This is a genomic window from Pseudomonas sp. NPDC087615, from assembly GCF_044743445.1.
Classification (GTDB): Bacteria; Pseudomonadota; Gammaproteobacteria; order Pseudomonadales; family Pseudomonadaceae; genus Aquipseudomonas; species Aquipseudomonas baetica_A.
Map to the genome: position 1 here is coordinate 1 of NZ_JBIUWM010000009.1, position 44,274 is coordinate 44,274.

The following is a 44,274-nucleotide window of genomic DNA, read 5'->3' on the forward strand; positions in this document are numbered from 1 at the left end:
GACCCACAGATTACGGCCGAAAAAGCCATCGAACTCAAATGGTTCGGCCTCCGGCCCGATGGCACCACCTACGACCCGGAGCTGGACTGGTTTTTTCCGACTGAAGACGAGGCCAATGACCCCGAGGGCTTCATCATCACCGTCGAGGGCGAGCACGGTAAAACCGTGGAAGGCGGCACGCTGGACCTCTCGTACAACCTGCTCAGCAGCGTGGGCGACGCGATCATCTCGCGCCCTTCGCAACATGCCTCGCTGCTGAACGTCGGCGAACCCAGGCTGGAACTGGTGCCACCGATGGTCCTCGGCGAAAAAGACGGCGCCCTGGAACCCAAAGACCTGCCCGACGGCATCAGCAAACTCACCGCCCCCCGCCCAGTCGCCACCCCGACCGAATCCGGGGATACCGTGACTTACACCTGGGTCGGTGAAGTCACTGGCCAGAAAGAGGATTTCAAGATCCTCAACGCGCTGTCCAAGGACAAGGATGTGGTATTCCCGCTGAATGCCACGTTTGTGGCGACGCACATCGAGCCGAACCGCGGGAAAAAGGTGACGGTGAACTACCGGATTTTGCGGGCGGCGACCAACACCACGAGTTATTCGGATGCGTTGGAGTTTGTGGTGGGTGAGGCCGTGAAACTTGATCCGCCGACCATCGAATCGGTAAAAGGCTCGCCGAGCGGCGTGGAAATCCCCGATAACGGCACCACCGTTGAAACCAGCGTGGTGCTGAGCGGCATCGCCGCCAAGGGCAAAAACGTCGAGATACGCGATGGCGTCGAGGTCAAGGATCAGGTCAAGGCAGATCCGGAGTCCGGAATCTGGACATACACCGTGCCGAATCTGAGTGTAGCGAAGCACAGTTTTACCGCGACCGGAAAGTATGCTGACGAACCTGGTTCCACCGCTTACAACCTCACCGTCACGGCCGTCATCGTGCCAACACTGAGCAATGTACTAGACGACAGGAACAAGGAAGTGCCGGAAGGTACAACCACGGCCAGCACGTCTCTGACACTCAAAGGCACCGCCAGCAAGGGTCAGGATGTCGAGATTTTTGATGGCAACGGTGCAAGCGCAGTGTCGAAGGGAACTGCGACAGCGGATGAAGTCACAGGGCTATGGGAACGCACGATCACTGCTGAAGCGGGTGCGCGTCGGGTGTATGTCAAATCGCTGTACCACAACTCTGCGGTGTATTCGAATGTGCGCACACTGACCGTGGAGACCGTCAGGGCGCCAACTTTGACTTCAGTTAAAGGCTCTCCAAGCGGCAACGAAATCCCCGATAATGGCTTCACCATGGAAACAGCCGTCATCTTGAGCGGCGCTGCAGCAGCCGGGCGGGAAGTTGAAGTGCTCGACGATACGGTTGTCACGGGTAAGGAGACCGCCGATGAAACAACCGGATTCTGGAGCCTGACCGTTTCAAATCTGAGCAAGGCGAAGCACAGCTTTACGGCCAGAGATCTAGAACAACCAAGCCTTGTGTCGGCAGCGAGAACGCTAATGGTGACGGAAGAACTGCGGGAGCCCTTTATGGTGAACGCAACGAGCCCGATTCATCCACTGGCGTATCCGCAAGGCGTGACGATGCGGATGGAATTCCAAGCGCTGGATAACGACAGAGGGCGGCTTGATCATGTAAATGCAGTGGTCGGGGCACCGCCGTTCAAATTAAAAAAGTTTAATGACAACAACCGTGTAAATGAGCCGCTGCCGCAAGCATTCTGGATGACTCACCAAGACTCGGTCGTTGAGTTCCGGTGGATTTTAAACCGTGATGGAGGCCTGGCTGGAAGGTCACCAACGATGAAGGTACGTGTCGAAAAAATCGAGGATGGCGATACACGATTGCCCACGCCCGTAATAGCCGGGAATACAAGCAATCTACTCGACATTACTCAACTTCGGAGCACTGATCAGTCGACCGTTTCGATGTCACCCCATACGCCACGAGAAGTACGGTGGTTGCTTTATGAAGGAACAGACAGACACGGCTTGATCGTAAAATTTCATGACCCCGAGGAGGAAGAAAACGAAACCGCCTCAGACTTCGAAAAAAGCATTCCCTTGGATCGGCTCAAAGAGCTGGGGAATGGCACCACATTAACAATGACATACATTGTCAACTTTAAAGGTGAGTCCATCCTGGAAGAGGCTACAAAGTTTCCGATTCGAACTTATTCCATTCGGGCAATACCGCTCTTTGATGATTTTACAAACTTTGCCAACCTCCAGAGAAATGGCTGGGTAAATGGCCCGGTGATTGTTGATCAGAGAGACTGGAGCTATGCCAACTTACTCGGCTTCTCATGTCTGACCAATAGCACCCACACAAACAACTCAGAAGGTGTCGTATTAAAAAAAACCTACACCAACTTGATTCGTGGCAAAAAATACGAATTCAGCTGTCTTGCATCCAATGGAAATCATCCTCCGCTTGCACAGCTTTCGTTCAGATCAGACTATGAAGTGCTAATAGCCTTCATGTCCCCACCGGCCTCACAGTGGACACCTTATTCATGTACTTTTATTGCGCAATCGGAATACATGAATTTTGTGTTTGGTAGCCACTTGGCTACCGCTACCGGTAATGACTATTTCTTGACTAATTTGCGCATGAGAGAGGTTCAAGGCCAATAAGGGTGACCGCAGAGAGCGTGGAAGCGTTCAGAATCCTGATTCTCTAGCGCGTCGCAGTCTTCGACAGCACCACCGGAACGAAGCAGTCTTTCTGAAGGGGGTTGCCGAAGCTGCGCGCATTGGGATTGTCTTAAATAAGCTAGTTAACCAACGCTTCCGATCACGGACCAAGGCTCCCCCTGCACGCTTGCCTACCGCTACGCCAAAATCCGCCGGCTTGTGTGCCTTTGAGGCGAGTTCTATTGCGGTTCGGTCGCTGACAAGCTGCGAGTGATGTGGTGCGGTTGCGGACGCCTTCGCGAGCAAGCTCGCTCCCACACGTTCTTATCGACGGCTTTGCTGCCACGCTGCCGCCAGACCGCTGCAACAGATCACCGCGATACCGATCACGGTCAACAAACTCGGTGTGTGATTAAAGACCACCCAGCCCAGCAGCCCCGCAAACACGATCTGGCAATAACCGAACGGTGCCAACAGTGCCGGTGCGGCATGGCGGAATGCCTGCGTCAGAAACAAGTGCGCCGTCATCCCGCAACTGCCCAACGCCAGCATCAGTGCGGCGTGAGTCAACGTCGGCACCTGCCAGAAGAACGGCACCAGCGCACTCATCACCAGCGTATTGCACAGCCCGGCGAAAAAGTTGCTGGTGGTCGGGCTGTCTATCTCGGCGAGCTTGCGAGTCAGCAGTTGATAGAAGCAGAAAAACAGCGCCGAGCAGAACGGCAACAACACGGCGGGCGTGAAGAGTTCACCACCGGGATGAACGATGATCAGCACACCGATAAAACCGCAAATGACCGCAATCCACTGGCCGCGGGTGACCCGCTCCTTCAATAGCGGCACCGACAACGCCGTCACCAATACCGGCGCCAGGAAGTTAACCGCCGTGGCTTCTGCCAGCGGGATATACAGCAGTGCTGTGGTGAAGAGCAGGCTGGTGCCGAGCAGGCAAAGTGCGCGAGCCAACTGCCATAAAGGCTTTTTCGTGCGTAGGACGCGCAGCCCGGACTGCGGTAAAAAAATCCCCGCCATGAGTAAGGTGTGCACCACATACCGGGCCCAAACCACCATCACGATCGGATAGAAACCCGAGAGATATTTCGACAGCGCGTCGTGACTGGAGAACAGGAAGGTTGCCACGACAATCAGCAAGATCCCTTTGAAGGGTTGGTTGACTCCGGATAGCGGGGTGCTGACGGTCATTGAATATCTCTAAGAGAGGAACAAACTGAGAGAAGAGCCTCAAGCAATAATTTAGAACTCGATTCCATTTTCAGACACCCATCATCCGTAAAAGTGTGCGAACAACGCACACTTTCATAAACGGGCACCCCCCACAGAATTTCAGGTTAGACGAACAGCTCCGAAGCCAGACTCGCTGCAGACAGCTCTTCGGTAAACCTCAACAGCAACGGTGCCAGTTCGTGCAACCTCGCGCCCGGCATCCGCGCACTCGGCCCGGCGATACTCAGCACACCGATCACCCGCCCATCCGCGGGATGACGCACTACCGCCGCAATCGCAGAAGTCCCCACGGCCGAACTTTCCTCGACGCAGGCATAGCCCTGCTCACGCGCCAATCGCAGGCGTTCAAGCAGTTCGATATTGGAGCGCGGTGCATTCGGCCCGATATCCACCGGCACCTCAGCCGCTTGCCGCTCAACCCGCGACAGCGCCTCGGCATCCGTCATGCACGCCAGCCAGGCATGGCCCGAAGCGGTGTAGAACAGCGGAGCATCGCGGCCCATGTCCGGGTCGTAGCGCAAGCCGGTGCGCGCCCCCTGAGCTTTGGCAATCCACGTCTGCCGCTCGCCGTCGGTGACGCCCAGTCGCACCAGTTCGCCGGTTTCCTGAGCCAGACGATCAAGCACCGGTTGCACGATGTCCGCGCCACTGCTCGACAGGTAACGAAAACTCATCGCCACCAGTTTCGTCGACAAGTGATAACGCAAGGTTTCCGGGTTTTGCCGCACGTACCCCAAGCGGAGCAGTTCGGCGAGCAAACGATGAGTCGCACTTTTCGGGATGTCGATCTGCTCGGCGAGCGTTTGCAGCGCTAAACCACGCGGGTCACTGGTGAGGTTTTCCAGCACACTGAAAACCCGTTCGATTTGACTGCCGGCCATGGTGAGATCCCAATGAAATTTCGTGGATTCTAGAATACGCGCGACACAAAGCAAAATCTGGAACAGCTTGAACGCTTCACAAAAAACCGGTGTTGAATGGAATTCGCCGAACACGACAGGTTCTTACCCGTCGGCTTCGCTGCGGGCGTACGAATAGACGGACGACTGGACTGGCGCCACACTCACACACCAGCAACACTCATCACCACGATCAGAAAGAGGATTCCCGCATGCTATGGAAAAAAGGCCGACGCAGTGACAACGTCGTCGATGCCCGTGGTGATGATACCGGCGGTGGCGGCGGCATGCGTTTCGGTGGCGGTAAGGGTCTGAGTCTCGGGGCCATCCTGCTGATCGTCGGCATCGGTTGGATCACCGGGCAGGATCCTTTACAGATCCTCGGTCAACTCACCGGCCAGACGGGCCAGCAAACGGCACCCACCTCGCAAACCCGCCAGGCGCCGCCGGCCAATGATGAACAGGCCGAATTCGTCCGTTCAATCCTCGGCGATACCGAAGACACCTGGGGCGCGATTTTCCAGCAGGCCGGCCGCCAATATAAGGATCCGACCCTGGTGCTGTTCAGCAATCGGGTCAATTCCGCCTGTGGTCTGGCCACCTCAGCCACCGGGCCGTTTTATTGCCCGGCGGATCAGAAGGTCTATCTGGACATGGCGTTTTTCCAGGAAATGGCGCAACGCTTCAAGGCTGCTGGCGATTTCGCCCAAGCCTACGTGATCGCTCACGAAGTCGGACACCATGTGCAGACGCTTCTTGGCGTCTCGGCGAAAATTCAGACAGCCCGCCAGCAAGGCCGGCAGATGCAAGGTGCTGGTGGATTACTGGTTCGTCAGGAATTGCAGGCCGACTGCCTGGCCGGTGTCTGGGCCTATAACGCGCAGAAGCGTTTGAACTGGCTGGAACCGGGCGACATCGAAGAAGCCTTGAACGCCGCCAACGCCATCGGTGATGATCGCCTGCAGCAACAAGGTCAGGGCCGTGTGGTGCCGGACTCGTTTACCCACGGTACGTCGGCGCAAAGGGTGCGCTGGTTCAAAACCGGATTCGCGCAAGGCCAGGTCGGCCAGTGCGATACCTTCGCGGCGAAAAATCTGTAAATGCATAAGTGGCTTTTGGCTTTACTGATCATTGGCAGCACCGCGCAAGCGGCCGGGGTCGACGCTATCAGCCCCGGGCGCCTGCAACTCAAGGCCGGCGAAATGGCGGTGGGCATCGGCCCGGCGCCGGAAAAGATCGAGCGAGTGCTGATCGTCATTCATGGCCGGTTGCGCAACGCCGAGACCTATCGCAAAAGCGCCGAAAGCGCCGCGGAACTGGCAGGGCAAACCGCCCACACGCTGGTCATCGCTCCGCAGTTCATCAATGAAAGTGATACAGCCCTGTACTCCTTGCCTGCAACCGTGTTGCGCTGGAAAGGCAATGAGTGGATGGGCGGTCGGTTATCCACAGGCCCGAATCCGGTGAGTTCCTATGCGGCACTGGACGAAATCGTCGCCCGAATCACTGATCGCAAGCAGTTTCCGGACGTAAAGCAGATCGTGATTTTCGGTCACTCCGGCGGCGGTCAGGTGGTACAGCGATACGCTTTGCTCGCCAAGGATCAACCCGCGCTCCAGGCCAACGCAATCCACCTGCGCTATGTGGTGGCCAATCCGTCTTCGTATGCCTATTTCAACGAACAGCGACCGGTCGCGTTCGATCACGCGCAATGCCCCAACTTCAATCGCTGGAAGTACGGTCTGTCAGACATGCCGATATACGCCGGTGGGCAAACGCCGTTGCAGCTTGAAAGCCGTTACATCAAACGCGAGGTGATTTATCTGCTCGGACAGCAGGACATCGACCCGCAGCATCCGGCGCTGGACAAAGGCTGCGAGGCCGAGGCGCAAGGGACTGACCGCCTGACGCGCGGGAAGCTGTATTTTGGCTATTTGTTGCGCCGCCATCCGGAAGGGGTGAATCAGCGGCTGGTTGAAGTGCCCGGGGTGGGGCACAACGGCGATGGGATGTTGACGTCGGCGCAGGGGCAGAAGGCTTTGTTTGATCAGTAAGCCTTGCGGTGGCAATGCCGGCCTCTTAGCGAGCGAGCCAGCTCCCACAGAGGGGCGGGCTTCGGACTCAAATTTTGTATCCACTGAAAATCCCCTGTGGGAGCGGGCTTGCTCGCGAAGGCGTCCGTCCAGACACTCAACGGCTCAGGCGAACACCATCCGCCGCAACTCAACACAATCCTGCGCATGCCAGTCCGTCAGCTCCGGCCATGGGTTATCCGGCAAATTCACCAACACCGTCCGCGCACCTGCCGCCCGACCGCAATCCAGATCAAAGCGGTAATCGCCGACCATCACCATCTCGCTGGCCGGCACCGACCACGCCTCGGCCAACTTCAGCAATCCACCCGGATGCGGCTTGGGCGGCGCGTCATCACGGCCCAGCACATCCTCCACGGCAAAGCAGTCAGCCAGGCCAATCGCCTCCAGCGTGACATGCGCCAGTTCGCGGGCATTACGGGTGAGAATGCCGAGGCGATAACCGCGCGAGTGCAGGTCACGCACCAGTGCCACGGCGCCGGTGGCCGGGGTCGAACCCCGCGCCAGATCCCGTTCGTGCTCCAGCAACCATGCATGTTTCGCCGCCGCTTCAGCGGCTGGCAGCGCGCCAAGGTGGGTGAGAATGTCGTCCTCGGGCGGAATCGACAACGCCACGCGAATCGCCGCGAAGTCATGGACAGCAACGGTGAGCGTGCCGTCCATGTCGAACACCCAATGCTTCACATCAACGAGGCTCATGCCCAGTCCTTGCGATGCCGAATCAGGCCTTCCTGAGTCACCGAGGCGACCAGTTGACCGGCGCGGTTGTAGACGCTGCCACGGGAGAAACCACGGGAATTGCCGGCCCACGGACTGTCCATCGCATAGAGCAACCAGTCATCGGCACGCAGATCGTTGTGGAACCACAGCGCGTGATCGAGGCTGGCGACCTGCATGTCTTTCTGCCAGACCGATTTGCCGTGGGGCAGCATCGACGTGGTCAACAGACCGAAGTCCGAGGCGTAGGCCAGCAAGTATTTGTGCAATGCCGGGGTATCGGCCAAGGCGCCGTCGGCGCGGAACCAGACGTACTTCACCGGATCAGCCGGCTGCGGGTTGTACGGGTCTTTCTCGGTGACCGGGCGCACCTCGATCGGTTTCGGGCACAGCAGTTTTTCGCGCATGTGCTCAGGAATCAGGTGCGCGCGTTGCTGGGTCAGTTCCAGCTCCGACGGCAGGTTTTCCGGACCGACCACGACCGGCATCTGGCTCTGGTGCTCGAAGCCCTCTTCGTCGTACTGGAACGAAGCGCTGCAAGTGAAGATCGGATGGCCCTTCTGGATCGCCGTCACCCGGCGAGTGCTGAAACTGCCGCCATCGCGCACGCGGTCCACCGAATAGACCACGGGCAACTTGGCGTCGCCCGGACGCAGGAAATAGCCGTGCATCGAATGCACATGGCGGGTTTCTTCAACCGTCTGACTGGCCGCCGACAACGACTGACCGAGTACCTGCCCCCCGAACAACTGACGAAAACCAAGGTCCTGGCTACGGCCACGGAACAGGTTTTCTTCGATCGGTTCCAGGGTCAGCAAGTCGACCAGATCTTCCAACACTTGGCTCATTCAGACTCTCCTCACACAAAGCTATGCCGCGCAGTCTTGGCTGCGGCGGCCGATTCAGATTCTGGCGCGGGCCAATGATATGGCGGCCATTGTAAACGTCCGTGTCGGCTTATCCATGCAAGGTTTGCAGCCACTGCTCCCGGGTGATGCGGTACAGCACATGCTTGCGTAACGGATCACCGACGGCGAGTTTCGGGTGATCGAAATCATCAGCCGGCACGTGGTGCATGCCGATCGCCTGCATGACTTTCTCCGAAGGCAGATTGGATTGCGCGGTAAAGGACACCATTTCCTTCAGGGCCAACCGATCAAACCCGCAACGCAGAGCGGTCCATGCCGCTTCACTGGCATAACCCAAGCCCCAATGTTCCTTGGCCAGGCGCCAGCCGATTTCCACTGCCGGCGTAAAAGGTGCATCGAAACCGACGACGCAAAGTCCGGTAAAACCGATGAACTCGCCACTGTCCTTGCGCTCCAGCGCCCACAAACCAAAACCATGCTCAGCAAAATGCCCGCGCACGCGACCGATCAGCGCGGCGCTTTCCAGACGGCTCAACCGAGCGGGAAAGTAGCGCATCACCTGAGGATCGGCACACATCGCCGCAAATGCCGGCAAGTCCTCATCCTGCCACTGACGCATCAGCAGGCGTGCGCTTTCGAGTTCCAGTATCGGCTCCATCGTGCCCCTCCGTTTCCATGCCGCAAGTCTACATCGCTGGTAGGATCGCTCACTCTTTCCTACGTTTCCTACATGAAGTCGCCATGCCACTGCCGCTGATCTATCACGAAGACTACAGCCCCGAGTTTCCGGCGGATCACCGCTTCCCCATGGACAAGTTTCGCTTGCTGCGCGATCACCTGATCGACAGCGGCCTGACCCGCGACGCCGACTTGCTGCGTCCAGAGATTTGTCCCAACGACATCCTCGCCCTGGCCCATGACCGTCGCTATATCGAACGCTACATGAACGGCGAGTTGTCCCGCGAAGACCAACGGCGCCTCGGCCTGCCGTGGAATGAAGCACTGGCCCGGCGCACGGTGCGGGCGGTCGGCGGTTCGATCCTGGCGGCGGAAAAAGCCCTGGAGCATGGTTTGGCTTGTCATCTGGCCGGCGGCACCCATCACGCCCACTACGACTACCCGGCCGGGTTTTGCATCTTCAATGACCTGGCAATCATCAGCCAGTACCTGCTGCAAAGCGGCCGGGTGAACCGGGTGTTGATCTTCGATTGCGACGTGCATCAGGGCGACGGCACGGCGCGGATTCTGCACGACACCCCGGAGGCGATTACCGTTTCCCTGCACTGCGAGAAGAACTTTCCTGCACGTAAAGCCGAAAGTGACTGGGACATTCCGCTGCCCAAAGGCATGGGCGATGCCGATTATTTAAAAGTCGTGGACGACACACTCAACTATTTGCTGGCGCTGTATCAACCAGATCTGGTGCTATACGACGCGGGCGTCGATGTGCACAAGGACGACGCCCTCGGTTATCTGCAACTGACCGATGAAGGCGTAGCCGCCCGGGACGAAAGCGTAATGCGCCATTGCCTGGGCCGCGACATCCCGGTGGTCGGTGTCATCGGTGGCGGTTACAGCAAGGATCGCCACGCCCTCGCCCGCCGCCACGGCATTCTCCATCACAGCGCGCAGCGCGTCTGGCAGTCACACGGCTGTCATTGAGGTGTGCTGCGTTACCCACAATCGCTGTGGAACGGCCTGTGGATAACCTGAGTGCAAGGGACTAGAGGCCATGCTGGACATAGCTTGCAGCACGATGGTCATTTATTAACCAGATTTTGTGGATCACCACAGATCCCTTGTGGGAGGGGGCTTGCTCCCGAATGCGGCGGGCCATTCAACATTGATGTCAATTGATATACCGCATTCGAGAGCAAGCCCCCTCCCACCCTGTCCGGCGCTGTTAGAATGCGCGCCTTATCCCGCCATACCGCAGCGCACGCCATGACTCAGACTTCCGCCCCCCTCCCCGCTCACGTCGCCATCATCGGCGGTGGCCCCGCCGGCCTGATGGCCGCCGAAGTACTGGGCCAAGCCGGAGTGCGCGTCGACCTGTACGACGGCATGCCCTCGGTGGGCCGCAAGTTTCTGTTGGCCGGCGTCGGCGGCATGAACATCACCCACTCCGAAGCCTACCCAGCGTTCCTCTCGCGCTACGCCGAACGCGCGCCGTACATCGCTCCGCTGCTGCGCGGTTTTGATGCCGACGCGTTGTGCCGCTGGATTCATGACTTGGGCATCGAAACCTTTATCGGCAGCTCTGGCCGCGTGTTCCCCACCGACATGAAAGCCGCGCCCCTGCTGCGCGCCTGGCTCAAACGCCTGCGCGACAGCGGCGTCGTTATCCACACCCGCCACCGCTGGCTCGGTTGGAATGAACAGGGCGCGCTACGCATCGACAACCCCGACGGCGAAATCACCATCAGCCCCGACGCCACCCTGCTTGCCCTTGGCGGCGGCAGTTGGTCGCGTCTGGGTTCGGACGGTGCCTGGATGCTGCCGCTGGAGCAGCGCGGTGTGGGACTGGCGCCGTTGCAGCCGAGCAATTGCGGCTTCGAAGTGCAGGCCTGGAGCGAATTGCTCGTCAGCAAATTCGCCGGCGCGCCGCTGAAAAATATCGCCATAGGCTTGAACGACGACATTGCGCGCTTGGGCGAATGCGTGATCACCGCAACTGGAATTGAAGGGAGTTTGGTCTACGCGTTGTCGGCGCCGATTCGTGAGGCGATCAATATGCATGGCTCGGCCACGGTGCACATCGATCTACTGCCGGGCCGGCCTGTGGATAAATTACAGGCTGCGCTGAGCAAACCGCGTGGCTCGCGCTCGATGGCCAAGCACTTGCACAGTCAGGTCGGGATTGATGGGGTGAAAGCGGCGTTGTTGCGTGAGTTGACTGACGCGGCGACCTTCGCCGATCCAGCGCTGCTGGCGCGGGCGATCAAAGCATTGCCGCTGACCTTGGTGAAAACCCGTCCGTTGGATGAGGCGATCAGCAGTGCCGGGGGCGTGACGTTCGAGGCGATGGATGAGCGCCTGATGCTCAAGGCCTTGCCGGGCGTGTTCTGCGCTGGCGAGATGCTCGATTGGGAAGCACCGACGGGCGGGTACTTGCTGACGGGGTGTTTTGCCAGTGGCCGGGCTGCCGGGTTCGGAATATTGGAGTGGCTGCAGCGCGAGGGCTGAAGACCGCAGGGCGCCCTTCGCGAGCAAGCCCGCTCCCACAGTTGACCGCATTCAATTGAAGTACTTGGTCGAATGTGGGGGCGGGCTTGCTCGCGAAAGCAGTCTTAGCGACGCCGCATCAAAATCAAGGCTTACGCTTACGCGGCCCGGTATTGAACACCGGCACTTTACGCACAGGCTTGATCGAAGGCTCCGGCGCCTGCGTCTCGCCGCTATCGACCCACTTGCCCAAATTGCGCTTACCGCCACCGCCCGAAGTTTTCGGCTTTTTCGGTTTCTTCGGCTTCTTGATCACCTGACCGCTCGCGTCGGTATCCGGCACGCGGTGCTCAGGCTCGAAGTCCGGTTCGTTCTGGCGCTTCAACGTCTGGCGCGTCAGCATCTCGATGGCCGAGAGCATGTTCACCTCATCGGCACACACCAGCGAAATCGCTTCGCCCGTCGCACCCGCACGGCCAGTACGGCCGATACGGTGAATGTAATCCTCGGCCACAATCGGCAGATCAAAGTTGACCACCAGCGGCAGGTCTTCGATATCCAGACCACGGGCGGCCACATCGGTGGCGACCAGAATCTGCACTTCGCTGAGTTTGAAACGATCCAGCGCACGCTGACGAGTCGCCTGCGGTTTATCGCCGTGGATACCGTCGGCGTTGATGCCCAAGCCCTGAAGTTTTTCCACCAGCGCGTCGACACCGTTGCGGGTCTTGGCGAACACCAGCACCTGTTTCCACTTGCTCTTGCGCATCAGATGCACGAACAGCTCCGCCTTACGCTTTTTGTCCACCGTCACCACCCATTGTTTGACGGTGTTGGCAGCAACGTTGCGCGGACTGACTTCGACGCTCAGCGGATCGTTGAGCATCTGCCCGGCCAGCAGGCGGATGTCATCGGAGAAGGTCGCGGAGAACAGCAAGGTCTGGCGCTTTTTCGGCAGCATGCGGTAAATGTTTGCCAGTTCTTCGGAGAAGCCCAGGTCGAGCATACGATCGGCTTCATCCAGCACCAGGGTTTGCAACTGATCGAGTTTCAGCGCGTTCTGGCGGAACAGGTCAATCAGGCGGCCAGGCGTGGCGACCAGCACATCGACGCCGCCGCGCAGCTTCATCATTTGCGGGTTGATGCTGACGCCGCCGTACACCGCGTAAGTGCGCAGCGGCAGGTTTTCCGCGTACTGGCGCACAGACTCATGAACCTGCTCGGCCAACTCGCGGGTCGGCACCAGAATCAGCGCTCGCGCCGAGTTGGCAGCGACTTTCGGCCCTTCCATGCTCAGCAACTGCAACAGCGGCAAGGCGAAACCGGCGGTTTTGCCAGTGCCGGTCTGAGCGGCTGCCATCAAGTCACGACCGGCCAGCACGGCCGGAATGGCTTGCGCCTGCACCGGCGTCGGGGTCTGGTAGCCGAGCGTCTCGAGGGAGCGCAGCAAGGGTTCGATCAGGCCAAGGGAGGCGAAAGTCATGGGAGTACCGTAGGAAAATTCAGCGCGGATTTGCAAAAGAGTGTGCAAAACGAATGTGCAATGGCGCGCAGTTTACCCTAATTCGTACGGTTTTCTGTTGGCAGGGTTGTCGGCGCCACGACTGACGGCGGAGGCGCCCGACGCCATTGGGGTAGCCCAATCAGCACCACCGCGCTGATGATCACCAGCATCGCCAGTGCTTCTTCAATGCCAATGGTCTCGCCGACGAACACAATCCCCAGCAACACCGCCACCGCCGGATTGACGTAGGCATAACTGGTGGCCGCCGCCGGACGCACGTGCTTGAGCAAGTACATGTACGAGTTGAAGGCAATGATCGAGCCGAAGAAGATCAGATACGCCAGCGCCAACCAGCCTTCCACTGGCGGCACGGCTTGCAAGTGCTCACCGCTCAGCGCACTGCCGATCAACAACACGACGCCGCCAACGAGCATTTCCACGGCACTGGCCATCGCGCCTGGCGGCAGGGGCAAGTGTCGGCTCCAGACCGAACCGAACGCCCACGACGCCGCAGCAAAAATCAGCAACATTGCCCCCAGCGGACTCGATTGAAGGTTGGAGCCCATGTTGAGCATGGCGATGCCGATAATCCCCAACACCACCCCGGCCCATTCGAGACGGGTATTACGCGCCCCCCAGAAATAACCGCAGAGCAACGTGAACAACGGCACCGTCGCCACCGCCAACGCCGCGACGCCCGAAGCCACGCCGGTGTGTTCGGCCACACTCACTGCGCCGTTACCAAGACTCAACAGCAAAATCCCGATGATCCCCGCCGCTTTCCACTGCGCCCAGGTCGGTGCCGGCGCCCCGCGCCAACGCAGGAAGGCGTACATCAGCGTGCCCGCAATCACAAAGCGCACCCCGCCAAGCATCAGCGGCGGCCAGTATTCAACACCAATGCGGATCACCAGATAGGTCGACCCCCAAATCACATACAGCGCAAAAAACGCGGCGATCAGCGGCAGGGGAAAACGGCGCAGGGCAGGCATGGAAGGCTCGAAAGTCAGAGGCGAGGGATTGGTTATTCTAGAAAGGCCAGCGGGCAAAAATAAGTTACAAACCCTGTTTATCAGGCCAGTACACTTTGGAAATCATGGAGATCGACGGGATGAACCGCGATTTCGAAAGTCTGGCATTTACAGGAGTTCGGCTTTGGACAAATACGACCGCATGCTGCTCAGCGCCCTACTCGAAAACGGTCGCGCGTCCTACGCCGACCTGGCGCGCAAAGTAAATCTGTCAGCGCCCGCCGTGGCCGAGCGCGTGGCCAAACTGGAAGCATCCGGGGTGATCACCGGATATGAGGCGAAAATCGACCTGTCGAAAATCGGTTTGCCGATCCAGTGCGTGATCGAACTGCGCCTGCACCAGAACGGCAGCCAGAAGGTGTACGACGAATTGGCCACAATCTCGCAACTGACCGAGTGCTTTCGAGTGACGGGCGATCCGTGCGTGATCATGAAAGGGGCGGTGGGCTCAATGCTGGAGCTGGAGGCGTTGATCAATCGGGTGGCGAAATTCGGGTTCAGCAAGACGTCGATTGTGCTTTCGAGCGCCATCGAAAAACGCGTGCCGCTCGGCCATATCGAAAACAACGGCAAACAGACCTGACGCCAGCAGAGATCCAATGTGGGAGCGGGCTTGCTCGCGAAGACGGTGAATCAGTCGACATCAATGTTGAATGAACCACCGACTTCGCGAGCAAGCCCACTCCCACAGGTAATCGACGTTATCAGGAATGAATCCTCTGACTATCGGCTCAGCAAAGAGCCCTCAACGGCAACCAAGACCTTCCTGAGCCAACATACTCGGCATATCTCGCATGCGTATCCATGGCTCATTGCGCCAATGCAGAAGACTCAAGGTTTCCCCGGCGCACATCATCAAACGTAGATGCGGCTCGATAACTGACGTTGAGTCCTGATGAAGCATCGGCACGACCTCATGGGTTAGCCAACGACGCAAATGACGGTTCTCCGGGGAGTAGTGGTAAACCAGCATTGCGTAAACGCCGGACTCGCTCAACATCAAGGTCTCTTGAACACCATCGTTTCCCGACAGAAACATCATCCGCCGCTGATCCTCATCAAGCTTCAGAACTTGTCGCCCATTAATTTCCAACCCCATGAGGCGACCAATATCACGGGCACAGAACCAGGCTTCGCCATGTACCAGAGCGGCTTGCAACTGGATGTGATGGCGGATGAAGGCTTGGGGGTTTACGAGTGACTCACGGCTGAATTGCGAGCCGGCGTTTTTTGGAGCGTTGGTAGTTACTTTGATCATGGCAAATCACCTAACGAATGTTGGAGCCGCTAGCATCACTTGCAGATGATGGGTGGCGGCTGTGCGCGGGTCTGCAAGACCGAGTCGTTAGGCAACCTCGGCAGACCCGAAGGTCTCCCGCACACAGCCACCATAAAATCGTTGGTCGCCATAAGAGCGACGCGATTATAGGTGCACCGTTCAGTGCCTAACAAATTATCGGCGGGCTTGCAGTCCCGATCGCTGAATTTGCAGCGACGAAAAGAGGTTAGCGGTGGGGCTATCGGAGCTCAAGACGGATTATCCCTAAACTTCAGTAGGATGCTTCGTCGAATTTTATACGCGGCTAAACAACTCGGTTACGCGAGACTTTTTGTCCGGTGGACGCCACCAAGCGCAGCAGCTAATGTCCTCGCAGAGGCGACAATCGGTATTTCTCAAAAAAATAAAAACCCGATGGAAACGAAAGGAGCTCAAAAATGACTTGGAAGGGAACCCTACGCTCGATGCAGGCGTCAGCCAGAAGAGCTGAGCGCAACTCGAAGCGGCGCCAACGCGAATTGCAGGTGCGTCAGAAAGAGTTCGCAAAAATGGAGGCCATTGAGCAGGCCGCGTATGAAGTTGAGGTCTACGAAAACCACATAGAACTGCTGCTGTCCGTGCATAAAGACTGTGGCGAGGGGATCGACTGGAGTGAGTTCGCAAATCAACCGCCACCGATAAAACCCGCAGCACTCAATACTCATGAAAACAACGCCAGGGCGAGACAGTCCAGTTATAAACCTGGCTTCATCGCGCGCACTTTAAAACTTGAGGCCAGACAACGCAGAAAACTTGAATTAGCCATTCAAGCAGCGGTTGCCAAAGACACGCAGGAGTTAGCTCGAGCGTTAAGCGAGTGGGAAGCACGGCATCAAGATTGGAAAACCGATCACGATCTCGCGCTGGGAATACTCACCGGTCATGCCCAATCGAAAATTGATGCCGTCCTAAGAGTGAATCCTTTTACGGATATTTCGCACTTGGGTACGTCAATCAATTTTTCGGTTGCAGACAGCGGGGTGCTCGAATGCACGCTTTCTGTACACGGAAACAAAGTGATCCCTCAAGAGATCAAGTCGCTGTTGCAGAGCGGGAAACTGTCGGTGAAGAAAATGCCGATCAGCAAATTCAATGAGCTGTTACAGGACTACGTATCCAGTTGCGTTTTGCGTGTGGGCCGGGAACTGCTGAGTATCCTTCCGGAGCGCCTCGTCATCGTTACGGCTGTTGACTCACTTCTCAACTCCGCAACCGGCCATCTCGAAGATCAACCGATCCTCAGCGTCGCACTCTCACGCGAGACGCTATTCAAACTCAACATGCAAAGCATCGATCCATCGGACTCGATGAAGAATTTCGTGCATACGATGAACTTCAAGAAAACAACCGGATTTATGCCGGTTGGCAGGGTTGATAGTCAACAATTCGCCAGTTTGGCCTGACGTAAAAAGATCGCAGCCTTGGGCAGCTCCAGCAGAACTCGATTCTGTTGGACAGCGCCATCGAAAAACGCGTGCCGCTCGGCTATATCGAAAACAACGGCAAACAGACCTGACGCCAGCAGAGATCCAATGTGGGAGCGGGCTTATCTGTTGACCTGAACATCAGCGATAGCGCTGGAGATGCTCGCTCACTTTCGCCGCTGGCACTTTCTGCAACTTGCACAGCAGGTCGTGAGAGAGCTCGCGCAAGCCGTGCTTGTCACGCAACTCACCCGCCAGATGCGCCATCAGGTTCGCCGCCATCTCCGCATCCGCCATCGCCCGGTGAGCCTGACCCGTGTGCGGCAGGCGGGCGAATGTGGTGAGGGTGCCAAGTTTGTGATTCGGCGCGGCCGGCATCAGTCGGCGGGCGAGCAATAGCGAGCAGGCGAAGTTCTGCAAGCGCGTGCGTTTGATCCGCCCCAGTTCGAAATCCCAGAACTTCTGGTCGAACGAGGCGTTGTGTGCGACCAGTGGCGTGCAGCCGACAAACTCGTTGACCTCTTCCATCACCCGCTCGGCCGAGGGCGCGGTGCGCAGCATGGCGTTGCTAATGCCGGTCAGTTGTTCGATGAAGGCCGGGACGCGTACGCCGGCGTTCATCAGGCTTTGGTAGCGCTCGACGATGCGGCCGTTCTCCAGCATGACCACGGCGATTTCCGTGGCGCGGCAGTTGCTGTTCGGCGAGAGGCCGGTGGTTTCAAAGTCGATGACTGCAATGCGTTCCAAACCTTGTTGTACTCCGTCCAAATCAATTCTTCAGTAGCCGCTCAATTCTTCAGAAGCAGCGCGCCCTCGATCGGCACGTAACGGCTGGCGGCGCGGATCAGCGAGTTGGCGGTCAGGCCCGGGACACCGTAGGCCACCGCTTGCACGCCGTGCTTGTTGATGATGCGTTCGAGCAGCATGTCGAAGTCGCCATCACCGGAGGCCAGAACGATTTCGTCGACGTGGTCGGCGGCGTCCATGATGTCGAGGGTGATGCCCACGTCCCAGTCGCCCTTGGCCGAGCCGTCGCTGCGCTGGATGTAGGGCTTGAGCTTCACGATGAAGCCGAGGTTGCGCAGGATCTGCTGGAACTGCTGCTGTTTGCTGTCGCCACGGTCGATGGCGTAGGCGTAAGCTTCGACGATCTGCCCATCCTTGCTGATGTCCGCCCACAGCGCCGCATAGTTGAAGTGGCAACCATAGGCCTGACGCACGGTGTAGTAGAGGTTCTGCACATCGGCGAACACTGCGATTTTTTTCACCGGAGTTCCTGTGAGCGCGCAAGCGCACGAAGCGGGATCAGGCGCCAGGCCCGAAAAAGGCGCTCAGTATGCCAGCCAATAGGAACGTTCCGCGAATAATCGGCCCGGAGCCCTTACAGGCTCCGGACGAATGGTGAATCAGACGAAGGAATCGTCGTCATCGAAGAACGATGAGTTGTCATCGCTGTAGTCGGTGTCGGTCAATCCGCCCTGGTCATTGCCGTAGGAATCGTTTCCGGCCATGCGCTGATCGTCACCCCAGCCGTTGTTGCTCTGGTCGGCGACTTGAGCCGGCTCTTCCTTGATCACCTCAACAATCTCTTGCGGCTGCTGATTGTGGTGGAACAGGCTGCTGATTCCCTGCGCCAGCATCACGCCACCGGCTACACCGGCCGCGGTTTTCAAGGCGCCGCCGAGAAAGCTGCTGCCGGCCGCCGGTGCGGCTTGTTGCGCATAATTGGGCGGTGGCGCAGCAAAACCCTGTTGCGCAGGTGGAGCGCCAACGTTCTGCTGTGGTGCAGGCTCGCGCCAGCCACCCGTGGACGCCGGAGCAGCACTCGGGGTCGGTGCCGGACGCGGGCTGCCACCAAAGATGCTCGACAGGAAACCGCCACCACTGCTCGGCGCCGGCGCTGCACTCTGCGCTTTGGCCGCTTGCAGTTCGGCCTGCAACTGCTGGACTTGCCGGGTCAGTTGCTTGTTCTGCTCATCCAGGCTTTTGAGCGCCGCCTCTTGAACCAGAATCGCCTGGGTCATGAAATAACCTGCCGCCGGTTGGCGCGTCAGGTGTTCCTTGATCCGCGTCTCGGCCTGGGCGTCGCGCGGGGCTGCCTCCGTTTCGGCCTGTTGCAGCCGGGAAAACAGTCCATCGATCAGGGTTTGCTCTTCGCTGTTCATGGCGACCTCTTAGATTGCCGGGGATAACATGGCCCTCGCCCACTTTTGGACAAGGTGCTCGTACGTAATGGAGGCCGCGACAAAACCTTTCAATGACCTTTACCGAATGTTTACGTTTGTGTGGGCTCGCGCATCATCGGTTAAAGTGAGCCACTGTTTTCGACCTGCGATACCGACTGATGAATGCCTTCGAAGTGCTGCGCGACTCTCTGTTCTTTTTCAAACGCCATTTGGCCAGCATCGTGCAGTTGTGCCTGCCGCTGGTGATCGTCGAAGCGCTGCTGCAACAAGTGGTGGATCACGCCAGCGACCCAGAAAGTTTCTCGTCCGTCAGTGTGATCGTCGGCTTGCTGGTCTATCCGTTGTACACCGCCGCATTAATCCTGTTTCTCGACGCCCGCACCCGTGGCGAAGCCCCGCGCACCCTTGATCTGCTGGCGATGTCTGCGCGGTTGTGGCCGCGTTTCGCCCTGCTCACCGCGCTCAACACGTTGCTGATTCTGCTGGGCCTTTCGCTGTATTTCCTGCCGGGCCTGATTTTGATGGTGATGCTGGCGTTCGGCGAATACCTGTTGGTGCTGCGCGGCCTTAATCCATTGCACGCCATGAAGGAAAGCCTGCGGCTGAGCCGAGGGCATTTCTGGCGGATTCTGCTGTGCATTCTGTGTGTGATGACGCCTTTGTGGTTGCTTAAGGGGGCGACGCTGGCGGTATACCCTGAGCCGCAGAACCCGATAGTGTCGGTGCTGATCGACAGTGGCCACAGCTTCCTGCAACTGTTCACCAGCGTGGTGCTGTTCCGCCTGTTCATGCTGATCAGCCAACTCCCTGAAAAACGTGACGGCGCGGTCTGAGCGCTCTGCGATTGGGCTTCGAGACCGCCGTCAGGTATGCTCGGGGCCACTTTCTGTAACGCTATAAGCCGAGCCATGACCCGTCTACTGCGCTACACCCTGTTGCTCGCTCTGCTCGCCGTCATCTTGATCGGCGGGCTGATTTTCGGCCTGACCTGGCGCCCCGACGCCCGCGAGACCCTGCCGGTCAGTTGCACAGGCACACCGCCCATGCTGGTGCCCGGGCAAGCGCTGAAAGTCATGACCTGGAACGTGCAGTATCTGGCCGGCAAGCGTTATGTGTTCTGGAATGACCTGGCCCAGGGTAACGACGAAGCGCCGACGCTGGAGGACATGGCCTTCAGCCTCGATGAAGTGGCGCGGGTAATCCGCGACGAACAACCCGATCTGGTGCTGTTGCAGGAACTCGATGACGGCGCCAAGGCCAGCGACTATCAGGATCAACTCAAGTTGTTGCAGGAGCGGGTCGCCGATCTGTACCCGTGCAGCGCCAGCGCTTTTGACTGGAAAGCCGATTTTGTCCCTGAGCCCCATATCTATGGCAGCGTTGGCCGGCAACTGGCGACGCTGAGCCGCTATCGCATCGAACATGCCGAACGCCTGCAATTACCGGTGGCCCCAAGCAACTTCATCAGCCGCCAGTTCCAGCCCAAAGACGCCCTTCTCGCGACCAAACTGCCGCTCAGCGATGGCGGGCAACTGACCGTATTCAATACTCATCTGGAACGCGCCCACCGACCGGACGACACGTTGCATGCGCAAGTGACGGCCGTGGCCAAGGTGCTCGACAAGTATGAAAGTCAGGGCCTGCCGTGGCTGATCGGTGGCGACTTCAACCTGTTGCCGCTCGGCCAATATCGCCGTTTGCCCGCCGAGCAGCGCACGCCCTACTCCGCCGACAGCGAGTTGCATCTGCTGTGGGACAAATACCCGATGATCCCGACCAACAACGAAGCCAGCGGCATCGACCGCGCGCAATGGCTGACCCACTACCCCAACGACCCCGGCCTCAACGGCCCGGATCGCACGGTCGACTATCTGTTCTACAGCCCGAAGATCAAACGGGTGGAAGCGATGGTGCGTCAGGACGACACGCTGCGCATTTCCGATCATTTGCCGGTGATTGCGCGGTTCCTGCTGCCGGCCGCGCCTTAAAAACGCAGCATGACCACAATCAGCTGCGGCGCTTGACCACACGCCGATGGCAATCCGCCGGGCCCAGCAACTCGCCAGCTTTGGAGCGCACCGTAATGGTCTCGACCGGCTCCGAGTGCTCGTTGTCCAGCAACACCGAATAACTCTCGCCCTTGCTGAACAGGAAGTCCTCGCCCCACTGGCGCATGCTGATCACGATGGGGAACACCGAACGTCCCATCTCGGTCAGCACGTACTCTTTGTAAGCGGTGCCATCGGATGCCGGCTGCACCTCAAACACGCCCAGTTCGACCAACCTCTTGAGCTTCGCCGAGAGGATATTTTTAGCCAGGCCCAGACGTTTCTGGAATTCACTGAAGCGACGTACGTCATCGAAAGCGTCGCGGATGATCATCAACACCCAACGATCGCCAATAGCCTCAAGCGTGCGGGCCACCGGGCATTCGCTTTGTGCCAGTAGCAACTGTCTGGCCATGAGCCTCCAATTTTTGCGAGATCGTGCGCGTTAGAACAGTTCTAACGGCAGAAGAAAATATTGCATGAAAAACCAGTTGCAGATTAAAACCCGTTTCGATAAAAATCAACGCATCGGTTTTGTTTTGAAACCTGTTATTCCCAAGGATGGAATGATGACGTTGAACTCCCTAAAGCTCTCGAAAAGCGACGTCAACGCCGAAAAGACAGCCGAAGCCGTTACTGCTCCAGCCCCTGATGGACGCACAACTGCCCGTGGTTTAAGTCGTCAACAGACGTTTCTCTTCGCGATTACCTGCGCCATGGCCGTGGCCAATGTCTACTACGCACAACCGCTGCTGGAGTCGATGGGCGCCAGCCTGTCAGTGTCGCCCGACACTATTGGTGTAGTGGTCACGGCGACTCAGGCCGGTTATGCCGCCGGCCTGTTGTTCATCGTTCCGCTGGGCGACCTGCTCAATCGCAAACGACTGATTCTGACGCAGATGCTGCTGTCGGCCGTGTCGTTGTGTGCGGTTGGGCTGGCGCAGAGTTGGGGCATGTTACTCGGCGCAATGGTGCTGGTCGGCCTGATGGCAGTGGTCGTGCAGGTGGTGGTCGCCTACGTGGCGACACTCGCCAGCCCCGAGCAACGTGGTGAAGCGATTGGCACGGTGACCAGTGGCGTAGTGTTGGGCATTCTGCTGGCGCGCTTTGTGTCTGGCGCGGTGGCCGATCTGGCCGGATGGCGGGGCGTCTACTTCGTCTCGGCAGCCTTGATGATCGGCATGGCGCTGGTGCTGTACCGCACGCTGCCGACATCGACCACGCCACCGGCCAAAGACAGTTACGTGCAGTTGTTGCGCTCAGTGTTCCAGCTGTATCTCACCGAACGGACGCTACGCGTCAGGGGCACCTTTGCCCTGCTGATATTCGCTGCATTCAGCGTGCTGTGGACCGCCATGGTATTGCCGCTAAGCGCACCGCCACTGTCGCTGTCGCACACCCAGACAGGCTTGTTCGGTCTGGCCGGGGTAGCGGGCGCGCTGGCCGCCGCAAGGGCCGGGCGACTGGCCGATCAGGGCCTGGGCAATCGCACGACAGGGATTGCGCTGGTGCTATTGACCCTGTCCTGGCTGCCCACCGCGCTTGTTGAAAGCTCATTGCTGGCGATGGTCGTAGGTGTGGTACTGCTCGACTTTGCCGTGCAAGCGGTGCATGTGACCAACCAAAGCCTGATCTTCGCCGCGCGGCCCGACGCGCAAAGCCGACTGGTGGGTGCCTACATGTGCTTCTACTCCGTGGGCAGCGGCATCGGCGCTATTACGGCCACCTACACTTACGCCCATTTTGGCTGGGGCGCGGTTTGCCTGCTGGGCGCGGCCTTCAGTGGGATAGCGCTGTTGTACTGGTTATCTCTGGAGCTGACCTCCCGTAATTGTCTGACTACCTGAAGGCGTACCTGTAATGAAACCACTGCACGTCGTATTGGCTGTACTGATCACCGCAATCTGGGGGGTCAACTTCTCGGTCATCAAGCTGGGATTGGCGACCGTAGATCCTTTTATTCTGGCGGGTATCCGCTTCAGCCTTTGTGCATTACCGGCGATCTTTTTCATCCGCAAACCGAATGTGCCATGGCGCTACATCATCGGTTACGGACTGGTGTTCGGCATCGGCTTGTGGGGCATCGTCAACCTGGGTATCAAGGCCGGGCTTTCGGCGGGCATCGCTTCGCTGGTGCTGCAATTGAGCGCGTTTTTCACGATTCTGTTGGGCGGCTGGGTGTTCAAGGAAGCGCTGACCCGATTTCAGGTACTGGGCATGCTGATCGCACTTGGCGGATTGTTGTGCATCATCATGATCAGCGATGGCTCGGTCAGTCTGCCCGGCGTGCTGCTGGTGCTGGTGGGCGCGGTGTCATGGAGTGTCGCCAACATCATCAACAAGAAGGCCAGCACCCAGGAAGTCTTCGGGTTTCTGGTCTGGTCCAGCGCCTTTGCACCGATCCCGTTGTTCGCTCTCGATTACACGGTGAACGGCAGCGCCGGCTTCACCTCGTTCGTCAATCAGGTCGATACGACCGCCGTGCTGTCGATCCTGTTTCAGGTCTACCCGAACACACTGTTCGCCTACTGGATCTGGAACTCGCTGCTCAAGACCTACCCGGTTTCGACCGTCGCGCCACTGTCGTTGCTGGTGCCGATTTTCGGCATGCTCGGTTCGGTGCTGATCTTCCACGAGAGCGTGCCAGCGAGCAAGGTGCTGACGGTGATGCTGATCGTGGTCGGCCTGGCCGTTGGCCTCTATGGGCAGCGTATTTTCAATGCGATGCTTGCGCGCCCTGCGCGCACTTCAATATGAATCGCCAGGGAGTGAGTATGGGGCCGGGGAGACGTGAATTCGTCAAGGGCCGCTTTTAGCCCCTGATTCGGCGCCTTGCATTGGCACAGCCGCGGATCAGGTCCCCCGCGGCTTCGCCCGTGCCGTGGCTTCAGCCACCAACGGATCATCTGGCCAATAATGCTTGGGATACCGACCTTTCAAATCCTTCTTGACCTCGGCATACGTGCTGCGCCAGAAATTGGCCAGATCCTGCGTCACCTGCACCGGTCGCCGCGCGGGCGATAACAGGTGCAGCTTGACCACCTGCCGCCCGCCGGCAATCCTTGGCGTCTCGGCCAAGCCGAACAGCTCCTGCAAACGCACCGCCAGAATTGGCGGATGTTCGCTGTAATCCAGACGAATCGATGACCCTGACGGCACGCTGATGTGATGCGGCGCCTGCTCATCGAGTCGTTGCGGCAGCGGCCATGGCAGTAGATTGCGGACGATGTTGGACAGATCGAGGTTGGCAAAATGACTGAGCCGCGAGACCTTGCCCAGATACGGCATCAGCCAGTCTTCAAGAGTTTTCAACAGCATCGCGTCGCTGACATCCGGCCATTGGCTTTCGTCCTGAGTGTTCAGATCAAGTTGCCGTAACAACGCAACACGAGCCTGCCACTGGCGCAGCTCCGGTGTCCACGGCAGCAGTTCCAGCCCCTTGCGTCGCACCAGATTGACCAGCGCCTGACTGCGGGCGGCTTCATCGAGACCGGTTAGCGGTTCGCGGTTGAGGATCAACTCGCCGACCTTGCGCTGACGCTCGGCGCGCAGTACGCCTTCGCGCTCGTCCCAGTCGAGTTGATCGACGTTGCGCACTTGCTCGGCGAGCACTGAGTCGAACAGCGCCGGATCGAAATCCGCTGCCAGATAAATCCGTTCCTCGCGCTGGCCCTGACGGCTGCCGAGGTCGGCAATGACAATCCACGGCTCTTTCATCAGGCTGTCCGCTTCGGCGAACAGCGCGGCGCGACCGTTGGCCAAGCGGTATTCGGCGCCACCGGCACGTCGTTGTTGGGCGACGCGATCCGGGTAGGCCAAGGCCAGCAGTGCGCCAAGCCAGCGTGGGTGATCAGGGTCGCTGACCGGCTCGCTCGCCTTGCCGCGCAAATAACCGCGATACTGCCGCGCCAGTTGCCGGGCGCGTTGCACACCGCCCTGAGCGCCACGAGCCGCACGTTCTTCGCCGGACAGCAGCACCAAGCGGCTGTGCAGATCCGCCCCGGCACCGCGCAAGATATCGCGCTCGCCAAGCAACGCGGCGACATCGCAGGCCATGTTTGCCAGGCCCAACGCTTGCCCGCGCAGCAACAAATGGCCGATACGCGGATGCGCCGGCAACTCGGCCATGGCCTGACCGTGCGAAGTCAGAGCCTCCCCTTCCAAAGCGCCGAGTCGCTGCAGCAGATCCTGCGCCTGTGCATAAGCCGCCGCCGGTGGCACGTCGAGCCAGACCAGTTCGCCCGGCGTAACGCCCCAGCGCCCGAGTTGCAGCGCCAGGCTGGCCAGATCCGCCGAGAGAATTTCCGCGCTGCCGTATGCCGCCAGTTGTTCGTGCTGATCCTGCGACCACAACCGATAACAAACACCCGACTCCAAGCGTCCCGCCCGACCCGCACGCTGCGTGGCGCTGGCCTTGGAGATGCGCTGAGTGTCGAGCCGCGTCATGCCGCTGCCCGGATCGAAACGCGGCACCCGCGCCAACCCGGCGTCGATCACCACGCGCACGCCGTTGATGGTCAGACTGGTCTCGGCGATGTTGGTCGCCAGCACCACTTTGCGCTGCCCGGCCGGCGCCGGATCGATGGCGGCGCGTTGGGCATTGAGGTCAAGTTCGCCGTGCAGCGGGCAGAGCAAGACGTCTTGGCGCTCGCCAATGGCATCGCTCAATTGCTGATGCACACGGCGAATTTCCGCCTGCCCCGGGAGGAACACCAACAGGCTGCCGGTTTCATCGTTAAGGGCTTCGAGCACGGTCTGCGTCACGCGCTGATCGATGTATTCGCCGGGCTGAAACGGCCGCCCCCAGCGCATCGTCACTGGATACATGCGCCCTTCACTGCGCAGGATCGGTGCGTCGTCGAGCAACCCGGCCAGACGCTCGCCTTCCAGCGTGGCCGACATCAGCAAAATTTTCAGCGGCTGTTCAGCTCGAAACAGCTCACGACCGTTCAAACTCAGGGCCAGCGCCAGATCGGCGTCGAGGCTGCGCTCGTGAAATTCATCGAAAATCAGCAGACCCACGCCTTCCAGCGCAGGGTCGTCCTGCAAGCGGCGAGTGAGAATGCCTTCAGTGACCACTTCAATGCGTGTGTTCGGGCCGACCTTGCTGTCGAGGCGGATGCGATAACCGACGGTTTCACCGACCTTCTCGCCCAGTTCGCTGGCCAATCGCTCAGCAGCGGCGCGCGCGGCCAAGCGGCGCGGCTCAAGCATCAGAATGGTTTGCCCGCTCAGCCACGCTTCGTTGAGCAAGGCCAACGGCACGCGGGTGGTTTTACCGGCGCCGGGCGGCGCTTCGAGCACCGCTTCGTGGCGTGTCGCCAACGCGTCACGCAATGCGGGTAAAACTTCGTCGATCGGCAAAGAAATCATGCTGGCTCCCAAACAGAGGCGCGAGTATAACGGCGAACTGCCGGGCGTTTGTCAGGGTCTTAACTTCACTCGACGACGCTTCGTTTACAAATGACTCAGGAGATATCCCATGCGTTTACCTTTTCGCCTGATCGGCGGTGTACTGGTCGCCACCCTGCTCACTCAAATCACCGCGTGCGGTTCGATTTTCTACCCCGATCGTCGCGGCCAGATCGACGGCAAGATCGATCCGGCGATTGCCGTGCTCGACGCCGTGGGCCTGCTGTTCTACGTCATTCCCGGGCTGATCGCGTTTGCCGTCGACTTCGCCACCGGGGCGATCTATTTCGAACCGGGCCACACCGCGCAGATCGACCCGGCCAAGCTCAAGCAAGCCATCGGCCCGGACGGCCAGGTCGATAACCACAAGTTGCAGGCTATTCTCCAAAGCGAGTTGGGCAGTGCTGCCGTTGAAATAAACAAGGCTCTGGATGACCCACGCCTGATCCAGCACAGAGGCAGCACGCAACAACTGGCGATGTTTGGCCTGCAACCTGCCGCATAAGGAATAACTGCACCATGACATCCAGTCCCGAACACGCCCGCCTGCTGCGGCTGGCGACCCGCGCCTCGGTGGCGGTGGCTTGTACGCTGATCATCGCCAAAGCCATCGCCTGGTGGCTGAGCGGCTCGGTGAGCATGCTCGCTGGCCTCACCGACTCGGCACTCGATGGCATTGCTTCGTCAATTAATTTGCTGGCGGTGCATTACGCATTACGCCCGGCGGATGACGACCACCGTTACGGCCACGGCAAGGCCGAATCACTGGCCGGCATGGCGCAGGCATTGTTCATCGGTGGCAGTGCGGTATTGATTGCCTTCCAAGCCTATGAACGCATCAAGCAGCCGGAACCGCTTGGGGCGCCGTGGATCAGCATTGGCGTGATCATTTTCTCCCTGGTGCTGACGGTCGCCTTGCTGATTTTGCAGCATCGGGTGATCAAGCAGACCGGCTCCAACGCCGTGCGCGCCGACTCGTTGCATTACCGCTCAGATCTATTGCTCAACGGCAGCATCCTGCTTGCGCTGGTGCTGGCCGGTTTGGGATTTTCTCAACTCGACGCGTGGTTTGGCCTCGGGATTGCGGCTTACATCTTGTGGAGCGCGATCCAGATCGGACGGGAAAGTTTTTCGGTGTTGATGGACGAAGAACTGCCGACAGATGTCAGCCAGCACATGCTCGACCTGGCCTGCAGCGTGCCGGGGGTGTTGGGCGCGCATGACTTGCGCACGCGGATTTCCGGCCACCACTGGTTCGTGCAGTTGCACCTGGAATTGCCGGGGGAATTGACCCTGTCAGTCGCTCACAGCATCAGCGATCAAGCGGCGGATGCGATTCACAAAGCCTACCCAAGGGCCGAAGTGCTGGTGCACGCCGACCCGCAGGAGGTGGTCAAGACTGAACGGGTGCAAACCCGGATTCAGTAAGACACCTGGTAACCGCGACTGCTCAGGCAGTTGCCCTGCGCCTGACGGTAAGCCTGCACCACCTCGGGCGCCGGTTGATAAGTCGCGGTGCGCGGATCGAAACCGCTTTGCTGCACCGCGTACTGATAGCACTGATAGCCATCCTGCTGGACCTGTTCCGGCGACTGACCGTTAGCCGGATACGCCTCGACGTCATAACCTTGCGATTGTGGCTGCGGCGGCTGAACCGGCGGCTCGACCACCACGTAATCCTGCGTCGCTTCCTGATAGGCGTAGTAAGAACCGGCGGCGAGGAATAGCAGCGCGCCACCGATCCATACTTCACGGGCGTAATCCGGCAAATACTGGATGCGGATCCCGCGCGGCGGTTGCACGACGATGTAACGTGGGCCCTGCGGGCGATACCAGTAGCCGCCGGAATAAAAGTAATCCTGGCCTCGATACGGCACGCGATAGTCGCGATCCGGGAAGCGGTCAATCACATGCCCCGGCCGGTACTGCGGGCCTGCCCCCCAACCGTTGCCATGCCCATCGGGACGTCCGGGCCAGCGATTGTCGTTGGGCCGGTTGCCGGTCTGCCAATGCGGGTTGTTGTAGCCGTTTTGCGGACGCTCGTCGCGGTAGTAGCCCTGACGCGGCTCCTGAGTCTGGCGCACGGTGTCGGGACGTGGCTGGATCGGCAGGCTGTTGCCTGGCGGTGGCGACGGCTGATGAACCGGATTCGGCTGATTTTGCGCACGATTGTGTTTCTGCCACTGACCATCGTCGTGCGGCTGGCCGTTGTGTTCGAACTGGCGACTGTTGTCGCCACGAATGATCTCGTTGTTCTGCGGCCGTGGTTGATTTTGCGGCAGCTGGTTTTGCGGACGCGGCTGATTGTTGCCGCCATGCCCCTGATTATTGCCCTGATGATCCGGCCCGCGACCACCACCATTGGGGCCGCGGCTTTCCGGGTCATCGGCCAGCACTTGCGCACTGACACTCACACACAGCAAACCAACACCGGCCAGACGCCAGATGCGCGACTTCATGCTATTCCTCACTGCGGGTTCAGGACGTGTAACTAAGACCGGGAATGTACACACCGGGTTCTGCAACAGGTTATCAGTCACGAAACTTATTTATTGAGTAGCACGTGAGCGAAGGCAAAAATCGCAGGCAAGAAAAAAGGGAGACCCGTCGGCCTCCCTTCTAGAGAACTTCGTCCTGGCTCGACGCTTTTGACGTCGGCTCACCTCACGCCGTCTTCTGGACAGTGTGCAGCTCGGGGGCCGGCACAACCCCGGTGGGGGGTGGCGGCCGCGGCGGGCCTGATAGGCGGGCCGCTGTGGACTGTGTTACCGAGCAGTGATTCTGGTGATAAGAATAGGCCTGAGTCGGCGACAGAGGATTGCGAAGATTGCTGAAATAAACATCACTTGCGCAATTTTTAACCCTGGATAGATAATCCACCGCAATAGTTATGACAAAGGCCTGATTCATGAGCAAACTCGACCGTTACGACCTGAGCATTTTGGCGGAATTGCAGCGCGACGCCCGCATCTCCAACCAGGAACTGGCCGAACGTATCGGTTTGTCACCGTCGCCCTGCTCGCGCCGGGTCAAGCAACTGGAAGACGACGGCTATATCTCACGTCAGGTCGCACTGCTGGATCGCAAGATGCTCGGCCTGAGTCTGACCGCGTATGTACTGATCGGCATGGACCGGCACACGCCGGAGCGTTTCGAGAACTTCGAAGCGGCGATTCGCACATTGCCGCAGGTGCTGGAGTGCAGTCTGGTGACGGGCGTGGATGCCGACTATCAGTTAAAGGTGGTGGTGCCGGACATGGATCACTATCAGAAACTGCTGCTGGGGCACCTGACACGGATTGAAGGGGTGACCAGTGTGCGCTCCAGCTTTGTGCTGAACCAGGTTTTGAACAGCACTGAGCTGCCGCTGACTCATTTGCGTAGTTGAGATCGTCTTCGCAAGCAGGCCCGCTCCCACATTTTGGAATGCATTCCCCTCTGAGAGCGGGCTTGCTCGCGAAGAGGCCGGTACAGGTCATCAACGACTGCGGCACACCGACGCAGGTCAATGCGGCTTCAGCCACCCTCGGCGTATAATCGCCAAGCCCTTTCAGCCGTGCCCACGCCGGAGATGACCGATGGATCCAGCATTACTCGAAGAATGGATGATGACGGGCCTCGTCAGCATCCTGATCATTTTCATGGGTTTCATCGTCTGGGATCTGGCGAAGAAGTCCAAGGCCGGACGTTTCGGCTCATTCATTCTGTTCTTCGTGCTCGGCCTGGGCGTGGCCGCATTCGTCATCAAGAGCGTGGTGATCGGCCTGATCGAATCCGGCGCTCTATAAGCGCGCCGGCACTTCCTTCCACTGGCCTTGATCGAGCCCTTCGATCGTCCAGTCGCCAATCCTGACCCGCACCAGCCGCAACGTCGGCAAGCCTACCGCCGCAGTCATGCGCCGAACCTGACGGTTGCGCCCTTCACGAATCACCAACTCCAGCCAACTCGTGGGCACGCTTTTGCGAAAGCGCACGGGCGGGTTGCGTGGCCACAACGCAGGTTCGTCCAGTTGCCGCGCTTCGGCGGGCAAGGTCGGGCCGTCATTCAGTTCGACCCCATCGCGCAGGCGCTGCAATTGCTCAGCACTTGGCTCACCCTCGACTTGCACCCAATAGGTCTTGGCCAGTTTGTGCTTGGGGTCGGCGATCCGCGCCTGCAACTGCCCGTCATTGGTCAGCAGCAGCAAGCCTTCGCTGTCACGATCCAGGCGCCCGGCCGGATAGATGCCAGGCACATCGATGAAATCCTTGAGTGTCGCCCGCCCTCCTTCATCGCTGAACTGCGTCAGCACATCGAAGGGTTTGTTGAACAGGATCAGCTTCGGCTCGGCCGGCGGCGCCTTGGCAATACGGCGCGGGGAGGAAGACTGAGGCTTCGCGCCAGGGCGGCGGGAAGGTGGACGCGGGGGACGGGACATGGCGAAAAGAACATCTAACGGTCAGGGCTGCTAATGCTAGTGCCCTGACCGCCAAATGACCACGACAAACCGTTAACGGAACGGCGGTTCGTCGAAGCTGCGCAGTTTGCGCGAGTGCAGCGAGTTGAGTTCGGTGCGCAGCAGGTCCACCGCTTCGATGCCGATCTTCAAGTGCTGGCTGACCGCACGTTCGTAGAACGCGTTGGCCGAGCCCGGCAGTTTGATCTCGCTGTGCAGCGGTTTGTCCGACACGCACAACAACGTGCCGTACGGCACCCGCAGGCGATAACCCTGCGCTGCGATGGTGCCGCTTTCCATGTCCACCGCCACGGCGCGGGACAGGTTGATCAGCGGACGCTCCTGCGCCCAGCGCAACTCCCAGTTACGGTCGTCGTAAGTCAGCACGGTGCCGGTGCGCAGGCGCTTTTTCAGCTCTTCACCTTTCTCACCGGTGATATTGGCTGCCGCCTGCTGAAGCGCGAGCTGTACTTCGGCCAGCGCCGGGATCGGAATGTTCGGCGGCACCACCCGGTCGAGAATCCCGTCGCGACGCATGTAAGCGTGAGCCAGCACGTAGTCGCCAATGGTTTGCGACTGACGCAGGCCGCCGCAGTGACCGATCATCAGCCAGCAATGCGGACGCAACACGGCCAAGTGGTCAGTGATGTTCTTGGCATTGGACGGACCGACGCCGATATTCACCAGCGTCACACCATGACCATCACTGGCGATCAGGTGATAGGCCGGCATCTGATAACGGTGCCAGACCACACCCGCGGCAATCGCCGACGCTTCGCCGTGATCCATGCTCTTCTCGATGATCACGTTGCCCGGCAGCACCATGCGCACGAAACGCGGATCGCTGCGCAACTGCTCCAGACCATGGACGATGAACTGGTCGACGTAGCGATGATAGTTGGTCAGCAGAATCCACGGCTGCACATGGCGCCAGTCGCTGCCGGTGTAGTGCACCAAACGACGCAGCGAAAAGTCGACGCGTGCCGCATCGAACAATGCCAGTGGCAGGGGGTCGGTGTTTTCCCAATCGTAGAGACCGTCGGCGATGCCATCGGTGGCGGCCGACAGGTCGGTACTGGGGAACACCCGCGCCAGCACTGCCGCCGTCACGCCGGAACCGGCGAGTTCATCGCCCTGCTCGACCACGTATGGATACGGAATATTTTGCTGACTGGCGCCGACTTCCACGGTCACGGTGAAATCGTGCATCAACGGCGTCAGTTGTTCGAGCAGGTATTTGCGAAACGCCGCCGGGTGGGTGACGGTCACGCTGTAGGTGCCCGGCAGCTGTACTTTGGCGTAAGCGCGGGTGGTCTGCGGGACTTCGCCATGGCAGTGGTAGGTCAGACGCAGTTCGGGATAACGAAAAAGAGCACGCTGCTCGGCGTCGGGCTCGACGCGATCCTTGAGGTAACGCTTGAGCGCCGAATTCAGCGCAGTAGTGGCCCGCTCATGCAGCTCGGCCAGACGATCCACGGCTTGTTCAGCGGTTTGAACAACAATAAACGCTTCGGTCACGATCAGCTTCCTGTGTTCTGACTTGCAGAGCTTTATCTTGCCTGCATCGTGGCGTGACGGGAACAGTGGCGTTGTAGCTGTACCTCAATCTTTCAAACAAAGAAGATCCCCTGTGGGATTTGTAGTGTTTCAGAAACCTTGTGGGGTCGAGCGGGCGACGATGGCCTCGACATCGAGGCCGCGCGGTAGCGCGCCGTAGACCCTGCCATTGCCACCCAACCGACTGGCAATAAACGCATCGCTCACCGCCGCATTCCCCGCCTCCAGCAACAGCTTGGCCTGAAGCCCCAGCGCAATGTCCTCGGTCAACTGCCGCGCCCGGTACTGAATATCCCCGGTGTCCTTGAACTGCGCCTGCAACTGCTGAATATGCGCGGCCAGGCGTTTGTCGCCGTGGCCGTCACCCAATTCATGGAACAACACATCCAGCACGCCCGGCTCTTTCGACAAGGCGCGCAGCACGTCGAGGCACTGCACGTTGCCCGAGCCTTCCCACGTCGAGTTGACCGGTGCCTCGCGGTACAGGCGCGGCAGGATGCTGTCTTCGACATACCCCGCGCCGCCCATGCATTCAGCCGCCTCGTTGATCATTGCCGGGGCGCGTTTGCAGATCCAGTATTTGCCCACCGCCGTCACCAGCCGGGCGAATTGCGCTTCGTGACGATCGTCCAGATGATCCAACGCCTGGCCCATGCGCAGGCTCAAGGCCAGTGCGGCTTCACTTTCAAGGGCCAGATCGGCCAGCACGTTCAGCATCAACGGTTGCTCGCTGAGCAGCTTGCCGCCGACCTTACGGTGCGCGCAGTGATGGCTGGCTTGGGTCAGGGCCTGACGCATCAAGGCGCTGGAGCCGACCATGCAATCAAAGCGCGTCATCGCCACCATTTCGATGATGGTCGGCACACCACGCCCTTCTTCGCCGACCATCCACGCCAACGCGCCGCGAAATTCCACTTCGCTGGAGGCATTGGACTGATTGCCGAGTTTGTTTTTCAGGCGCTGGATATAGAACTGATTGCGCGTGTCGTCCGGGCGATGGCGCGGCAGCAGGAAACAGCTCAAGCCCTTGTCGGTCTGCGCCAGCGTGAGAAACGCATCGCACATCGGTGCCGAGCAGAACCACTTGTGCCCGACCAGTTCATACGCCTGCCCCGGGCCACTGGCGCCGACCGGATAGGCCTTGGTGGTGTTGGCCCGCACATCGGTGCCGCCCTGTTTTTCGGTCATGGCCATGCCGATGGTGACACCGGCCTTGTGCGCCATGCCGACATTGCGCGGATCGTATTCGGTGGCGAGGATTTTCGGCAGCCATTGCTCGGCCAGATCGGGCTGCAAGCGCAGGGCCGGCACACTGGCGAAGGTCATGGTCAACGGGCAACCACTGCCGGCCTCGGCCTGGCTGTGCAGATAACTCATCGAGGCGCGGGCGACATGGGCGCCGTCCTGTGGATGAGTCCACGGCGACGAAGTCAGACCCTGTTCGATCGCGGTACGCATCAGTTCGTGATAGGCGGGATGGAATTCCACCAGATCGATGCGATGACCGTAGCGGTCATGGCTGGCGAACACCGGTTTGTTCTGATTGGCGAGGAACCCGGCTTCCATCAACGGGCCGCCGGCCAGTTCACCGTAGGCATCGATCCGCGACTCGGCCCAACCAGCACCGAACCGCCGCGACCACTCCTGCAATGGCAGGTCGATGCGGTAGAGGTTGGTGCCGTCCAGCGACGGTGGCTGATTGGTGACTTCGTGGGTTTCGGCGAACTGATGCAGGTTCATGACGGGGCTCCTTGGGGTCAGCCAGAGAAACCAGTTAAGCACCGGCCCATCATCGAACAAAGTGTCATAGCCGCCGAATTGGCGGCGCTTTTACCCTGTCAACAGCACAATACCCGTCGCTCCAGCGCCGACTGCAGATCTTCGAATTTCACCGGTTTATTGAGGTAATCGATCGGCGCGTCCGTGGCACAAAGCTCTCGATCAGCGCTCAACGCCAGCATGAATACCGGCAGATGAGCGCAGCCCGGCAAGGCGTGAATCTGGCAACACAGCGACGCCCCTTCGTGGGTGGGCAGTTGGCAATCGATCAGCACCGCCTCGAAGGTTTCACGCTGCAAGCAGTCCAGCGCCACCGCAGCGTTGTCGGCCGCACGCACGCGAAAGCCGAGCTTGAGCAACATGCCGCGCATCACCAGTTGATTGACGCTGTTGTCATCCACCAACAACACCGTGCAGTCCTGGGGTGCGCGGATGCAATCGCGCAAAGGCGTGGGGGCAAGGGCAGGCTCGACCACCGGCAACTCGAACTCGACATCCAACTGGAAGCGACTGCCACTTCCGAGTTCAGAACGGTGGGTGAGCTTGCCGCCGAGCAACTCGACCAATTGCCGACAGATCGCCAGACCTACGCCCAGTCCGCCATATTCGCGTGTCATCGAGCCGTCGAGCTGGAAAAAGCGCTGATACAGGGTCGCCTCGCCCAGATCGGTGAAGCCAATGCCGGTGTCGATCACCGCAAACGATAGCGACAGACGATTGTCCTTCAACGGTTTGCCGGTCACGCGCAGCGCCAGCCCGCCAACGCGGGTGAACTTGATGGCGTTGTCCAGCAGGCACTCCAGGCACTGCGCGAGCTTCGCGCTGTCACCGTGCAGGCGGTCCGGCAGGGTTGGCAGAACGTCGACCTTGAAGTCCAGCGACTTGCTCGCCGCATTACCGTCGAACTGCGCGCGCAGCGCTTCAACCACACCGCGCAGGCTGAAACTGCCAGGGGTAGCCTTGAGCTTGCCGGCCTGCAATTCGGTGAGGGTAAGGATGCCGTTGACCATGCGCATCATGTCCCGGGCAGAACCGGCGGCGGTCTGCTGGTATTGCTCAAGTTCCGGGTCAAGGTCGACGGTCTGCATCAGTTCCAGCGAGCCGATCACACCGTTCATCGGCGTGCGCAGTTCATGGGTCAGGGTCGCGAGGAATTCATCCTTGAGCTTGTTGCTGTGGGCCAGTTGCTGGTTCAGCACTTCGAGTTTCTGGCCGGCGTCGTACAGCGTTTGCGCCTGCTGCTCGCGCATGGCGTTGATACGATCCGCCAGTGCCAGTGACAACAGCGCCACTTCGATGGCCGAGCCGATCTGGCTGGCGTACATGGTCAGGAAGACGTTCGGCAGCAGGCCCAGCACCATCAGCGTATTGATGACGCCGCCCAGCAGGAACGCCGACCAGGCAATGATGAAGTACCGCGCCACGCGCAAGCCGCGCCACCAGGCGAGAATCCCCGCCGCGAAAATCACCACGGTAAAGGTCAACGCCAGGGTCGTCGCCAGCCGCAGGGCCAGGGCGTAACTGGTCATCAGCGACAACCCGACCACCAATGCACCGAACGCGATCAGGGCGATCAGCAGGCGATCAAGCCAACGACTGTGGTTTTTGGTCTGCAAGAAGCTGCGGGCGAACTGGCTGCCGAACAGGCCAGCGCAACCGATAAAGAAGGGGGTGGAAGCGTTGGCCCACCACGGATTGTTCGGCCAGAAATACTCGACTGCGGCGCCGTTCACCGACAGTTGATAAAGACCGAACGAGGCAATGTAGAAGATGTAATAGAGGTAACTGGTGTCGCGCACGCTGAGGTAGATGAACAGGTTGTAGACCAGCATCCCCAGCAACACACCATAAATGACGCCCAGCACATACAGGCGCACAGGCTGGTCTTCAAGGTACGCCGTGCTCGACCACAATGTCACGGGCGCCTGGATCGAGCCTTCACTGGCCAAGCGCAGGAACACGGTTTGTTGCTGGCCGGGTTTGAAGGCAAGGTCGAACAGATAATTGTTCTGACGAATCTCGCGGCTGGCAAACGGCAGCGCATCGCCGGTCTGACGCATCAGGCGGTAGTCGCCATTGGCATCGGGCAGATACAGGTCGAGATGGTCGAGTGGCGGATAAGCCAGTTCCAGCAACCAGGTGCGTTGTGCGGTCGGATTATTCGGACGGTAATGCAGGTCGATTTTCAGCCAGAACGCCGAACGCGAGTACCCGGCATTGAGCGTGGCTTTGTCGTTAGGTTTGAAATGGCCGGCAGCAGCCTGCGCGCGGACATCGGCAATGCTCGCCTGACCGCCCGGATCTTCGAACACTTGCAGTGACCGGCCCAGAGGGAGGCTCTGGGTAAACTCGTCGAATTCGACGGCGCTCGCCATGAGGGGCAAGCAGAACAGCAACATCAGCAAATAGCGCATTGAAGCCCCAGCGTGGCTCGTCCGGTTGTGTCAGGAAGCCCCCCCATTCCCTTTGAGTAGACGTAAAACCGGTATTACCTGTTATTGGTTTGGATCCAGCCTAGCATAGCCGTTGATGGCCATTGAGCACCATCGAAATTTTTCCTACAAAGGCTCTAGAACGGGCGTTTCAGAGCAAAGCAGCGCGCTAGAGCTGTTGAGCCGGTCAAGTTGTGACAATACAGTCGGGGTTCTATGCCCGAGCTATCGACAGGACACAACGGCACTGAACCGGAAAATCAGGTTTGGTGGTAAGCTCGCGCACCATGAATATCTACAGCTCACGCCCCGTTGTCCTCTGTCTCTCCGGCCACGACCCCAGTGGTGGCGCCGGCTTGCAGGCAGATATCGAAGCCCTGCTCGCGCAGGGTTGCCATGCGGCTCCGGCCGTCACCGCCCTGACCGTGCAAGACACCGTCAATGTCACTGACTTCCGCGTCCTCGACCGCGAGTGGGTGTTGGCCCAGGCCAATGCCGTGCTCAACGACTCCGACGTCGCTGCGGTCAAACTGGGCATGCTCGGTTCGCTGGATATGGTCGACACCGTTGTCGAACTGCTTTCAGCGCATCCGCACTTGCCTGTGGTCTGCGACCCGGTGCTGCGCGCCGGCGGCGGCGGACGTCTGGGCAAGGATGAGGTCGGCTATGCGATGCGCGAGCGTTTGCTGCCGCTGTCGATCATTGCGACCCCCAACCTTCCCGAAGCCCGAATCCTCGCTGAACTGCCCGAAGGCACTGCCGACGAGTGCGCTGAAAAACTCTTGCCGTTCGTCAAAAACCTGCTGATCACCGGCGGCCACGGCGACGAAACTGAAATCCACAATCGCCTGTACAGCCGCGACGGCCTGCGTGAAACCTTTTATTGCCAGCGTCTGCCGGGCAGCTATCACGGCTCCGGTTGCACCCTCGCCAGCGCTCTGGCCGGTCGCCTGGCTCAGGGCGAAAACCTCGCCAGCGCTGTGCGCAGTGCACTGGATTACACCTGGCGCACCCTGCGCGACGCCGAACAACTGGGCAAAGGCCAGTTCGTCCCGCGTCGCCTGCCGCTGGATTTCTGCTCGTAACGTCGTGAGGTCTGCCTGATGAAACTACGTGGCCTGTATGCCATTACCGACAGCCAATTGCTGGCCGGGAAGTTTCTGTCCTACGTGGAGGCGGCGCTCGAAGGCGGCGTCACCCTGCTGCAATACCGCGACAAAAGCAGCGACGAGGCCCGCCGTCTGCGCGAAGCCGAAGCGCTGCGCGATCTGTGTGAGCGCTACAAAACGCAGTTGATCATCAACGATGACGCCGAACTGGCTGCGCGCCTCAACGTTGGCGTGCACCTGGGCCAGACCGACGGCCCGCTGTCGCCGACCCGCGCCCTGCTCGGTTCGAAAGCAATCATCGGTTCGACCTGCCACGCGCAGATCGAACTGGCCGAACAAGCCGCCAAGGAAGGTGCGAGCTACGTCGCCTTCGGCCGCTTCTTCAACTCCAACACCAAACCCGGCGCACCGACTTGCAGCCTCGATCTGCTCGATGAGGCTCGCCGCAAACTGCATTTGCCGATCTGCGCGATCGGCGGCATCACCCTCGACAACGCCGCGCCTCTGGTGGCCCATGGTGTCGACCTGCTGGCCGTCGTCCACGGCCTGTTCGGCGCTGAAAGCACCGCCGAAGTGACCCGCCGCGCCCGCGCGTTCAATGAATTGTTCAAATCCTGAAGATTGAGAGCCCGATCATGTCTCGTTCCGAAACCCTGTTTGCCAACGCCCAGAAACACATTCCCGGTGGAGTGAACTCGCCAGTTCGTGCGTTCAAGAGCGTTGGCGGCACACCGTTGTTCTTCAAGCACGCCGAAGGGGCCTACGTTACCGACGAAGACGACAAGCGCTATGTCGATTACGTCGGTTCGTGGGGCCCGATGATCCTTGGCCACAGCCATCCGGATGTGCTGGACGCCGTGCGCAATCAACTGCAACACGGCCTGTCCTACGGTGCGCCAACCGCGATGGAAACCGAGATGGCCGACCTGGTCTGCTCGCTGGTGCCGTCGATGGACATGGTGCGCATGGTCAGTTCCGGCACCGAAGCAACCATGAGCGCCATCCGTCTGGCCCGTGGTTACACTGGCCGTGACAGCATCATCAAGTTCGAAGGCTGCTACCACGGCCATTCCGACAGCCTACTGGTCAAGGCCGGTTCCGGTGCACTGACCCAAGGCGTGCCGAGCTCGGCCGGTGTACCGGCGGCGTTCGCCAAACACACCTTGACCCTGCCCTTCAACGACATCGACGCCGTTGAAAAGATGCTCGCTGAAGTCGGCCAGGAAGTGGCCTGCATCATCGTCGAGCCCGTGGCCGGCAACATGAACTGCGTGCCGCCAGCACCGGGGTTCCTCGAAGGCCTGCGCTCGCTGTGCGACAAACATGGCGTGGTGCTGATTTTCGACGAAGTGATGACCGGTTTCCGCGTCGCCCTCGGCGGTGCTCAGGCGTACTACGGCGTCAATCCCGACCTGACCACGTTCGGCAAGATCATTGGCGGCGGCATGCCGGTCGGCTGCTTCGGTGGCAAACGTGAAATCATGGAGCGCATCGCGCCACTGGGCCCGGTGTATCAGGCCGGTACGCTGTCGGGTAACCCGCTGGCGATGGCGGCCGGTTTGACCACGCTGCGCCTGATCAGCCGTCCGGGTTTCCACGCCGAGTTGACCGACTACACCACACGCCTGCTCGATGGCCTGCAACAACGCGCCGATGCCGCTGGCATTCCATTCGTGACCACCCAGGCGGGAGGCATGTTCGGCCTGTACTTCAGCGGCGCCGACGCCATCGTGACGTTTGAGGACGTAATGGCCAGCGATGCCGCGTTGTTCGGTCGCTTCTTCCACCTGATGCTGGAAGGCGGGGTGTATCTGGCGCCGAGCGCATTCGAAGCCGGCTTCACGTCGATCGCCCATGGCGAAGCCGAGTTGAAACTGACGCTGGACGCTGCCGAACGCGCCTTCGCTGCGTTGAAGTAATTGCCACACTGCTGACGTTGGCCATTGCCAGCGTCAGCTTTCACCTACATCCCCACGCTTTTTCCGCGCCTGTGCCAAAAATCTTCCTGAAAGTGGGCGATATATTCCCCGCGCAGCAGAAAAACGAGTAAAGACTTTGTAAGGTTGGCCCTGCTTATTTCATAATGCGCGCTTATTGGATCCCTCGATGGGTCCGCGTGCCCTTCAGAGGTAAGTCGATTCCCATGAACCGCACCGGCCGCACCCTTGCCTTGGGCTGCCTGTTGCTCCTTCAGCCCCTGCTCGCGCATGCACAAGCAGGCGGCAACTCGTTGTTGATCCCGGCGATGGGTCGTTGCACCCTCAATACTCAGCCGCAAGACGTCACGCAGGCATTGGCTGCCTGCCAGAAAGCGGCGGATGAAGGGGATGCGCAAGCGCAATACGAGTTGGGTGAGTTCTACTACGACGGCAAGAATGCGCCGCGCGACCTCAACCAAGCCCTGAGCTATTTCGAAAAGGCCTCGTTGCAAGGCCACGCTCAGGCGCAGTTCAAGCTCGGCACGATGTTCTTCCACGGTGAAGGCGTGCAGGCCAACAACATTCAGGCGTACATCGTGCTGAAGATGGCCGCGGTCAACGGCGCCGAAGAGGCGCTCGACACAGCCGACGAAGTCTCCGAAAAAATGTCCCGCGAAGATCTCGAAACCGCCACTCAGGTGCTCGGGCAAATTTTCCGTAAATACCTGATGGAACTGCAAAGCGCCGATGGGCGTACGCCTTTTTCGCCCCTTCCCTGAATTCTGTACGGATTTTTCTGGCCTCTTCGCGAGCAAACCCGCTCCCACATGGGATCTTCTGAACACTGAAGATCAATTGTGGGAGCGACGGTGCGACGATTCGACTTGCTCGCGAATGAGGCGACTCGGTCTTGAGCCTTACTTCTCAGGCATCGGCATCGGAAACGGCATCACATTGCCGACCGCGCCGCGGGCTTCGCTGATTTTCGGGGTGCCGAGGCGTTCCACTTCGTCGATGCGCACGATCGAATGCATCGGCACAAAACTGCGCACAACGCCTTCAAACTGCGCCTTGAGCTTTTCTTCGCTCGGGTCGACGACCACTTGCGTGCGCTCGCCAAAGACGAACTCTTCCACTTCCAGGAAACCCCACAGATCACTTTGATAGATCTGCTTGGCGTACATTTCGAACACCTGGCCCTGGTTGAGGAAAATCACCTTGTAGATTGGAGCTTCGCGTTTGGTCATGGCGGGCGGATAACATCGGGGATAAAAATGAGGGCGCGAACTATAGCATAGCCACCGGACGCACAGCGGTAGGAACCTGAGGGCTTGTTCCCTATAATGCGCGGTTCTTTGAATCACGTGACGACCAAAATCCATGGCCAAGAAGCTTTACATCGAAACCCACGGTTGCCAGATGAACGAGTACGACAGCTCGCGCATGGTCGATCTGCTGGGTGAACATCAGGCCCTGGAAGTCACCGCTCGCGCGGAAGACGCCGACGTGATTCTGCTCAACACCTGCTCGATCCGCGAGCGCGCCCAGGATCGTGTGTACTCGCAACTCGGTCGCTGGCGCGAATTGAAACTGGCCAACCCGGACATGGTGATTGCCGTCGGCGGTTGCGTGGCCAGCCAGGAAGGCGCGGCGATCCGTGATCGCGCACCCTACGTTGACGTGGTGTTCGGCCCGCAGACCCTGCACCGCTTGCCGGAAATGATCGACGCGGCGCGCAGCACCAAGCTGCCGCAAGTCGACGTCTCATTCCCGGAAATCGAAAAATTCGACCACTTGCCCGAGCCGCGCATCGATGGCCCGAGCGCTTATGTGTCGGTGATGGAAGGCTGCAGCAAGTACTGCACGTTCTGCGTGGTGCCTTATACCCGCGGCGAAGAAGTCAGCCGGCCGTTCGATGACGTGATCGCCGAGATCATCCACCTGGCCGAAAATGGCGTGCGCGAGGTGACCCTGCTGGGGCAGAACGTCAACGGCTATCGCGGTACCACCCACGACGGGCGCCTGGCCGATCTCGCCGAACTGATCCGCGTAGTCGCGGCCGTCGACGGCATTGACCGCATTCGCTACACCACCTCGCACCCGCTGGAGTTTTCCGACAGCCTGATCCAGGCCCACGCCGATGTGCCGGAACTGGTGAAGCACCTGCACTTGCCCGTGCAGTCGGGTTCGGACCGTATTCTGGCCGCGATGAAGCGCAACCACACGGCGCTGGAGTACAAATCGAAGCTGCGCAAACTGCGCGCGGCGGTGCCGGGGATCTGCATCAGCTCGGACTTCATCGTTGGCTTCCCCGGCGAGACCGAGAAAGACTTCGAACAGACCATGAAGCTGATTGCCGACGTTGGTTTCGACTTTTCCTACTCGTTCGTTTACAGCCAGCGCCCGGGCACCCCGGCTGCCGATCTGGCGGATGACACCCCGGAAGAGTTGAAAAAGGAACGCCTGAACGCGCTGCAACACCGCTTGAATCAGCAAGGTTTCGAAATCAGCCGACAAATGGTCGGTTCGATTCAGCGCATTCTGGTCACCGATTACTCGAAAAAAGACCCAGGCGAGCTGCAAGGGCGCACCGAGAATAATCGTATCGTCAACTTCCGCTGCGACAATCCAACGTTGATCGGTCAGTTCGCCGACGTGCACATCGACGCGGCACAACCGCACTCGCTGCGCGGCTCGCTGATCCAGTAACAGATACCAGCAGCACAGAAGAACCTGTGGGAGCTGGCTTGCCAGCGATAGCGGCGTAACTGGCGACATCTTCGCTGGACGTGATGACCTCATCGCTGGCAAGCCAGCTCCCACAGGGATGGTGATTGAAGCTGAGATATTTAAGAGCTTTCGCACCCACGCCACTGGCGTTATCCTTGATTTCATCTTAATTGCCCCAGGGCGGCTAAATACGACCTTGAACGCACCCATAGAACCACATCGTTTTATCCTCGAGCCCTTTGAGGCTCGCCGCTTCGCCAATCTGTGCGGGCAATTCGACGAGCATCTGCGCTTGATCGAACAGCGCCTGACCATCGAGATCCGCAACCGCGGAAACCAGTTCGAGCTGATCGGCGATCCCAAGCACACCACTTCTGCGGAAAACCTGCTGCGCCGCCTGTACCGGGAAACCAAAGGTACCGAGTTGTCGCCAGACATGGTGCACCTGTTCCTCCAGGAATCGGCCGTTGTAGAGCTGGACAACCACGCCCCCGCCGAAGCCTCCGTCGCCCTGCGCACCAAAAAAGGCATGATTCGCCCACGCGGCTTGAATCAACTGCGCTATGTGAAGGAAATCCTCGGCAACGACATCAACTTCGGCATCGGCCCGGCCGGTACCGGCAAGACCTATCTGGCCGTGGCCTGCGCTGTCGATGCTCTGGAACGCGAGCAGATCCGTCGCATCCTGCTGGTGCGTCCAGCGGTCGAAGCGGGTGAAAAACTCGGTTTCCTGCCCGGCGACCTGTCGCAGAAAATCGACCCGTACCTGCGCCCGCTCTACGACGCACTCTACGAGATGCTCGGTTTCGAATACGTGGCCAAGCTGATCGAACGTCAAGTGATCGAAGTTGCGCCGCTGGCCTACATGCGCGGTCGGACGCTGAACAACAGCTTCATCATCCTCGACGAAAGTCAGAACACCACCGTCGAACAGATGAAGATGTTCCTGACCCGTATCGGCTTCGGCTCAACCGCAGTCATTACCGGTGACATCACTCAGGTCGACTTGCCGAAAGGCACCAAGTCCGGTCTGCATCACGTGATCGAGGTGTTGAAAGACGTGCCGGGCATCAGTTTCACGCACTTCCAGCCCAAGGACGTCGTGCGCCACCCGTTGGTGCAGCGGATCGTCGAAGCCTACGAGCGCTTCGAAAACCGTGACGAAGCACCCAAGGAAACCTCGCGAAATGCTTGAGCTAGACCTGCAAATCGCGACTGAAGCGAGCGCGCCGAGTGAGGCCGATTTCCGCCTGTGGTGCGAATTGGCCCTGCGCCAGCGCACTGCCGACTCGGAAATGACCATTCGTCTGGTCGACGAGGAAGAAGGCCGCGAGCTCAATCACACCTGGCGCCACAAGGACTACGCGACCAACGTCCTGTCGTTCCCCGCCGAAGTGCCCGACGAGTTTCTCGATATCCCGCTGCTGGGCGATCTGGTGATCTGCGTGGCGGTGGTCGAGCGCGAAGCTGCCGAACAAGGCAAGGAACTAAAGGCCCACTGGGCACATCTGGTCATTCACGGCTGCTTGCATCTGCTCGGTTACGACCATATAGATGACGAGGAAGCCGAAGAAATGGAAGCACTGGAACGCGAGTTGCTTGCTGAACTGGGCTACCCCGATCCGTACGCGGACGACGAAACCGAAACATCCCCTATCGTTACAACAAAGGATTCAGAGTAATCGCTATGAGCGAAGATCGATCGAGCAACGGGCAGAAGTCATGGCTGGGTAAACTGACCCAGGCTATTGCCCA

The 44,274-nt window shown here is 59.6% G+C and carries 41 protein-coding genes and 1 pseudogene; 23 read left to right on the forward strand and 19 right to left on the reverse strand.

Features of this window, described 5'->3' with window-relative positions:
- Positions 1-2,646 (forward strand): annotated as a pseudogene (locus ACIOU6_RS06740) (hypothetical protein); the annotation flags it as partial.
- A 324-nt stretch (positions 2,647-2,970) separates the two neighbouring features.
- Here ACIOU6_RS06740 and ACIOU6_RS06745 read toward each other — a convergent pair.
- Both ACIOU6_RS06745 and ACIOU6_RS06750 read right to left on the reverse strand, forming a co-directional pair.
- The gene (locus tag ACIOU6_RS06745; protein ID WP_221730143.1) at positions 2,971-3,849 is read right to left on the reverse strand and encodes a DMT family transporter; all 879 of its coding nucleotides are present in this window, start codon (positions 3,847-3,849) and stop codon (positions 2,971-2,973) included.
- A 146-nt stretch (positions 3,850-3,995) separates the two neighbouring features.
- Positions 3,996-4,772 carry an IclR family transcriptional regulator gene (locus ACIOU6_RS06750; protein ID WP_401134878.1) on the reverse strand — a complete coding sequence of 259 codons (777 nt, stop codon included), beginning with the start codon at positions 4,770-4,772 and terminating at the stop codon, positions 3,996-3,998.
- A gap of 230 nt (positions 4,773-5,002) precedes the next feature.
- Here ACIOU6_RS06750 and ACIOU6_RS06755 point away from each other — a divergent pair, with 230 nt between their 5' ends.
- Positions 5,003-5,890 (forward strand): neutral zinc metallopeptidase, encoded by an 888-nt coding sequence (locus tag ACIOU6_RS06755; protein ID WP_339431396.1) that lies wholly within the window; start codon positions 5,003-5,005, stop codon positions 5,888-5,890.
- Positions 5,891-6,844: an alpha/beta hydrolase gene (locus ACIOU6_RS06760; protein ID WP_401134881.1), complete on the forward strand. Its 954-nt coding sequence runs from the start codon at positions 5,891-5,893 to the stop codon at positions 6,842-6,844.
- 144 nt (positions 6,845-6,988) lie between these two features.
- Here the strand turns inward: ACIOU6_RS06760 and ACIOU6_RS06765 are convergent, their stop codons facing one another.
- The 3 genes from ACIOU6_RS06765 to ACIOU6_RS06775 all read right to left on the reverse strand — a co-directional run bounded on the left by ACIOU6_RS06765 (position 6,989) and on the right by ACIOU6_RS06775 (position 9,127).
- On the reverse strand, positions 6,989-7,582 hold the full coding sequence (locus tag ACIOU6_RS06765) for an HAD family hydrolase (protein WP_221730147.1): 594 nt from the start codon (positions 7,580-7,582) through the stop codon (positions 6,989-6,991).
- Entirely contained in the window at positions 7,579-8,448 is an 870-nt protein-coding gene (tesB, locus tag ACIOU6_RS06770; protein ID WP_221730148.1) for an acyl-CoA thioesterase II, read from the reverse strand. The genes ACIOU6_RS06765 and tesB overlap by 4 nt, the downstream gene beginning before the upstream one ends.
- A 109-nt stretch (positions 8,449-8,557) precedes the next feature.
- Positions 8,558-9,127, reverse strand: coding sequence for a GNAT family N-acetyltransferase (locus ACIOU6_RS06775; RefSeq protein WP_401134885.1), 570 nt, complete (start codon positions 9,125-9,127; stop codon positions 8,558-8,560).
- Between the two features lie 83 nt (positions 9,128-9,210).
- Between ACIOU6_RS06775 and ACIOU6_RS06780 the strand changes: the two genes are divergently transcribed.
- Together ACIOU6_RS06780 and ACIOU6_RS06785 are read left to right on the forward strand one after the other, a co-directional pair.
- Positions 9,211-10,131 carry a histone deacetylase gene (locus ACIOU6_RS06780; protein WP_221730150.1) on the forward strand — a complete coding sequence of 307 codons (921 nt, stop codon included), beginning with the start codon at positions 9,211-9,213 and terminating at the stop codon, positions 10,129-10,131.
- A 282-nt stretch (positions 10,132-10,413) separates the two neighbouring features.
- Positions 10,414-11,655: a TIGR03862 family flavoprotein gene (locus ACIOU6_RS06785; protein ID WP_401134888.1), complete on the forward strand. Its 1,242-nt coding sequence runs from the start codon at positions 10,414-10,416 to the stop codon at positions 11,653-11,655.
- 124 nt (positions 11,656-11,779) lie between these two features.
- On the opposite strand, the gene ACIOU6_RS06790 is transcribed toward ACIOU6_RS06785, so the two are convergent.
- Both ACIOU6_RS06790 and yedA read right to left on the reverse strand, forming a co-directional pair.
- Complete coding sequence (locus ACIOU6_RS06790; RefSeq protein ID WP_221730152.1) at positions 11,780-13,117, reverse strand: DEAD/DEAH box helicase; 1,338 nt, start codon at positions 13,115-13,117, stop codon at positions 11,780-11,782.
- Positions 13,118-13,194: 77 nt separating this feature from the next.
- A complete protein-coding gene (yedA, locus tag ACIOU6_RS06795; protein ID WP_401134891.1) occupies positions 13,195-14,130 on the reverse strand; it encodes a drug/metabolite exporter YedA in 936 nt (311 codons plus the stop codon).
- 163 nt (positions 14,131-14,293) lie between these two features.
- Here yedA and ACIOU6_RS06800 point away from each other — a divergent pair, with 163 nt between their 5' ends.
- A complete protein-coding gene (locus ACIOU6_RS06800; RefSeq protein WP_401134893.1) occupies positions 14,294-14,752 on the forward strand; it encodes an Lrp/AsnC family transcriptional regulator in 459 nt (152 codons plus the stop codon).
- Positions 14,753-14,914: 162 nt separating this feature from the next.
- Here the strand turns inward: ACIOU6_RS06800 and ACIOU6_RS06805 are convergent, their stop codons facing one another.
- Entirely contained in the window at positions 14,915-15,427 is a 513-nt protein-coding gene (locus tag ACIOU6_RS06805; protein ID WP_221730155.1) for a Bro-N domain-containing protein, read from the reverse strand.
- Between the two features lie 458 nt (positions 15,428-15,885).
- On the opposite strand from ACIOU6_RS06805, the gene ACIOU6_RS06810 reads away from it, so the two are divergent.
- Complete coding sequence (locus ACIOU6_RS06810) at positions 15,886-16,890, forward strand: hypothetical protein (RefSeq protein ID WP_401134896.1); 1,005 nt, start codon at positions 15,886-15,888, stop codon at positions 16,888-16,890.
- A 162-nt stretch (positions 16,891-17,052) separates the two neighbouring features.
- Here ACIOU6_RS06810 and ACIOU6_RS06815 read toward each other — a convergent pair whose 3' ends face one another.
- The 3 genes from ACIOU6_RS06815 to ACIOU6_RS06825 form a co-directional block, all read right to left on the reverse strand.
- Positions 17,053-17,658: a PolC-type DNA polymerase III gene (locus ACIOU6_RS06815; RefSeq protein WP_221730157.1), complete on the reverse strand. Its 606-nt coding sequence runs from the start codon at positions 17,656-17,658 to the stop codon at positions 17,053-17,055.
- A gap of 41 nt (positions 17,659-17,699) precedes the next feature.
- Positions 17,700-18,179, reverse strand: a complete 480-nt coding sequence (locus ACIOU6_RS06820; protein WP_221730158.1) for an NYN domain-containing protein — start codon at positions 18,177-18,179, stop codon at positions 17,700-17,702.
- Between the two features lie 138 nt (positions 18,180-18,317).
- Positions 18,318-19,076, reverse strand: a complete 759-nt coding sequence (locus ACIOU6_RS06825) for a DUF2076 domain-containing protein (protein ID WP_401134899.1) — start codon at positions 19,074-19,076, stop codon at positions 18,318-18,320.
- A gap of 179 nt (positions 19,077-19,255) precedes the next feature.
- Here ACIOU6_RS06825 and ACIOU6_RS06830 point away from each other — a divergent pair, with 179 nt between their 5' ends.
- A complete protein-coding gene (locus ACIOU6_RS06830; RefSeq protein ID WP_401134902.1) occupies positions 19,256-19,930 on the forward strand; it encodes a YciC family protein in 675 nt (224 codons plus the stop codon).
- A gap of 75 nt (positions 19,931-20,005) precedes the next feature.
- A complete protein-coding gene (locus ACIOU6_RS06835; RefSeq protein ID WP_221730161.1) occupies positions 20,006-21,085 on the forward strand; it encodes an endonuclease/exonuclease/phosphatase family protein in 1,080 nt (359 codons plus the stop codon).
- 19 nt (positions 21,086-21,104) lie between these two features.
- Here the strand turns inward: ACIOU6_RS06835 and ACIOU6_RS06840 are convergent, their stop codons facing one another.
- Entirely contained in the window at positions 21,105-21,560 is a 456-nt protein-coding gene (locus ACIOU6_RS06840) for a helix-turn-helix domain-containing protein (protein WP_221730162.1), read from the reverse strand.
- A gap of 154 nt (positions 21,561-21,714) precedes the next feature.
- Here ACIOU6_RS06840 and ACIOU6_RS06845 point away from each other — a divergent pair, with 154 nt between their 5' ends.
- Together ACIOU6_RS06845 and ACIOU6_RS06850 are read left to right on the forward strand one after the other, a co-directional pair.
- Positions 21,715-22,992 (forward strand): MFS transporter, encoded by a 1,278-nt coding sequence (locus ACIOU6_RS06845; RefSeq protein ID WP_401134906.1) that lies wholly within the window; start codon positions 21,715-21,717, stop codon positions 22,990-22,992.
- Positions 22,993-23,005: 13 nt separating this feature from the next.
- Complete coding sequence (locus tag ACIOU6_RS06850; RefSeq protein ID WP_221730163.1) at positions 23,006-23,902, forward strand: EamA family transporter; 897 nt, start codon at positions 23,006-23,008, stop codon at positions 23,900-23,902.
- 96 nt (positions 23,903-23,998) lie between these two features.
- Here the strand turns inward: ACIOU6_RS06850 and hrpB are convergent, their stop codons facing one another.
- Positions 23,999-26,518 carry an ATP-dependent helicase HrpB gene (hrpB, locus tag ACIOU6_RS06855; RefSeq protein ID WP_401134908.1) on the reverse strand — a complete coding sequence of 840 codons (2,520 nt, stop codon included), beginning with the start codon at positions 26,516-26,518 and terminating at the stop codon, positions 23,999-24,001.
- 109 nt (positions 26,519-26,627) lie between these two features.
- Between hrpB and ACIOU6_RS06860 the strand changes: the two genes are divergently transcribed.
- On the forward strand, positions 26,628-27,062 hold the full coding sequence (locus tag ACIOU6_RS06860; protein ID WP_339431370.1) for a polyribonucleotide nucleotidyltransferase: 435 nt from the start codon (positions 26,628-26,630) through the stop codon (positions 27,060-27,062).
- A 14-nt stretch (positions 27,063-27,076) separates the two neighbouring features.
- On the forward strand, positions 27,077-27,985 hold the full coding sequence (locus ACIOU6_RS06865; RefSeq protein ID WP_221730166.1) for a cation diffusion facilitator family transporter: 909 nt from the start codon (positions 27,077-27,079) through the stop codon (positions 27,983-27,985).
- Here the strand turns inward: ACIOU6_RS06865 and ACIOU6_RS06870 are convergent.
- Complete coding sequence (locus ACIOU6_RS06870) at positions 27,979-29,016, reverse strand: DUF6515 family protein (protein ID WP_401134911.1); 1,038 nt, start codon at positions 29,014-29,016, stop codon at positions 27,979-27,981. The two genes, ACIOU6_RS06865 and ACIOU6_RS06870, sit on opposite strands and share 7 nt — an antisense overlap.
- A 449-nt stretch (positions 29,017-29,465) precedes the next feature.
- Here ACIOU6_RS06870 and ACIOU6_RS06875 point away from each other — a divergent pair, with 449 nt between their 5' ends.
- Together ACIOU6_RS06875 and ACIOU6_RS06880 are read left to right on the forward strand one after the other, a co-directional pair.
- Positions 29,466-29,945, forward strand: coding sequence for an Lrp/AsnC family transcriptional regulator (locus tag ACIOU6_RS06875; RefSeq protein WP_007909658.1), 480 nt, complete (start codon positions 29,466-29,468; stop codon positions 29,943-29,945).
- 190 nt (positions 29,946-30,135) lie between these two features.
- A complete protein-coding gene (locus ACIOU6_RS06880) occupies positions 30,136-30,345 on the forward strand; it encodes a DUF2788 domain-containing protein (RefSeq protein WP_221730168.1) in 210 nt (69 codons plus the stop codon).
- Here the strand turns inward: ACIOU6_RS06880 and ACIOU6_RS06885 are convergent.
- From ACIOU6_RS06885 to ACIOU6_RS06900, 4 genes are all read right to left on the reverse strand, one after another.
- Positions 30,340-30,906, reverse strand: a complete 567-nt coding sequence (locus ACIOU6_RS06885) for a pseudouridine synthase (protein WP_221730278.1) — start codon at positions 30,904-30,906, stop codon at positions 30,340-30,342. The two genes, ACIOU6_RS06880 and ACIOU6_RS06885, sit on opposite strands and share 6 nt — an antisense overlap.
- 141 nt (positions 30,907-31,047) lie before the next feature.
- Positions 31,048-32,511 carry an AMP nucleosidase gene (gene amn, locus ACIOU6_RS06890; protein ID WP_221730169.1) on the reverse strand — a complete coding sequence of 488 codons (1,464 nt, stop codon included), beginning with the start codon at positions 32,509-32,511 and terminating at the stop codon, positions 31,048-31,050.
- A 129-nt stretch (positions 32,512-32,640) separates the two neighbouring features.
- On the reverse strand, positions 32,641-34,290 hold the full coding sequence (locus ACIOU6_RS06895; RefSeq protein ID WP_401134915.1) for an acyl-CoA dehydrogenase family protein: 1,650 nt from the start codon (positions 34,288-34,290) through the stop codon (positions 32,641-32,643).
- A 98-nt stretch (positions 34,291-34,388) separates the two neighbouring features.
- Entirely contained in the window at positions 34,389-36,743 is a 2,355-nt protein-coding gene (locus tag ACIOU6_RS06900; RefSeq protein ID WP_401134918.1) for a 7TM diverse intracellular signaling domain-containing protein, read from the reverse strand.
- Positions 36,744-37,048: 305 nt separating this feature from the next.
- Between ACIOU6_RS06900 and ACIOU6_RS06905 the strand changes: the two genes are divergently transcribed.
- The 4 genes from ACIOU6_RS06905 to ACIOU6_RS06920 all read left to right on the forward strand — a co-directional run bounded on the left by ACIOU6_RS06905 (position 37,049) and on the right by ACIOU6_RS06920 (position 40,568).
- Complete coding sequence (locus tag ACIOU6_RS06905; RefSeq protein WP_221730172.1) at positions 37,049-37,846, forward strand: hydroxymethylpyrimidine/phosphomethylpyrimidine kinase; 798 nt, start codon at positions 37,049-37,051, stop codon at positions 37,844-37,846.
- An 18-nt stretch (positions 37,847-37,864) separates the two neighbouring features.
- Complete coding sequence (gene thiE / locus ACIOU6_RS06910) at positions 37,865-38,488, forward strand: thiamine phosphate synthase (protein ID WP_221730173.1); 624 nt, start codon at positions 37,865-37,867, stop codon at positions 38,486-38,488.
- A gap of 17 nt (positions 38,489-38,505) precedes the next feature.
- On the forward strand, positions 38,506-39,789 hold the full coding sequence (gene hemL, locus ACIOU6_RS06915; RefSeq protein WP_221730174.1) for a glutamate-1-semialdehyde 2,1-aminomutase: 1,284 nt from the start codon (positions 38,506-38,508) through the stop codon (positions 39,787-39,789).
- A 224-nt stretch (positions 39,790-40,013) separates the two neighbouring features.
- A complete protein-coding gene (locus ACIOU6_RS06920; RefSeq protein WP_042561233.1) occupies positions 40,014-40,568 on the forward strand; it encodes a tetratricopeptide repeat protein in 555 nt (184 codons plus the stop codon).
- 138 nt (positions 40,569-40,706) lie between these two features.
- On the opposite strand, the gene ACIOU6_RS06925 is transcribed toward ACIOU6_RS06920, so the two are convergent.
- Positions 40,707-41,036 (reverse strand): DUF1820 family protein, encoded by a 330-nt coding sequence (locus ACIOU6_RS06925; RefSeq protein WP_003185742.1) that lies wholly within the window; start codon positions 41,034-41,036, stop codon positions 40,707-40,709.
- Between the two features lie 133 nt (positions 41,037-41,169).
- Here ACIOU6_RS06925 and miaB point away from each other — a divergent pair, with 133 nt between their 5' ends.
- The 4 genes from miaB to ACIOU6_RS06945 all read left to right on the forward strand — a co-directional run.
- Positions 41,170-42,498 carry a tRNA (N6-isopentenyl adenosine(37)-C2)-methylthiotransferase MiaB gene (gene miaB / locus ACIOU6_RS06930; protein WP_201236685.1) on the forward strand — a complete coding sequence of 443 codons (1,329 nt, stop codon included), beginning with the start codon at positions 41,170-41,172 and terminating at the stop codon, positions 42,496-42,498.
- Between the two features lie 217 nt (positions 42,499-42,715).
- Positions 42,716-43,714: a PhoH family protein gene (locus ACIOU6_RS06935; RefSeq protein ID WP_221730176.1), complete on the forward strand. Its 999-nt coding sequence runs from the start codon at positions 42,716-42,718 to the stop codon at positions 43,712-43,714.
- A complete protein-coding gene (gene ybeY, locus ACIOU6_RS06940; RefSeq protein WP_122599797.1) occupies positions 43,707-44,201 on the forward strand; it encodes an rRNA maturation RNase YbeY in 495 nt (164 codons plus the stop codon). Before ACIOU6_RS06935 ends, ybeY begins: the two co-directional genes overlap by 8 nt.
- Before the next feature lie 5 nt (positions 44,202-44,206).
- Positions 44,207-44,274 (forward strand): hypothetical protein (locus ACIOU6_RS06945; protein ID WP_401135031.1); only part of this gene is annotated, 68 nt, incomplete at its 3' end.

Bases quoted from the DNA above. Each gene is read 5' to 3' on its own strand.
- ACIOU6_RS06805 (WP_221730155.1), bottom strand. From the start codon at position 15,427: ATGATCAAAGTAACTACCAACGCTCCAAAAAACGCCGGCTCGCAATTC.
- ACIOU6_RS06895 (WP_401134915.1), bottom strand. From the start codon at position 34,290: ATGAACCTGCATCAGTTCGCCGAAACCCACGAAGTCACCAATCAGCCA.
- ACIOU6_RS06825 (WP_401134899.1), bottom strand. From the start codon at position 19,076: ATGAACAGCGAAGAGCAAACCCTGATCGATGGACTGTTTTCCCGGCTG.
- ACIOU6_RS06870 (WP_401134911.1), bottom strand. From the start codon at position 29,016: ATGAAGTCGCGCATCTGGCGTCTGGCCGGTGTTGGTTTGCTGTGTGTG.
- ybeY (WP_122599797.1), top strand. From the start codon at position 43,707: ATGCTTGAGCTAGACCTGCAAATCGCGACTGAAGCGAGCGCGCCGAGT.
- ACIOU6_RS06875 (WP_007909658.1), top strand. From the start codon at position 29,466: ATGAGCAAACTCGACCGTTACGACCTGAGCATTTTGGCGGAATTGCAG.
- ACIOU6_RS06755 (WP_339431396.1), top strand. From the start codon at position 5,003: ATGCTATGGAAAAAAGGCCGACGCAGTGACAACGTCGTCGATGCCCGT.
- ACIOU6_RS06845 (WP_401134906.1), top strand. From the start codon at position 21,715: ATGACGTTGAACTCCCTAAAGCTCTCGAAAAGCGACGTCAACGCCGAA.
- ACIOU6_RS06745 (WP_221730143.1), bottom strand. From the start codon at position 3,849: ATGACCGTCAGCACCCCGCTATCCGGAGTCAACCAACCCTTCAAAGGG.
- ACIOU6_RS06750 (WP_401134878.1), bottom strand. From the start codon at position 4,772: ATGGCCGGCAGTCAAATCGAACGGGTTTTCAGTGTGCTGGAAAACCTC.
- miaB (WP_201236685.1), top strand. From the start codon at position 41,170: ATGGCCAAGAAGCTTTACATCGAAACCCACGGTTGCCAGATGAACGAG.
- tesB (WP_221730148.1), bottom strand. From the start codon at position 8,448: ATGAGCCAAGTGTTGGAAGATCTGGTCGACTTGCTGACCCTGGAACCG.
- hemL (WP_221730174.1), top strand. From the start codon at position 38,506: ATGTCTCGTTCCGAAACCCTGTTTGCCAACGCCCAGAAACACATTCCC.
- ACIOU6_RS06925 (WP_003185742.1), bottom strand. From the start codon at position 41,036: ATGACCAAACGCGAAGCTCCAATCTACAAGGTGATTTTCCTCAACCAG.
- ACIOU6_RS06780 (WP_221730150.1), top strand. From the start codon at position 9,211: ATGCCACTGCCGCTGATCTATCACGAAGACTACAGCCCCGAGTTTCCG.
- ACIOU6_RS06765 (WP_221730147.1), bottom strand. From the start codon at position 7,582: ATGAGCCTCGTTGATGTGAAGCATTGGGTGTTCGACATGGACGGCACG.
- ACIOU6_RS06920 (WP_042561233.1), top strand. From the start codon at position 40,014: ATGAACCGCACCGGCCGCACCCTTGCCTTGGGCTGCCTGTTGCTCCTT.
- ACIOU6_RS06790 (WP_221730152.1), bottom strand. From the start codon at position 13,117: ATGACTTTCGCCTCCCTTGGCCTGATCGAACCCTTGCTGCGCTCCCTC.
- ACIOU6_RS06810 (WP_401134896.1), top strand. From the start codon at position 15,886: ATGACTTGGAAGGGAACCCTACGCTCGATGCAGGCGTCAGCCAGAAGA.
- ACIOU6_RS06900 (WP_401134918.1), bottom strand. From the start codon at position 36,743: ATGCGCTATTTGCTGATGTTGCTGTTCTGCTTGCCCCTCATGGCGAGC.
- ACIOU6_RS06760 (WP_401134881.1), top strand. From the start codon at position 5,891: ATGCATAAGTGGCTTTTGGCTTTACTGATCATTGGCAGCACCGCGCAA.
- ACIOU6_RS06785 (WP_401134888.1), top strand. From the start codon at position 10,414: ATGACTCAGACTTCCGCCCCCCTCCCCGCTCACGTCGCCATCATCGGC.
- ACIOU6_RS06865 (WP_221730166.1), top strand. From the start codon at position 27,077: ATGACATCCAGTCCCGAACACGCCCGCCTGCTGCGGCTGGCGACCCGC.
- thiE (WP_221730173.1), top strand. From the start codon at position 37,865: ATGAAACTACGTGGCCTGTATGCCATTACCGACAGCCAATTGCTGGCC.
- ACIOU6_RS06860 (WP_339431370.1), top strand. From the start codon at position 26,628: ATGCGTTTACCTTTTCGCCTGATCGGCGGTGTACTGGTCGCCACCCTG.
- ACIOU6_RS06840 (WP_221730162.1), bottom strand. From the start codon at position 21,560: ATGGCCAGACAGTTGCTACTGGCACAAAGCGAATGCCCGGTGGCCCGC.
- ACIOU6_RS06905 (WP_221730172.1), top strand. From the start codon at position 37,049: ATGAATATCTACAGCTCACGCCCCGTTGTCCTCTGTCTCTCCGGCCAC.
- ACIOU6_RS06850 (WP_221730163.1), top strand. From the start codon at position 23,006: ATGAAACCACTGCACGTCGTATTGGCTGTACTGATCACCGCAATCTGG.
- ACIOU6_RS06830 (WP_401134902.1), top strand. From the start codon at position 19,256: ATGAATGCCTTCGAAGTGCTGCGCGACTCTCTGTTCTTTTTCAAACGC.
- hrpB (WP_401134908.1), bottom strand. From the start codon at position 26,518: ATGATTTCTTTGCCGATCGACGAAGTTTTACCCGCATTGCGTGACGCG.
- yedA (WP_401134891.1), bottom strand. From the start codon at position 14,130: ATGCCTGCCCTGCGCCGTTTTCCCCTGCCGCTGATCGCCGCGTTTTTT.
- ACIOU6_RS06835 (WP_221730161.1), top strand. From the start codon at position 20,006: ATGACCCGTCTACTGCGCTACACCCTGTTGCTCGCTCTGCTCGCCGTC.
- ACIOU6_RS06775 (WP_401134885.1), bottom strand. From the start codon at position 9,127: ATGGAGCCGATACTGGAACTCGAAAGCGCACGCCTGCTGATGCGTCAG.
- ACIOU6_RS06880 (WP_221730168.1), top strand. From the start codon at position 30,136: ATGGATCCAGCATTACTCGAAGAATGGATGATGACGGGCCTCGTCAGC.